We start from the raw sequence: 55,960 nt of genomic DNA on the forward strand, positions 1-55,960 counted from the left end.
GCGCGCGCCGTCGTCCGGCGACCACAATCCTTTCTTCTTCAGCTCACGCCGCCAAGTATAGATCTGCTGTCGGCTCACATCGTGGCGCTGCGCAACCTGGGTCACCGTCGCGCCATCAACCCCGACCGACATCACGATCCCGAGCTTGTCCTCATCTCGCCACCGCCTTCGCCGCTCAACTCCAAGAATTTCACCACGCATCGACAACCCCGCATAAGACACGTCGCAAACGACGTCGTTATGCACGTCTCTTACAATAATCGGTTCAAGTCAGGCAGGCGGTGGCAATCGGGTGGTTACGCTGGTTACAATGCTGGATCGTTTTCGAGTCGCTTTGTGAACATGATCGGTGTGCAGCACGCTCGTTCGATAGACGATACAATTTATGAGCGTCTCTTGGCTCGAAACGCCTTTGCCAGCGTGGAGCTGGCTGCTTCGCACACCGCAACATCCCATTTGTATAGGCTGTCATCGGTTCTCACGAAATGTCTGGCGGCAGCCTATTACGGCCGCAAGCTAGTCATGGTGCGTAAAGAGATGCGAGACTTAGTGCTGGAGCACTATCAAATACTGGCGGCGGAACATGTGAGTGAAACGCTCTTCATAGTTCCAGTCCAAAAAAAATGACGGCATGGCCGTCACATTCAAAGTGTCGCACGACTTTGCACACTTAACAAGGAATTTCGTCTCCAATTTGGGGCAGCCATAATACTCTGCGGGATGCAGACTTTCGTTTCGACCACAAGCAATGGTCGCTCAGCTGATCCAACAGTCCCAACCCGACTGTCTCCTCCAGGACTGGAGCCGACATTTCGCAACAAATGGTGCAATGACCGCTCCGGGCCGAGAGCGGCATCGCTCACACACAAGCCGAATGTCTGCTTACACAGGTTCGTTCCCGTAACTTGCCTGAAAGCTTACTGCCCCTTTCCGGTCATTTGTACCTGTGGAGCGAAAGTCAGTTTCCCGCCCGAACCGCCACCACTCGGACCGCCTTGTTCTCCACAACGAAACAGAACCCGCAAGCCTTTCCCCCCTCAGTTGACACCCCCTCCCTCCACCGCTACTCCTTCCCCATGGGGTTCCTGCGAACGCCCCGTGAGGCTCAGGCTCAAGATTCGCGAGCGACATTTGTTTCGGCGCCGGTGGCGGCGGCAAGTGTGTTCGATTGAGGATCAAGGAGCCGAAAATGCCAGCCCCCAATGAAATCACCATCTCCAATCTGCAGCGCCTGATCGGTACGCCGGACTGCCCGGTTATCGTCGATATTTCCATCGATCCGGACTTCGACGAGGACCCGTATTTCATCCCCGGTTCGTTCCGGCACCCGCATACGGATAAACGCGGGCTTGTCGAGCGGCTGGACGGACGGCCCTGCGTCATCACCTGCCAGCGCGGGATCAAGCTCAGTCAGGGGCTGGTCGCCTGGCTGCGCTCGGAAGGGGTTCAGGCGGAATATCTGTCCGGCGGCATGTATGCGTGGCGGGACACGCCCGGAACCCTGCGCATCCCCGCCGGGTCGATCCCGAAGCCGGTCGATGGCGCGACGCTGTGGGTCACACGGCACCGCCCTAAAATCGACCGTATCGCGTGCCCGTGGCTGATCCGGCGGTTTGTCGACCCAAAGGCCCGGTTTCTGTTCGTGTCCCCCGTCGAGGTGGAAGGCGTGGCGAGCCGCTATGGCGCGACGCCGTTCGACATCGAGAACGTTCATTTCTCGCACCACGGAGACCGCTGCACCTTCGATACGATGCTGGAGACGTTCGAGCTCAAGAGTGCGGCCCTGGAGCGTCTGGCGGATGTCATTCGCGCGGCCGATACCAACCGGCACGATCTGTCGCCCCAGGCGGCGGGCCTGCTGGCGGTCTCGGTCGGCCTGTCGCGGCAGTATTCGGACGATGTGAAGCAGCTTGACGCCGGCATGACCGTCTATGACGCGCTCTATCGCTGGGCGCGGGACGGGTTCGAGGAAGGCCACGACTGGATACCTTCTTCCGGTTCAGCCTCCACCCCGGCCTCCTCATCTGCCACCAAAGCGGAGCCGTGGTCCTGATGACGGCGAATGAAAACGCGAACGGGGACGGCGTGCCGTCCCTTGCCGCTGCGACGCGGGTGTGGGCGCGGATCGGGGTGCTGTCGTTCGGCGGGCCCGCGGCCCAGATCGCGCTCATGCACCGGGAGGTGGTCGAGGACCGCCGCTGGCTTTCAGAGCAGAGCTTTTTGAACGCGCTGTCGTTCTGCATGCTTCTGCCCGGACCGGAAGCCATGCAACTGGCGACCTATGCGGGCTGGCGGATGCACGGCACGGTCGGCGGCCTCGTGGCGGGGCTGCTGTTCGTGCTGCCGGGGGCGGCGTTGATGCTGCTGCTGGCTGCGCTTTACGTGACCTTCGGGGCGATGCCGCTGGTGCAGGCGCTGTTCCTGGGCGTCAAGGCGGCGGTTCTGGTGATCGTGCTCGAGGCGCTGCTGCGCATCTCCCGGCGGGCGCTCACCCGTCCTTTGCACTATTGGATCGCGGCGGGGGCCTTCGTGGCGCTGTTCGTCTTCGATGCGCCCTATCCGCTGCTCATAGCGGCTGCCGCGGCGGTTGGGCTGGTGTCGGGTAACGGGAGCGGGACGGGTGAGGTTGCGCAGGGGCGGGCGGCTGTCAGCCCCTGGGGCACGGTGCGGACAATCATGGTCTGGCTGGCGCTGTGGTGGTGTCCGCTGCTCTTGCTGGAATTTGTCTTTCCCGGGCAGGTGCTGGGCGAAATCGGCCGGTTCTTCTCTGTGCTGGCGACGGTCACCTTCGGCGGCGCCTATGCCGTGCTGGCCTATATGGCGCAGGAGGCGGTCAGCGGCTTCGGCTGGCTGAGCGCGGCTGAAATGGCGGATGCGCTGGGCCTGGCCGAAACAACGCCGGGTCCGCTGATCCTGGTCACCGAATTTGTCGGCTTTCTGGCGGCGGCGCGCGACGGGGCAGGCGCACCGGATCTTGTCATGGGGGCGGCCGGGGCCGCTGTGACCCTGTGGGCGACCTTCGTTCCGTGTTTCCTGTGGGTCTTTGCCGGTGCGCCCTATATCGAGCGGCTTCATGCGATGCCGAAACTGAAAAGCGCGCTGGATGCGATCACGGCGGCGGTGGTCGGCGTGATCCTGAACCTGTCCATATGGTTCGCCCTGCAGGTCACGTTTTCGGACGTCTTCCGGCTGGACTTCGGACCGCTCAGGCCCTTGCTGCCGGACGTGACCACGCTGGACTGGCGGGTGCCGGTGCTGACGCTGGTCGCGGGGCTGCTGGTGCTGCGCCTGCACAAGGGCATCCCGCTGACCCTGACAGTCTGCGCGCTGCTGGGGCTCGGCCTGTCGCAGGTCTGACGGGCAGCGGTGCCCAGGCGCTCCGGGGCGGCCGTTCGAACCGCGCCAGCGCGGTCTCCCGGCCCGGAATGCGTCTACGTTGTTCTGGAACAACGTGGCGCGCAGGCCGACTTGCTAAATCCCTCTCCGACGGAATTTGAAACCGGAAGGAGAGACCGATGTTGACGCGTAGAGCTGCATTGATGGGTGCCGCAGGCATTGCCGCGAGCCCGCTTGTCGTAAAGGCCGCACAGGGCGAGGAAATCATGGACACGTCCATGGCGCCGCCGGTCGACCTGTCCACCCTCACACGCATCAAGCACAAGCTGGTGGCGCCACCCTTCGTGCATGCGCACGACCAGGTCGGCCCCGCCGAGCCGCGGATCGTCGAATTCGAGATGAAGATCGTCGAGAAGGAAATGCAGATCGCCGACGACGCCTATCTGCAGGCCATGACCTTCAACGGCTCGGTGCCCGGTCCGCTGATGGTGGTGCATGAAGGCGATTATGTCGAACTGACGCTGTTCAACAGCGCCGACAACATGATGCAGCACAATATCGATTTTCATTCCGCCACCGGCGCCCTGGGCGGCGGCTCGCTGACGCTGGTCAATCCGGGCGAAAAGACCACGCTGCGCTTCAAGGCGACGCGGCCGGGCACCTTTGTCTATCACTGTGCACCGGGCGGCCCGATGATCCCCTGGCACGTCGTTTCCGGCATGTCGGGCGCCATCATGGTGCTGCCGCGCGACGGGCTAAGCGATCACAACGGCCAGCCCGTGACCTACGACCGGGTCTATTATATCGGCGAGAACGACTTCTATATCCCCAAGGACGAGAACGGCGATTACATGCGGTTCGAGGATGTCGGCGACAGCTATTCCGATACGCTCGAGGTGATGAACGGGCTGATCCCCAGCCATGTGGTGTTCAACGGCAAGGTCGGCGCCCTGACCGGCGAAGGTGCGCTGACGGCCGCCCAGGGCGAGCGGGTGCTGTTCGTCCACAGTCAGGCCAACCGGGACTCCCGGCCGCACCTGATCGGCGGACACGGCGATCTGGTCTGGGAAATGGGCAAGTTCAACAACCCGCCCGACCGGGATCTGGAAACCTGGTTCATCCGTGGCGGTTCCGCCGGGGCGGCGCTCTATGAGTTCCTGCAGCCGGGCGTCTACGCCTATGTGAACCACAATCTGATCGAGGCCGTGAACCTCGGCGCCACGGCACATGTGCTGGTGGAAGGCGACTGGAACAACGATCTGATGGAACAGGTGGTCGCTCCCACGGAATATGACAGCGCCTTCGAGGGCAAGACTGCGCTGCCGTGACAGCGGCCGGGGCAATCCCGGACCTGGGGGCGGCCGTTTTTGCGGCGGCCCCCTTTTTTCATGTGAAAGGGGACTGAAATGAACTCCCTCCTTCCGGCCGGTGCGGCCCTGTCGGTCATGGCAGCCGCCGCAGCGGTGAGCGTGTGGACGCTGACCCGGCCCGCCATCACGGACCTGCCGGAAACCGTCGTGATCGCACCGGGAGAATACAGCTACCGGCCCGCCGGGGCGTATCGCTTTTACGGAAAACTGGTCGACGCGCCGCTGGAAACGCAGGTTGCTGACACGCCTCTGGAGATCATGAAATTTCAGGTGAGCCGCGCCGAATATGCCGCCTGTGTGGCCGATGGCGCCTGTCAGGCGTCCGTCGTCTCGCTGGGCGGCAGCGCTACAAGCGCGGAGCTGCCGCAAACCGAGGTCAACTGGTATGACGCAACGGCCTATGCGGCCTGGTTCTCGCGCCAGACCCGCCAGCACTGGCGTCTGCCCGATGACCGGGAATGGCAGCGTGCGGCGGCAGAACGGTTTTTCGAGGACGAGATCGTTGCCGAAGACGAGGACGATCCGGCACAGCGTTGGCTGGCCGCCTATGCGCGCAACGTCGCCGCGCGGGGCGATGCCGAGCCGGAGCCACAACCGCGCGGAACCTTCGGCGAGAACTCCCTCGGGGTGGTCGACATGTCCGGCAACGTCTGGGAATGGACCACGACCTGCGTGACCAACGCGGAGCTGACGGCCGATGGCGTTCCGCCCTTAAAGCAGCCGGAATATTGCGGCGCGCATATCGCTGAGGGCAAGCACCGGGCGATCATAGTCGATCTCGTGCGCAACCCGAAGGTGGGTGGCTGTGCCGCCGGTTTGCCGGCGGACTATGTGGGGTTCCGGCTGGTGCGGGCCAGATAGGGGCCGATGCGCAGGGCGAAGAGTGAAAAGCCCGCGGCCCACAACAGCGCGGCGATCCAGACCCCGCTCATGCCGGCGAAGGACACATCCGGGAAACAGGCCCGGACCAGCGCCGCCAGGAAAACCATAGACGCGGCGGCCGTCAGAACCGGCCCGGCCACAAGCGCGTGGCCGGTGTGACCGAGCGAGGCGCGCATCATCACCGCAAGGGTCATGCCGCCGATGGCGCCGATGCCGAGCAGATGCAGGCCAACGGCAGCAGGCAACAGGCCGAAGGACGCAGCCGCCGACGCCGCAAGGCCGAGGGGCACAAACGCGTAGGCCACATGCAGCATCAGCAGCAAAGGTGAGGGCGCCGTGCGCAGGCCCTGCCAGCGGCTCAGGCGCAGTGCGTGCAATGCGGCGGCGATCAGCAGCAATCCTCCCGCCGCGCCGCCATCGGGATGAAACACCCATGTCAGCAGGGCAAGGGCGCCGGCCACCAGGCAGAGCGCGTCGAAGCGGCTGGCGGGGGCCGGCAGATGTGCGGGGTCGCGTTTGACCAGCCAGTTGCGGGTGAAGCTGGGAATGATCCGGCCGCCGATCAGCGTGATCAGGAAGATCACAACTGCCAGACCCAGCCGGCGGCCCGTATCGGCGCTGCCGTAGATTAGCGCCTCGACATGAAACAGCATGTTGGCTCCGAACAGGATGAGCACCGGCACCACGACCATCAGGTTGCGCCAGTTGCGACCGGCGACGATCTCCACCACGGCCATCGACACGACCGCCGCCAGAAATCCGGTGTCGAACACCATCACCGCCACGGCTCCGAACTTCAAAAGACCGGCGCAGGCCAATCGTCCGGCGATCCACAGCGACACCAGCAGGAACAGCGGCCAGCCCCGTTTCGGCATCCGGCCCGTCCAGTTGGGGATCGCGGTAAACAGAAATCCGGCGATGACGGCGGAAGCATAGCCGAACAGCATTTCATGGACATGCCAGTCGGTGGGCGTGAACGGGCCGGCAATCGTGACGCTTCCGTCCAGGATCAGCATCCAGACGACAATCGCCGCGATGGCGAATACCGAAGCGGCGAGGAAAAAGGGGCGGAAGCCGTAGCTGAACAGCGCCGGTCCGGCGAAGGATTTCGGGTTTGAACCTGACATGGCAGTGCCTCCGGTCTTTTCGGCTTGCGTTCCAACAGAAAGGGGCGATGCCCGCTTGCGGCACCGCCCCGTTTTCGATCCACACGTCCGGCGGTTACCTGACCTTGGCGAAGATCTCTTCAAACCGCTTTCTGGATTTGCCCTTCTGCTTGACGGACTTTGCGGCTTCCAGGTTGGTGGCATCGCCGACCTGGATCAGCGCGACCATGCCCATGCCGTAGTGGGGCGTGCATTTGATGCCGTAGACACCTTCGGCCTCGACAACGAGCGAGAAATCCTTGCTCATCTTGCTCTTGAAAGCGGGGACGCCGTCCGGGAGCATCCCCTTGATGCCTTCGGCATTGTGGCCCTTGTCGACGGAAAGGAACACGACCGTGTCGCCGGGGGCTGCCGCGACATAGTCGGGTTCGAACACCATGGATCCGGCCTCGCCCTTGTTGAGCATCTTGACTTCGTGGGTTTCCGCGAAGGCGGCCCCCGTCATCAGAGTGAGCGCGGCCACCAGCGTGAGCGTTTTGCGTAGCATCGGAAATCCCTTTCTTCGTTTCCGGTGTATTTTCTGTGGCCCCGTTATGCTTAAGTCACCGCGCAAAGACTTTGTGCTGCAACAAACTCCGGGACGACGCTTGAACAAGATCGACGAAAGTCTGCTGGCGGGCGTGCCGCCTTTCCGGCGTCTGGATCGCGGACAGATCCGGGAGATTCTCGACCTGGCCGTCGCCAAGCGGTTCGACGAGGGCGTGTCGGTGTTTTCGGAGGGCATGCCCGCGGAGCGGTTCTATCTTCTGCTCGACGGCTATATCCGCGCGGTGAAGACGACGGCCGGCGGCGAGCACATCATCGCCATGCATATCGCGCCCGGTCAGCTTTTCGGTATTGCGGCGGCGCTCGGGCGCGACACCTATCCCGCCACGGCCATGACGGCCGCCGAAACACTGGCCCTGTCGTGGCCGATGCGGCTCTGGGATGAGTTCACGTCGACCTATGACGGGTTTGCCTCCGAGACCTACAAGGTCGTAGGTGACCGGTTGCAGGATATCCAGTCGCAATTGACCGAACTGGCGACACAGGCCGTGGAACAGCGGCTCGCCTCGGCGCTGCTCAGGATGGTCAACCAGTCCGGCAGGAAAGTCGACAACGGCATCGAAATCGCCTTCCCGGTGACGCGGCTGAACATTTCGGAAATGACCGGCACCACGTTGCACACGGTCAGCCGGGTGCTGAGCGCCTGGCAGAAGCAGGGCATCGTGGAGAGCACGCGGCGGCACATCGTGGTGACCGAGCCGCATCAACTGGTGCTGCTAAGCGGGATATCGGGTTAGCGCATGTCGCGCTTAGATGGATTCGAAAATTCCGGAAACCACCCGAGGCAGCGTTTGCATTGCAAATGCGTTCGGGTGATTTCCTGAATTCAAATCAACGCGACATGCGCTAGCCCGGCGCTCACAGTCCCGCCGCGGCGCGAAGCTCGGCGCGGAACGCCTGTTCCTCCAGATGGTATTCCCGGCAGCAATCGATGACCGTGTGAAACGGTGTGATCGGGCATCCGTAGCAAAGCATCCCGTGCCGGATGAACACGGCGGCGGTCTGCGGCCAGGCCTTGAACAACAAGGCCAGCGGCAGGTCGGGATCGTCGATCTTCGCTCGTTTCATGGCACGCGGCTCCGTGCATGCTGTCGCGCCCCAAGCGTGCGATTGAAGACTGTCAGGCAGCCCAGCTCCTGACGGCGTGTGGTCTTCTTCCTCGCACGTGAATTCTCCGCCCTCTTTGTTCTGCGACAACAACGGCCGATTGAGATCGCGGTAATCCGGTTGCCTCCGCAACAACGATCGGATTTGGCACGATGTCAGAGATCCTTACTAAGTCGCGGGCCAGGAACGTTTTTTATGGGGGATCCCTGTTCTTCATAGTCGTTTTTGTGGCCATGACAATTCACAGCCACCGCTATGTGGTGGCGGTTTCGACCGCGGGCATGCCGCTGAGCGAAGAGGTCAAGCTGGGCAAGGAAGTCTGGGAGCGCCACAGCTGCATCAACTGTCACACGCTGCATGGCGAAGGCGCTTACTTCGCGCCCGAACTGGGCAATGTGATGACCCGCTGGGGCGTCATGGAAGATCCCGAGGCGGCCTATGAAATCCTTGATGGCTGGATGCAGGCACAGCCCTCCGGCGTGGAAGGCCGCCGCCAGATGCCGCATTTCGTCATCGATGAGGAAGAGATGCGCGGGCTGTCCGAGTTCCTGCGCTGGGCCGACCAGACCGACACCCAGAACTGGCCGCCGAACGACGCGGGATGAGGGAGAGAACTCATGAAATATCAATCGCAAAAAGTGGCCTACGCCTATTTTCTGGTGGCCATGGGGCTGTTCGGTATCCAGGTCGCCGGCGGTCTGCTGGCGGGCTGGATCTACATCTCCCCCAACACGCTGTCGGAACTCCTGCCGTTCAACATCATTCGCATGATCCACACCAACGCGTTGATCGTCTGGCTCTTGCTGGGGTTCTTCGGGGCGGCCTATTACCTCGTGCCGGAGGAAAGCGAACGGGAGATCTATTCGGTCAAGCTGGCCTATCTGCAACTGATCATCCTCGTCGTCGGCACACTGGGTGCCGTGGGCAGCTATCTGGTCGGCATTCACGGCGGCCGCGAGTTCCTGGAGCAACCGCTCTGGGTCAAATTCGGCATCCTGGTGGCGGCGGTGATCTTTCTGATCAACATCTCGCTGACCGTGCTCGCCGGCCGCAAGACCGCGATCACCAACGTGTTGCTGACCGGTCTGTGGATGCTGTCGCTGCTTTGGATCTTCGCTTTCGTCAATCCGTCGAACCTCAGTCTCGACAAGATGTACTGGTGGTTCATCGTCCATCTGTGGGTCGAAGGCACCTGGGAACTGGTGATGGCCTCGATCCTGGCCTTCCTGATGCTGAAGCTCACCGGCGTCGACCGCGAGGTGATCGAAAAATGGCTCTATGTCATCGTCGCGACGGCGCTGTTCTCGGGCATCCTGGGGACCGGCCACCATTTCTACTGGATCGGCCTGCCCGGCTACTGGCAGTGGGTCGGTTCGGTGTTCTCGACCTTCGAGGTGGTGCCGTTCTTCGCCATGATGAGCTTTGCCTTCCTGATGGTCTGGAAAGGCCGGCGCAACCATCCCAACAAGGCGGCGCTGCTGTGGTCGCTGGGCTCGGCGACGGTCGCCTTTTTCGGCGCCGGCGTCTGGGGCTTCCTGCACACGCTGCACGGGGTGAACTATTACACCCATGGCACCCAGGTGACGGCGGCGCACGGGCATCTGTCCTTCTATGGCGCCTATGTCGCCCTGAACCTGGCGATGTTCACCTACGCAATGCCGATGCTGCGGGGCCGGGAGCCCTATAACCAGGTGCTCAACATGGCCAGTTTCTGGCTGATGACCGGCGGCATGGCCTTCATGACCTTCGTGCTGACCTTCGCCGGTACCATCCAGACCCACATGCAGCGGGTCGTCGGCGACTACTACATGGACGTGCAGGACCAGCTCGAGATCTTCTACATCATGCGCTTCGGCGCCGGTGTCGCGGTCGTGCTCGGAGCCCTGCTGTTCATCTACAGCCAGCTGGTTATCCGGCGCGAGATCATCGAGCCGGGCAAAAGTGATGTCCTTCCGGAAGGAGAGCGGGCATGAACGCGCATATGACGGAAATCGCAGGACGGCTGGATGTCCCGTTCTATCGTGCTGTCGGCAATGAATGCAGGGTTTTCGAAACGGCCCACGCGAATGGTCTGCCCCTTCTTCTGAAGGGGCCGACCGGGTGCGGCAAGACGCGGTTCGTGGAGCATATGGCGGCCAGGCTCGGCCGTCCGCTCTATACGGTCGCCTGCCACGACGATCTTTCGGCGGCCGATCTGATCGGCCGCTACCTGTTGCGCGGAGGAGAGACTGCATGGGTCGACGGGCCTTTGACCCGGGCGGTGCGGGAAGGTGCGATCTGCTATCTCGACGAGGTTGTCGAGGCGCGTAAGGATGTCACCGTGGTGCTGCATCCCCTGACCGACAACCGCCGACGGCTACTGATCGACCGCACCGGTGAGGAACTGACGTCGCCGCCGGGCTTCATGCTGGTGGCGAGCTACAACCCCGGCTACCAGAATATTCTCAAGCGCCTGAAGCCGTCCACCCGGCAGCGCTTCCTGTCGATCGGCTTCGGCTTCCCGGATGCGGCCACCGAAGTGGACGTGGTGTCCCGGGAGAGCGGCCTGGAGGAAAGCCGCGTCGCGCCTCTGGTGCGGCTTGCCGGCCATGTGCGGGGCCTGTCGGGTATGGATCTCGAAGAAGGGATTTCGACACGGCTTTTGATCTATGCGGCCACGCTGATTGCCGGCGGCATGCCGCTCGAGCGGGCGCTGGAAGTCGCCGTGATCGAACCGCTGACGGACGAGGCGGACGTGCAGCAGGCCCTGCGCGATCTGATCGCCGTGATCTACGGATAGAAAGGGGGGCGTCATGATCAGACCGCTCGACCTGATGGAGCCGGAGGAAACCGTCGGCAATCTCTGGCACGACTGGGCAAGCCGGATGGCCTCGAGCGAAGGCTACCGCGATTGTGCGGTACCTCTGGAGGCGGTCCGCGTCAGCCTTGCGGTGCTGTTTCGGGCGCTGGGCGGTGCGGGCGGCGTTGAAATCGGCGCTTCGGCGGCCACGGCCTCGCGCCATCGCCGCGGTACGTTGCACACCATCGGCGACACGCGGCAACTGGAATATCTGGCCAGCTTCGACGGCGATCGTCTGCGGCTGCCGCCGGTGATGGATGTGTTTCCGGCGGCCGATCTCAACCGTGCCGCCTATCTGTGGCTGGCTGCGATGGCGGCCTGCGGCGAGATCCTGCCGCCATCCGGAGCGTCAACCGATCCGCTTGCGGAGGACCTGCGGCATCTGCTGGCGATGCAGGCGGCGACGGCGCGTGTGCTCGCGGCCTGTCCGGGGCTGGTGAGCCTTCATGTGGCGTTGCGCGCGCATCTTCTGGAAACACGCGTATCCCACGCAACCGGCAGCACCGAAACCCTGGTCGAGGAGCTGACGCGCTGGCATCTGGGCGATCCGGGACTGCCCGGGGCGCCTGCCGGCGATCTGATGCGCCGGTACCGGGCTGGCATGCTGCAAGCGCCGCGCGGTTACGCGCCACCCGTGCCGGTGCCGATCTGGTTAAGGCTGGAGCCTGCGCAAGCCGGCAAGGCGGCCGCCGATCCGGAGGCCGGAACGGCCCCGCCGGGGCTGGCGACGACGACCCGGAAAATCGGCATCCGTGAGGATCGCGAAGAAGCCAACCGCAAGGACAGCTTCATCATCCACCGGTTCGAGGCGATCCTGAGCTGGGTGGAGAGCATGAACCTCAACCGCTCGGTCGACGACGACGATCAGGACAATGCCCAAAAAGCGGCCGAGGATCAGGATCACATCACCTTGTCGCAGAACAACATGCGCGCCGCGACAAGGTTGCGGCTGCATCTGGACCTGGCGCCGCAGGACGCCGACCACGAGCGTCTGTCGGATCACAGCACCTACCCGGAATGGAACCACCGTGCCCGCGCCTATCTGCCCGATCACTGCCGCGTGCTGGAAGCCGAGGCCAGTGCCGATGCGGAGCAGGGCATCGTTGCCGATCCGCGTCTGGTGGCACGGGTCCGGCGGCAGTTCGAGACCCCCCATCCGCGCCGTATTCTGCGACCGCGCCAGATCGAAGGCGCGGAACTGGATCTCGATGCGCTGATTGCCGCCCAGGTTTCCCTGCGTGCCACAGGCGCCGGCAGTGACCGGATTTATCAGAGCCTGCGGGTCACCGAACGCGATCTCAGCGTTGCCGTGCTGATGGATTGCTCGCGCTCAACGGAAGCGGTCATCGGCGAGCGCTCGGTGATCGACACCGCGCGCGAGGCGCTTGTGGCGCTGGCCGGTGGCATCGACGCGGCGGGGGACCGTTTCGGCATCTGGGGCTTCTCGTCCCTGCGCCGCGACCGGGTGTTCCTGACGCGTTGCAAACGTTTCGACGCGGCCATGTCCGCGGCGGTGACCGCCCGCATCGGCAATCTGCGTCCCGGCCATTACACCCGGCTGGGCGCGGCGGTTCGTCATGTCTCGGCGCAACTGGCGACGGAAGCCGCGACTCGCAAGCTGTTGCTGGTGCTGACCGACGGCAAACCCAACGATCTCGATCACTATGAAGGCGTCTACGGGATCGAGGACAGCCGCATGGCGGTGCGCGAAGCGCGCATGCAGGGCCAGGCGGTGCACGCCATCATCATCGATGCCGACGGTCAGGACTGGTTCGCGCGGATCTTCAACCGGGCCGGGTTCACCCTTTTGCCTGATCCAGCCCGCCTGACCCGCGCGCTTCCCGATATCTATCGTTCGCTGATACAGGAGACCTGATATGCGCTTCCTTTCCGTTTTTGCCGCCCTTTGGGCATCGCTGGCGGTTCCGGTCCAGGCCCTTGCCGCCGGCGGTCAAAGGCCGATCCCCAATCCGCAATCGGCGACCGCCGAGTTCTGGTTCCTTTCCGCCTCGGTCGGACTTCTGCTTGCGCTGGCAGCCGTGCATTGGCTGGTCGCCCGGCGATGAGCGCGGTTCCCGACAGCAAGCCGCGTCCGGGCTGGAGACTGCTTGTCGCGCTCTATCCTTTCGGTGCGGGCGCCGCCGCTGTGAACCTGTTTTTTGCCTCGCTGATCTTCAGCTGGATCGGCTGGCGGGTGATGACGCCCCAGGAAGCCGTTGCCGGCGGGCTCGTACTGGGCCTGCCGGCCACCTGGGCCTTCGCGCGGCACATCAAGGGCCTGATGGACAAGGCCGAGCCGCGCGAATGAGCGGGAAGGCTTCTTCCTACCGCTGCGAGAAGAAACGGCTGACGTCTTCGATGATGCTCTCGTGTTTGGCCACGCGCTCCGCGCCGCCGTTCGCGCAGATGATCTCGTCTCCAGGCTCTTCTTTTGCCAGAAGGTCGAAGCCGCCGGGTTTGCAGACCCCGAGGAAATCGAAGTGGGACAGGGTTTCCGGCTCGATGTACCGGACCTTGCCGGACGGCAAGGCGGCGACCAGGGCGCGGGATTCGATGTCGAGGGTCAGGCCGGAATTCATGATCGGGGCTCCGTAGATCAGCATGGGCCGATCGATCCGGGCGAGACTGGCGCCGGAAAAACTTTGCGTGCCGCCGAGGTCGAACAGAGCGAAGGCCTTGATCCGGGGATCGGACAGGTCCGCTTCCATTTGCGCCCGGTCTTCGTCCGTCCGCGCGATGTTCCAGTTTCGAAGAATGCCGCAGACCAGTTCGTCCGGTGCCGGATCGCAGAACGCTTTCAGCCGCGCGGCATCGTAGCGGCCGCCAGCCAGGGCGAGGGCGGTGAACCCGCCCAGCGAATGGCCGGCCATGAACACCCTGTCCGGATCGACGAGGGGCGCAAGATCCGGGGAGGTGAGTGCGTGGTCGATGACGCGGGACACATCCTTCGGCCGTTGCCAGAGCTGGCGCGTCAGCTCCGGGTTCCGCGACCAGGAGGAGGTGCCGGGGTGGCTGACCGCTGCCACGACATAACCGCGCCGGGCCAGGGCTCCGGCTAGCCAGGCCTGATTGTAGGCGTTGCCGTACATGCCGTGCGACAGCACGACAAGCGGGAACGGCCCGTCTGCGGCAGCGGCCTCTTTCACCACCTGCGTTCCGGCCCAGACCTTGCTGTCGAGATCGACTGTCAGCGGCCCGGCCGTGTGCGTCGGATACCACAGGAAACCCTCGAGATCGCGGTCGCCATCAGGGTCCGCGATTTCCAGGACACGCATGCCCGCCTGATAGGGTTGAGCCTCGGCCGTTGCTGCAAATGCTGTCAAAAACGCGGCAAGAAGAAAGGCTATGAGTTTCATTTCAAGCACCGATACTGGTTTCAGGTGATATCGAAGCTGGGCGGCAAACCAATTTGTATCAACGACTTGGGCCGTCTATATCTGTCCTGCATCCTGATCCAGGACAGGCCCCGAGAGAAAGAGGACAGATGGACGGCCCCGCGCTGGTCAGTTTTCCACTGCCGATGCTCACCGCATTGTTGTGCAGCGTGCTGGCCATCCTGGTCTGGCGGCTGGAGCTGGGTCCTGTCCGGGCCAATGCCCTGTTCTCGGCCTTCTTCGCGGTGGGCGCCGTTTCCTCCTATTTCGTCGCCCTGCGGTTCGGCTACGGGTTCGATGCCTTGATCCCACTGCAACGCAGCTTGCCGCTGTTTCTGGCGCCCTTTCTGTATCTGGGATTTGTCTCGATGACGGTTGAGAAGCGCGATCTCGTCCGGCTCCTCCTGGTGCACCTGGGGGCGCCGGTCGTTGCGCTGGGGTTGATCGGTCTGCTTACCGAGGACCCGGGGGTTTTCGACTGGCTGATCAGTATCAGCTATGCGGTTTACGCTTTCGCCCTTTACAGAGTTTGGCGAAAAGGGCCGGACGCGTTGATCTTCGCGCGCGTCGACACCACCCGCAGCCTGTCGAACTGGATCCTGCGCGGCATCGGTTTTCTTGTTTTCCTGCTGGTTCTGGACACCGCGATCGCGCTCGATTTCGCGCTCAATCGGGGCAGCAACGCCGTCAGTCTGATCTCCTATGGCGCCGTCCCGCTGATCCTGTTGCTGCTGGCGGCGCTTGTCACCCTGCCGTTAATGGTTTCCCGGTCTCGTACCGCCGCGCAGCCGGTGCCTGAAGCCGGAACCGAGGACGCGGCGCTCGAGGCGCGGCTGCGCAAGCTGATGGAGGAGCATCAGCTGTTTCTGGAAGCGGACCTGACCGTTCAACGGCTTGCCAGACGTCTCCACCTGCCGGCGCGCAGCCTGTCTGCCGCGATCAACCGGACCCAGGGATCGAACATGTCGCAATATGTGAACACGTTCCGGCTGGTGCATGCGGCCCGGTTGCTGGTTGAGAGCAAGGACAGCGTTGCCAGGATCGCAGAGCAATCGGGGTTCATGACGCGGTCGAATTTCTATCGCGAGTTCCAGCGGGTCTACGGTCAATCGCCGAAAGAATACCGGCTGTCCACCGGCCCGAGACAAGAAGCGGAACAAGAAGCAGATCGAACCGGGTCCGGGCAGGGCTGAGTTAGGCTCTTTCGACCGACGCGGGGGTGTGACTGCCGTTCAATGCCACCCGGATTACATTTTTCTGGCATGGCAGTTCCCTGGAAGTTACCGTGACCAAATCGCAACTTTGGGGTGCGGACGGGTCTTCAACAAGCAGGATATCTCCATGAAATTCAAAGCCATCACCCTTGCCTTCCTCGCAGCCGCGACTCCGGCGGCGATTCCGGCGGCGGCCGAGGACGCGCTGCTTTCCGAGACCCTGGAGTTCACCGCAGAGATCTTCTATCTCGACACGGCCGTGCCGGGTCTGATCATCGGCGCCGTGCGCAACGGCGAGACCGCGGTGTTCGGCATCGGCGAAACCAGGAAAGGCAGCGGCGTGGCGCCGGACGGGGATACGGCTGTCGGCGTCGGTTCCATCACAAAGTCCTTCACGGGGCTGACGCTTGCAAACCTTGCCGCCGAGGGCACGGTGGCCCTGACGGACCCGGCCGCACCGCTGATCGATCTGGTCGAGACGCTGCCGGAGCGCGACGGTCACCGGATCCGCCTCGTTGATCTTGCCACCCATGCCAGCGGCCTGCCCCGCGAACTGGAGCAGGTCCCGGATGTCGAGAAATACAGCGACGCTTCGTTCAGGGCCAACCTGAAGGACGCCGGTTTGCTGTTCGCACCCGGCACCGGCCTGCTTTATTCCAACATCGGTTTCGATTTGCTGGCGATGGCCCTTTCCGGGGCGGCGGATCAGCCCTATGAGGCGCTGCTGAAGGAAAAGGTGCTCGATCCGATCGGGTTGAATGCGACGGGCTATGCAAGGCCGGCCAGCGGCACCGTCATGACCGGTTACGACTGGAACGGCAAGGAGATGGACCCGGGGGCGCCGATCCCCAACAGGTCCGGCGCCTCGCAGCTTTACACCACGGCCAACGACATGTTGCGCTATCTGGAGTGGAACCTCGACCGGTTCGGCAGCGAAGGCATGGAAGCGCGGGCGATCAGCCATGCGGTCTGGGCGATGCGGGACGGCATGGATCCGGTCTACGGCCTGGATGAATCCGGCCACATGAGCGCCATGGGCCTCGGCTGGGTCATCATGATGCCGGAAGGCGACCGCCCGCTGATCATCCAGAAGGCCGGCGGCAGCCACGGGGTGTTCAGCTACCTGGCATTCGCGCCGAGCCGGGGCGTCGGCATTTTCATGTCGATCAGCCAGTTCAACTTTTCCGCCAGCATGGAAATGGCAAACGTCGTCAACGACCTGATCGCCGTTCTGGCACCACGCTGAGGCCGGCTGTGAAGGCGGGGAGCCCGCGTTCCATGGGAATGGCCCGGTTCGGGTTGGGTCAGGCTGTTTGCAAGAAAGAAGCGGAGCGCCTTGATGTCGTCCGGAGCGGGCTTGCGTTCAAGGCTTATCGTGTGTCCGCCGTCATGATTTTGCGCCGAAAGATCCGACTAAAGAAGGTTTTGTCGGACAGGCGCCCGAGCAGAACGGCGATTGCGGCTGTTGCCGCCACGGCGAATACGATCCTGCCGACAAGAATGCCGAAGACATCAGCGCCGAGGGACATCATGAGGAGGGTGTCCTCGATCACGCTGTGGGCAAAGCCCATGAACACGCATGACAGGAATATCTGGCGCGGCGACAGGCAATCCGATTGCGCTTCGCGGATCAGGAGGCCGGCGCCGTAGGAGATGCCAAGGAACAATCCGACCGCGGTCAGATGGCGGGCTTCCCCGCGAATACCGGCCAGACGCAACAGGGGGGTGATTGCCGTCATCATTAGGTCCAGCAGTCCGGTCGCCTTGAGAAGTTCCAGAGCCCAGAACAAGACAACGAGAACGATGAACATCCAGATCATGGTCTCGCCGAGATCGAGGAAGAATGCTGTCCAATCGGGTGTCGCGCTCATGGGAAGCCAGGTCGGGTCTACGGGGTCCGACAACCAGCCGGTGGCCGCCAGGATCTGGTGCAGGATGAAGGCGTAGAGCACGCCGCCGGCAACGCGCAGACTTGTCGTCGCGATCATGCCCGGACCTGCCTTTTGAATGATCTTCTGCTCGATCGGCAGGCCGTGGGCGAACAGGATGAGGGCGGAGAAAACCGTCACATCCGCCACGCTCAGGGAGGAGACGGGAACAAGCGTGAATATGAGCGGCAGAGCGCCCCAGATCCCCACCAGCATCGCCGTCAGCCAGGCCAGCCCGAGTTCCGGGGGAAGACCGAAGAGTTTCATGACAGGTGCTAGAGCCGGGGCCACGGCATCGATCACGCCCATCCGCGACAAGACCTCGGTGATGATGGTGACAGGCACCATGATCCGGGCAAGCACCCAGTAGATTTCAAGTGTTTCCGGTGTTTTGCGCAAGATGGTCATCAAAAGGGGCATCGGGTCTTCCTCTGTGTCTGCCCATTTCCTAACTTGAGCTGTTTCGAATTTGTGGTCAAAGATTGCAAATTCATGCAATTTTATTGCAAGAGCGTATGCGCTGGATATGCTGGGGGGATGGATCGGATTGACCGGAAGCTTCTGAATCTCCTTCAGCGCGACGCGTCGCGCACGAATGTCGATATGGCCGACAAGGTGGGTCTGTCTCCTTCCAGTTGCCTGCGCCGCCTGCAGCGGCTCCGCAAATCGGGGATGATCGACCGTATTGTTGCCATCCTGAATCCGGCAAGGGCGGGACGCGGGATCAAGGCCCTGGTGACCGTGGAGCTGAAATTGCACGGTGAGCAGCACATGCGCCGCTTTCTGGATATCGCGAGCGCGGAAGAAGCCGTTTCAAACGCCTATTCGGTCACCGGCGAGACTGATGTTGTCCTGATGCTGCGCCTGACCGATATGGAGGAATTCGATGCTCTTAGCGACAGGCTGTTCCGCGACAACAACAATGTGGCGCGCTTCTTCACAATGATCGTGATTCGGACAGCCAAGGAGGAATCGGCAATTGAGCTTTGAACATGTGCCGTTTGCCGGCGGCCGGAGCATCGTTGCGGCATTGCGCCTGGCGATCCACGCAGGCTGTCAGGCCCGCTCGATCAGGTCCCATTTGTTGCCGAATGGATCCTGGAACACGGCCACCTTGCCGTAAGGCTCAACGCGCGGTTCCTCAAGGAAGGTAACGCCGGCAGCCAGCATCGCCTGATGGTCGCGGTCGAAATCATCCGTCTCAAGGAACAGGAACACCCTTCCGCCTGTCTGGTTACCGATGGCGGCGCGCTGATCGTCGTTGGCGGCGAGTGCTAGCAGAAGGCGGGTTTCCGTGCTGCCCCTCGGGGCGACCAGCACCCAGCGTTTGCCGTCTGAAAGCCGGGTGTTCTCGATCAGGTCAAAGCCGAGCTTCTGCGTGTAGAACGCGATCGCCAGGTCATAATCGGGCACGACCAGTGCGAGAGCGCCGATGACCTGTTTCATGAGGAGCCTATTGCGCTCTGCGGTAGACGGTGATGTTGGTGAAGCTTGCCACATCGACAAGATGCACGGTCTGGGTGACCGTCAGGGTGCCACCGTCGTCAGACAGTTCGCGCTCCGCCTTCATCAGCGTCAGCCCGCCGCGACGGGCCTCGGAAACCAGCTTGTCGTCGCCCTGAAAGACAAGCCGCATGGCGTCCACCAGACCGCTTTTGCCCAGCTTGACCTCTGGCCCGTCGGGCATCGCCTCGAAGGTGTCGTTGGTGATCTGGCCGTCCGCATCGACCTGGTTCATGGTGAACACGGCCATGCCGAAATTGTCCTCGATCTTCAAGGTGGCGCTTTTCGGCGGGTCACCCTGTTCGAAGTCGCTTTCCTCCGCATCAAGAATCCAGGTGCCGAGAAAGGGGGCGAGTTTGTCTTCGTTCATCTGTGTAACCGCGGTTAGAAAGGAAAAGCCGCCACCGGGATACCCGCTGGCGGCTTGAGGTGCAAACACTGATGATGCCGTCAGGCGCCGAGCGCGTCCAGTTCGGCAACGATGGCGTCGCCCATTTCAGAGGTCGAGATGGTCGCCTGACCCTCCGAGGCGATATCCTTGGTGCGCAGGCCCTTGTCGAGGGCATTGGCAATCGCCTTGTCCAGCTTGTCGGCGGCGGCGACTTCCTCGAAGGAATAACGCAGTGCCATGGCGAAGCTGGCGATCATGGCGATCGGGTTGGCGGCGCCGGTTCCGGCAATGTCCGGAGCCGAACCATGGACGGGTTCGTACAGCGCCTTGCGCTTGCCTGTGACAGCATCCGGCGCGCCGAGGGAGGCGGACGGCAGCATGCCGAGCGAACCGGTCAGCATGGCGGCAACGTCGGACAGCATGTCGCCGAACAGGTTGTCGGTGACGATGACGTCGAACTGCTTGGGCCAGCGGACGAGTTGCATGCCGCCGGCATCGGCCAGCATGTGCTCCAGTTGAACGTCCTGATAGGCGTTCTTGTGGGTCTGGGTGACGACTTCGTTCCACAGAACACCGGACTTCATCACGTTCCGTTTCTCCATGGAGGTGACCTTGTTGCCGCGCGTGCGGGCCAGCTCGAAAGCGACCCCGGCGATGCGTTCGATCTCGTAGGTGTCGTAGACCTGGGTGTCGATGCCACGCTTCTGGCCGTTGCCGAGATCCCGGATTTCCTTCGGCTCGCCGAAATAGACGCCGCCGGTCAACTCGCGCACGATCAGTATGTCGAGGCCTTCGATGATGTCCTTCTTGAGGGAAGAGGCATCGGCAAGGGCCGGGTAGCAGATGGCGGGGCGCAGGTTGGCGAAGAGCTGCATGTCCTTGCGCAGGCGCAGCAGGCCGGCTTCCGGACGCACTTCATAGGGAACGTCGTCCCACTTTGGGCCGCCGACAGCGCCGAAGATGACGGCGTCCGCCGCCATGGCCTTGGCCATGTCTTCCTCGGAAATCGACTGGCCGTGGGCATCATAGGCCGAACCGCCGACAAGGCCCTCGTCGGTTTCAAAGGACATGCCGCCCTTTGCATTGAACCAGGCGATGACCTTTTTCACTTCCGGCATGATTTCCGGGCCGATGCCGTCACCCGGCAGAAGCAGAAGATTTTGAGAAGCCATGGACGTTCCATCCCGCATTGTTGGAAATTCGTTTGCGCTGAGTTACCGCGTCAGCCCGGGTCTTTCAAGGCAAAGCCGGTTGCGAAGAACTCAAGCGTGGAGAGGCGAAAGGTCAATTCGGGAACCATGCGGGTCTGTCGCTCAGGTGCCGAACCAGGACCGCCCGGCCTGCCAGAGAAGATTGAGGGCCAGTGCGGTCATCACCCATCTGAAGCCGATCCTGAAGGTTTTTTCATCCATTCGCCCGAGCAGATGGCTGCCCGCGAGAGTTCCCAGGAACCCGCTGGCGATCATCAGCACGATGAGGCCTGCCCAGGGAGCGAATGCAAAGCCGAGCAGGCCGAAGGCGATGATTTTGAAAACATGCATGATCAGCGCCGTGGCGGCCTGATTGGCGACAAACCCGTGGCGCGGCAGACCGAGCGTGGCAAGAACCGCACCGCCGATAGGACCGGCGGCGCCGAAAAACATCGACAGGAACGTGGATGCGAAACCGGCGGCGGCCATGGCGCGCTTGCGGACCTTGCCCAGTTTCGGAGCCTTGCCCCAGACAACCCAGAGGACAAAAAGTCCGATGCCTGTCTTCAGGACGGCTTCCGGCAGTTCCATGGCAATCGCGCCGCCGAGCGCAGCGCCGAATGCGGCACCGATGGCGAACCAGAGCACGATCAGCTTGTCGATATGCCTGAACTGCACCAGTGCCCGACCGGCATTCGAACCGAACTGGACAACACCGTGAACCGGGACCAAAGCGCTTGCCGGCATCAGGGTGGCCATGACCGCGATCAGGCTCACACCGCCGCCAAGCCCGACGGCGGCGGTTATCGCGGAGGTGACGAAGCTGAAAAGCACCAGAAGAAGAGAGGACACAGTGCTCAGCTGCCCGGGGAGCAGCAGGTCCAGAAATGCACTCATGTCAAGACCATCTCGTGTTGGCGTAATTGACCGCTTCGCGCACGTCGAGCCTGCGGGTGGAATTGCCGCTGCGCAGATAAAACACCGAGGCCTTGTTTTCCTCAAGATAGACGGCGCGCGGTGCCGGGCTGACGATGATCATGGCGACATCCTTGTCCTCCACCCTGGCAAAGACGGTATGCAGATAGGGGCACAGGTCGCCGCCGAGATTTCTGGAAACGATGTCGTTGATCGTGCGCTCGAAGGAATCGAGATCGGGGCTCTTCAGGGTCGCCAGATCATGGTCGAGGCCGAGCGGCCGGCCATTGTCGTCAACGCCGATGAGAAGCTGGCCGCCCTCGGCGTTGTAAAACCCGGCAATCGTCTTGGCGATGACCTTTTCCAGCTCCCGGTTGACGTGTTTTTCCTTCAGGTCCCAGCGCAGCGAGGACTTGAATTCAACCCGTCGTGTCTCCCCCTGCCGCATCAAGTCCGGGATAAGGGCGGTCTGTTCCTCGCGCAAAGACCGGTAGGCCTCGGATGTGCGTATGTAGTTGCGCGTGAAAATGCCGAAGGCGAGGCCGATGACGGCGCCAAGGGCCGTATAGGCGACCGCCACATCAATGTGGCGGGGCAGGATCAGCAGCCACAGCCGGGCGTTGATAAACTGGAACAGGTTCGGAGTCGTCTCGGGCGAGCGCGCCAGTTCCCACCAGATCACCAACAGGTTCAGGGGATGAATGACCAGAACACCGACCACGGCCCCTGCTAGCACATAGGCCGCCAGAAAGGAGAGTTTGAACGGGGAAAGCGTCATATCGGATAGTTCCGGGAAAATTGCTGCAACGACTTGCGCCAGCTTAAAGCGTCAGGCGTTAATTTGGAAAACGAAACTCGGTCCATCCTCTATTTGCGGTCATCACCGGGCTTGACCCGGTGATCCATGCCACGACGGAGCGAACTTCCAAGGTTGGGCCTGGAGATATCAAGCGGCATGGATGCCCGGATCAAGTCCGGGTATGACGACGGTGAAGGGGACTGTCCTACGTTAGCTATGCACTCCCGGATGCGGACGGCTAAGAGAAAGAAACCCTGCAGGTCAGGCAGCCGCGGGCATGGCGGTTTCGACCAGTTTGACCCAGTAGGAACAGCCGACGGGGATCAGATCGTCGTTGAAATCATAGGCCGGGTGATGGAGACCGGCGCTGTCGCCGTTGCCGGCGAAGATGAAGGCGCCGGGGCGTTCCTCCAGCATGTAGGAAAAATCCTCGCCGCCCATCATTGGTTCGATGTTGTGGTCGACCTTGCCCACACCGGAAATACCTTCGGCGATTTGCGCCGCGAAGTCGGTCTGGGCGTCGTGATTGACGGTGACCGGGTAGCCGCGGGTGAACTGCAGTTCCGCCGTCGCGCCGAATGTTTCCGCAACCGAGCTGACGATGGTTTCCATGCGCTGCTGCGCCAGATCGCGCATCTCCGGGGACAGGGTGCGCACGGTGCCGCGCAGCGTCACGTCCTGCGGAATGACGTTGAACGCATTGCCCCCCTGGAAAACGGTCACGGAGACGACGAGGGAATCGAGCGGGTTGGCATTGCGGCTGGCGATGGTCTGCAGGGCACTTACCATCTGTGCGCCGACGACGATCGGGTCGATGGTTTCGTGCGGCTTGGCCGCGTGACCGCCGCGGCCGGTGATGCGGATCAGGAACTCGTCCGTTGCCGCCATGATCCCGCCCTTGCGGATGGCGAATTCGCCAACCGGCAGGCCGGGGTAATTGTGCATGCCGTAGACTTCCTCGATCGGCCAACGGGTCATCAGCCCGTCCTCGATCATCGCCTTGGCTCCTGCGCCGCCTTCTTCGGCCGGCTGGAAAATCACCACGACGGTGCCATCGAAGTTGCGCGTTTCGGCGAGATACTTCGCCGCGCCCAGGAGCATGGCGGTGTGCCCGTCATGGCCACAGGCGTGCATCTTGCCGGGTACCTTGGACGCATAGGGTTTGCCGGTGATCTCCTCGATCGGCAGGGCGTCCATATCGGCGCGCAGGGCGATGGTCCTGCCGGCGCCGCCGTTCCTGCCCTTGATCACGCCCACGACGCCGGTTTTGCCGATACCGGTGGTGATCTCGTCCACGCCGAAGCTCTCAAGAAGTTCAGACACCTTGCCAGCGGTCCTGACCGTCTCATAGAGAACTTCCGGATTCTCATGGAGATCGCGGCGCCAGGCCGTTATCTCGTCGGTCAGGTCGGCAAGGCGGTTAATAACGGGCATGAAGAACTCCTGAAAAACAGCGGATCAGATGGCGTAGCCTAGGCCCACCCCGGACCCCGTCGCCGAAGCGGAAGGTGTTGGCAATAAACTACCTCAAGCGGCAAAAAGGGGAAGTGGCCCCGGAGAAAAACTTTTGTGCCCGGACAAGGGTAGTGGACAGCCTGCGCTAACCTGCCAATACCGGATTTTCTTTCGTCATGCGAAAGACACGGGTGCGTTTGATTTCATTGTCCTCGAGTGCGCCGACAACCGGGACATTGTAGGAGGCGAGCTCAGTCAGCCGGGTCTTCGGCAGGTAGGATCTACCCGGGTCGCCGACCAGTACATCCGTGCCCCGGTCGAGCAACCTGTCTATCAGTCCGAGCACCTTTTCCGCCATCTCCCTGTCGTAAAAAACGTCACCGAAAAAGACGATGTCGGCTTCCGGCAGCGGCGAAGTGGTGATGTCCTTCATTTCGAGACCGAGCACGACGCCGTTGAGTTCCGCATTGAGGCCGGTGGCCGCAAGGGCGAAGGGGTCGATATCGACCGCGTGGCAGGAGGTGGCACCGGCCATCATGGCGGCTATGCCCACAAGACCGGAGCCGCAGGCAAAGTCGACAATCCGCTTGCTCCCGACGAGTTCGGGCGTGTCGAGAATATAGCGGGCAAGACCCTGGCCGCCTGCCCAGGCAAAGGCCCAGAAAGGGGGCGCGAGACCGAGTTCGCCAAGATCCTCCTCGGTCTTTTGCCACAACGCCATGGCCTCATCGGCCACATGCAGGCGGATTTCTTCCGCATGCGGTACCGGTTTTATCCGGGTCTCCCGGCGGATGAAGTCGATGGGATCCTTGATCGGCGTCATTCGCTTCATCACTTCGGTAAGCTGCCAGAGATGTTCAGGCAGGTGTCTTCAGGCCGCCCATTTCGCAGACGATCTTCCATTCCTCTTCGGTGACCGGCTGGACCGACAGGCGCATGGAGGTGACCAGGGCCATCTTGGCAAGGCGCGGTTCCGCCTTGACGTCGGCCAGCGTCACCGGCTTGGGCACGTCGCGGACAGCCTTGAAGTCCACGCATTCCCAGCGCGGGTCGTCGATGGTGGTATCGGGATGGATCTCGCTGCAGACCTTCACAATGCCAACCACTTCCTTGCCGATATTGGAATGGTAAAAGAACGCCTGGTCGCCGATCTCCATGGCGCGCATGTTGTTGCGTGCCTGGTAGTTGCGGATCCCGTCCCATTGTTCGCCGGCGTCGCCTTTGGCTTTCTGCTGTTCCCAGGACCATTTGTCCGGTTCTGATTTGATCAGCCAGTACTGCACTTATTTCGTCTCCGGATTCTTGATCGCCCAGTTCCACGGACGGATTTCAACGCTTTCGAACAGACCGGCCGCCGCATAGGGATCTTCCTGGGAAATGGCGAGGATTTCATCGCGGTTGGCCGCTTCGATCACCACGAGCGAGCCGGTCATGTTGCCGTCGTCGTCCATGAAAGGACCTGCAGCCTTCAGACTGTCGCCCAGGCCCTTGAGGAATTCCAGATGCGCCGCGCGATTGTCCAGACGGGTTTGCAGGGCACCGTGCTTGTCGGTGCAGATCAGGGCATAGAGCATGAAACGAGATCCTCAGATTGTCGAATTCCGCACGAACCTAGGGTGGTGAGGAAGCAAACTCAATGGGAGAAAATTTCTTCGCGGTTCCGTGCGATATGCAAATGCCGTTGCCTCAGCAAGCAGAATGGCGCGAGGGCTCCGGATCTCCCTGCGGTCAAATGCCCGCCGTCTCCGCCTTCAGTGGCCGGGCCATCAGGGTGTTGAGCGCGTCGTCTATGGTGAGGTCCTCGTCGATCATCTGGGCGACGGTTTCGCAGATCGGCACCTCGACATCGTATTTTTCCGCCAGCTTGACGGCGACGCGCGCCGAATAGGCGCCCTCAGCAAGTTTTCCACCGGCCGAGATCAGGTCGGACGCCATGAAACCTTCACCGAGCCGCAGGCCGAAGGAGAAGTTGCGTGACTGGGTGGAGGAACAGGTCAGAACAAGATCGCCGAGGCCTGAAAGACCCGTCAGCGTTTCGCTCTGCGCACCCATGGCAGCGCCGAGGCGGGAGAGTTCGGCAAAGCCGCGCGCCGTCAGCGCCGCCTGCGCACTGGCGCCGAGCTTGCGGCCGGCAACGGCGCCGCAGGCAATCGCCAGAACGTTCTTCAACGCGCCGCCGATCTGCGTGCCGAGAATGTCAATCGAGGCGTAGGGCCGGAAACTCGGCGATTGCAATGCCTCGCACAGGCTGAGCGCGGTTTTCGTCGAGGTCGCGGCAATCGTGACCGCCGTTGGCAGGCCGCGCGCCACATCGTCGGCAAAGCTTGGCCCCGAGAGAACGCCGGGCTCCACGCCGGGCAGTTCCTCGCTCATGACCTTCGACAGCAGCTTTCCGGAGGATTGTTCGATGCCCTTGGCGCATAGAACGACCGGCCCACGCGCCTTGCCGGTCTTTTTAAGGGCGGCCAGCATGGCGCGGGTGGTCTGCGCCGGGGTGACCAGCAGGAGGGCATCGGCATCCGCGGCCTCGGCCAGTGAATTTGTGGCGTTGAGGTCTTCATCGAAGGTGATGCCGGCCAGATAGGCGGCATTCTGGCGGCGGGCGCGAATATCGGAGACGATCGCCGGGTCGCGGGCCCACAGACGAACCTCCCGCCCGGCGCGGGCAGCCGTCAGGGCCAGAGCCGTTCCCCAGGCCCCGCCGCCAATGACGCCGACTGTCTTAATGGCGCCCATCGTTCTGCCTTTCCATCCGCGACCGTAGTGTATCAAGCTGCGCTCCAAATTCTTCAAAGAACATGATCCTGGGCGGCGCATCGTTGGCGAAAAGATCGACCCAGAACAGGCGGAACCGGATTGGCGGTCCGCCTGAACTCGGCGTCATTTCGTAGTGTTCCCATTCTGCAGCGGGTTTTTCACGAATGCGACCGTGAAAGTGCCGCCGCCGATGCAAGCCGGGGAGACATCCGGGCACATCTTTGATGATGTGATCCTGGTCCGCGAACGATTCGAGCGCGATATCCAACGAAAGTCCTGTCTCCTCGAAAAACTCGCGTCTGGCAGCCTGGAGATAGCTTTCGCCCGGATCCAGAGTGCCGCCGGGAACTTGGAGGTCCGGGTTGGGGTGATCCGGTTCGATAAACACCAGAAGTTCCGGTCCGCAGGTCAGATAGACATAGGCCTTGTGGTAGAGTTTCACGCTGAAATCCTTGAAGCCGGGTGTCCTCAGGGGGTTTTTGCGGGGCGGTGCAGGCGGGTGCGCAGGGCGTCCAGAGGTGCCCCGAACGCGGCAAAGAAGTTTTCTTCGTCGAGCGCTTTCGTGCTGAAGAGATCGATCCAGGAGAACCGGCAGCGAATCGGATCGCCGCCGCCGCTCGGAAACATCTCGTAGTGCTCCCAGGTGTCCCGTGGTTTATCGGCCAGCCGTACGTGATAATTTCGCCGGATGTGACGGCCCTTCAACGGCCGGTCCGGTGGGGCACGGAACTGGCCGACCGGAGCGATGGTTTCGAAGGGCAGATCCTGGCTGGAAAAGTGTTCGAAGGCCGCGTCGATGCTCAGCCCGGTCTCCTCGGCAAATTCGCGCATGGCGCCATGCAGGAAGCTTTCGCCCGGATCGATCGTGCCGCCGGGAACCTGAAGCCCGAGATAGGGATCATCCGGTTCGTCGAAAACCAGAAGATCCGTGCCGCACGTCAGGTAGACATAGGCCTTGTGGAAGAGCCGCATAGCGGAAAATGTCCTTGTTTGAAACCATGCGTTCCTAACAGGCTCGCGGTCCGCGCAAAAGGGCCAAGCTTCGATTGGAACGAATAAACCGGGCGTTGATCTTCAGACCTTGGCGCCCTTCTTGCCGGCTCCGAGCACACCGGCGCTTTGCGAATCGAGAGGCCAGCGCGGGCGCGGCGACAAGGCCATGTCGTCGACCGGGCCCTGTTGCAGCCGTTCGATGCCCGCCCAGGCGATCATGGCGGCATTATCCGTGCAGAGCGCCATCGGCGGGGCGACGAAACGGGCCCCTGCCGCATTGGCGGCATCAAGCAGGCTTTGCCGGATTTCCTGATTGGCGGCGACGCCTCCGGCAACGACGATCACCGGCTCCGCGTCCGGATGCCGCTCATGGAAAAGGTCGAGGGCGGATCTTGTCCGCGCCGCCAGCACGTCGGAAACGGAGCGCTGGAATGCGGCGCACAGGTCGGCGACAGTCTGCTCGTCAACCGGCTCCAGCTTCTTGGCCTGTGTTCTGAGAGCTGTTTTCAGGCCTGCGAAGGACATGTCGAGACCCGGCCGGTCGAGCAGGGGGCGCGGCAGCCGGAACCGTGTCACGTCTCCCTTTGCCGCCATCTTTTCCACATGCGGTCCACCCGGATAAGGCAGGCCGAGCAGCTTGGCGGTCTTGTCGAAGGCTTCGCCGATGGCGTCGTCGATGGTCGTGCCGAGGCGTTCGTAGTCGCCGACGCCGCGCACCAGGAGGAACTGGCTGTGGCCACCGGAAACAAGCAGAAGCAGGAAGGGGAAGTCCAGATCGTCAGTCAGGCGTGCGGTCAGCGCATGGCCTTCCAGGTGATTTACGCCGACAATCGGCTTGCCGGCTGCCATGGCGATGGCCTTGGCCGTCATGAAACCGACGATGACGCCGCCGATCAGGCCGGGCCCGGCGGTGGCCGCGACAGCATCGATGTCCTCCCAGCCGCAGCCAGCCTCGTGCATGGCTTCGGCAACGATCCTGTCGAGGATGTCGATATGCGCGCGCGCGGCAATTTCGGGCACCACGCCGCCGAATTGCGTATGCTCGGCGATCTGCGAGCGGATGGTGTTTGACAGGATCTGCCGGTTCAGCGGGCCGCGAACAACCGCGGCCGCCGTTTCGTCGCAGCTCGTTTCGATACCGAGGACCGTCAGATTGGTCGCATTGTCATTTGAATTGACTGAGGTCATTGGTCTTGCGGTGCTGGCCTGTGCTAGGACATCTCAATGAAGCAAATCAGTTTCCCGGCGCATTTCCTGCCGGGCGTAACATCCGGACGGTAAACCTTGCAATCAAATCCTTTGCGCATCGGCACGAGAGGCAGCGCGCTGGCGCTGGCGCAGGCTGCAGAAACCCGCGACAGGCTGATGAGCGCCCATCGTCTCGCCGAGGACGCTTTCGAGATCGTCGTCATCAAGACTTCCGGCGACCGGATCCAGGACCGACCCCTGTCGGAAGTAGGCGGCAAGGGGCTGTTCACCAAGGAGATCGAGGAAGCGCTGATGGACGGGCGGATCGATCTTGCTGTTCATTCCTCCAAGGACATGCCGACGGTTTTGCCGGCCGGTCTTGAGCTGACGGCTTTTCTGCCGCGCGAAGATGTGCGCGATGCCTTCCTGTCGCCCAAGGCGAAGACGCTGACGGATCTGCCGCAGGGCGCTGTTGTCGGATCCAGCTCCCTGCGCAGGCAGGCGATGATCAAGCGGCTGAGGCCGGACATTGAAGTCGTGATGTATCGCGGCAACTTGCAGACCCGGTTGCGCAAGCTGGCGGAGGGCGAGGTGGACGCGACGCTTCTGGCGGCCGCGGGATTGAGACGGCTTGGGCTGGAAGGCGAAATCACCAGTCTTCTGGAAGTCGACGATTTCCTGCCGGCAGTCGGGCAAGGGGCGATCTGCATCGAAAGCCGGACAGACGACGACGCCACGCGCACAATGCTCGCGGCTATTCACGATCTCGACACGCAGGTCCGGCTGGACGCGGAACGGTCCTTCCTTGCCGTTCTCGACGGCTCGTGCCGCACGCCCATCGGCGGACTGGCGACCCTCCGGGACGGAATGCTGCATTTCAGGGGCATCGTATTGAGGCCGGACGGTTCGGAGGCGCATGTGACCTCCGGGAGCGGCGCGCCGGCACGTGCGGTAGAGATCGGTATTTCGGCCGGCGAGACCCTGAAAGCACTGATGGGCTCGGGATTTTTCCAGGATCACTGACCATGCGATTTCTGGTGACAAGGCCTCAGCCCGACTGCAAGCGAACAGCGGACAAGTTGCGGGCCGCCGGTCACCTGGCTGACGAAGCACCGGTTCTGGAATTTCAAATTTTGCCTCTTGAACCGCTCGACCTTTCCGGCGTATCCGCCGTTGCGGTTTCAAGCCGGCGTGCGGTGTCCGTTTTGCGCGAACACGCTCAAATCGGAGAACTCCTGGATCTTCCCGTGTTCACTGTGGGGGAGGCGACGGCCGAAGGCTGCAGACAGGCGGGATTTCAGGACGTGCGGTCCGCAGGCGGGGATTTCGCGGCGCTGGGTGCGCTCATTCTCCGCGAGCGCGCAGGACTTGGTCCGGGTGCGGTCTTCTATCCAGCGGCAGAAGACCGGGCGGGAGATCTGGCGAGCTTCCTGAAGACAGCAAACCTGGCCTGCCGCACGCAGGTTGTCTACCGTATGGATCCCGCGGAGAAACTGCCTTCCGGAATTGTGACGGCGCTGAGCCGAGCAGCCTATGACGGTGTGCTTGTCTATTCGAGGCGAACGGCGGAGACGCTGCTGTCGTTGTTGAAATCCTCCGGGCTCGACGCAGTGGTGCCGGATTTGCATATCTACGCCATTTCGTCGCATGCGGCGGAACCGTTTGCCGGGTTCAAGAGTGTACAAGTTGCGAATGCACCTTGCGAAACGGCGCTTCTGGATCTGGTATTAGCGGAGTGTTAACCAGATCCGGGGGAGTCCTTCTATTGCGGCGCGGAAAAGTCTTGCGCACGGCGGTACCGCTTCGCAAAGAGGCGTGTATAGTGAAGGTCTTGGAGCTGACGGTTCCGGGGCCGGGGCAGGTTCGGGAGAAGTGCAGATGACGACGGACAATAAATCTTCTGGCGGGACGTCCTCTTCAGGCGGAAGCGGATCGTCGGGCAAACCCGACCCAGCATCCACGTCCTCCACCTCCTCCAAGCGCCCGGTCACGATCGACCTTGCGGCCGAAAAAGTAAGTGCGAAACCTGCGTCCACGGCTTCGCCGGGCGGGACATCATCGACAGGCTCGACGAGTTCTACGCGGCCGGGAAGCACTCCTTCATCTGCCGGGACATCTTCGGGGGGCACATCCGTGCCGCCTTCGGGATCATCCTCGGCCACCACGAAACCCGGCTCGACGGGAACAGGCTCTTCATTCAGCTCCACGGGAAGTTCATCCACCCGGACGACAACGGGTTCGACCGGCAGTCCGACAGGGAGTTCTACCGGGAGTTCCTACGGCAACAAACCTGCCTCCTCCACGTCGTCCACAACCACGGGCGCCTCTTCCACGGCGTCATCCGCGGGCACATCATCCGCGGGCACGGGGGCAACGTCCACCGGCACGAGCCGTCCGTCGGCTTCCAGCGCGGGCTCCCGTCCGCCCGGGTCGACGAGTTTTTCCAATCCGCCTGCAGCGCAAGACCGCGGCGGTATCGGCGCTTTTGGGGTTATCGTCGCGGCGGTGATCGGGGGTGTTCTGGTTCTCGGTGGCGGATACGGCCTCTATCAGGCCGGGATCGTCAAACTGTCGCCGGAGCAAAACCAGCAAGTGACCAGCGCGCTATCTTCGGCGGAGCGCAAGATCGCCGACCTGGAGAGCAAACTTGAGAATGTGACCTCGACCGTGAGCAGGCAGGATCCGGCGAACGCCGTCACTGCGCTGGAGGCGAAGGTTTCAGATCTTGAAACGAAACTGCAGGGCGCTGTGTCGGCGGCTCCGGCCGACGTCTCTCCCGCCATTGACGCATTGCAGAAAGAGGTGGCGGACCTGCGCAGCGGCGTTGCCTCGGCAACGGGTGGCTCCGGCGAAGCCGGTCCGGCCGATCTCGCGCCGCTGGAAACCCGGCTGACGGCGCTGGAAACGGCCGCGAAAGATCAGAGCCAGGTGGATCTGACACCCCTGGAAACGCGCCTTTCGAAGCTTGAAAGCGATACAAGCTCCACCTCTTCGGAAGCGGACAAACTGTCCGGATCGGTCTCCGGGGTGGAAACCGGACTGACGGAACTGAAAGCCACGCTCAGCAAGCTCGAGACACAGCTGCAGAATACCGAAGCGACGGCAAAAGCGGCGCAAACGGCGGTATCCACTTCGGATGTTTCGCTGAAAACCCTTGCCGACAGCCAGGCCCGGGCGACGGAAACGCTCTCAAGTCTTGCCGCCGACATAAAATCCGTCGGCTCGGCCAACAGCTCCGCGCTGGAAGACATCCGCGCCGAACTGGACACGCTTTCCAAGCGGGTGGCCAAGGTGGAAGCAACCATGGGCGACGCGACGGCGCGAGAAGTGGCCGCGCGGGCGCTCTCGGTCTCCGCGCTCCGGTCCGCCGTCGATTCCGGTCGTCCCTACGAAACCGAACTGACGGCGGTCAAGGCGGGCCTGCCCGCCGATATGGATCTGAAAGCGCTGGAAAAATATTCCGGGACCGGTGTTGAACCGGTTGCCGTCCTGATCGCTCAATTTCCGGCGGAGGCGCGCAAGATCTATCAAACCTTCGCCGAACCTGACCGTTCGGCCGACATGCTGGACAGCCTGCTTGCCAGTGCAAAGTCTCTCGTCGCGGTGCGTGGGCCGGGCGATGCCGACGGGACCGGGCCGGAGGCCGCGCTGCGGCGGATGGAAAATGCTGTCGCCGGCGGAGACCTGAACGGGGCGCTGGCAGCCTACAAGACCCTGCCGGAGGCAGGGCAGGCAGCGGCGAGCGATTGGGCCGCGCGGGCCGAGGCACGGGTCGAGGTAGATGAGCTGACCGACAAGGCCTCGCAGGAAGTGCTGAATGCCCTTGCGGCAAAAGACAGTTGACCGGCGGCCGATATTGCGGCTGACGGGTTATGAAATTCCACCGTATCCTGCCCATGTTCGCCCGAACGCCGGATACTGTGGACGATTTTGGGCCGGCGATGGCCGGCAACCCTTGGGAGCGTACTGAATGATCCGCGTCCTTCTTTTTTTCGCGATACTGTTCGCCCTTGCAGTGGGCTTTGCCTGGCTGTCGGATGTGCCCGGCATGATCTCGATCAGCTGGAACGGTTATGTCTGGGAACAGCCGCCGGCGGTCGTCGCCGTTGTCGCCGGTGTGCTTCTGGCGATCTTCCTCGCGGTCGTCTGGGTCATTCGCGTGATTTTGAAATCACCGCATATCGCCAGCCGGTTTTTTCAGCGCCGGCGCAAGGACAAGGGGTATCAGGCCCTGTCGCAGGGGCTGATCGCGCTGGGGACAGGCAATTCCAAACAGGCGCGCCGTCATGCGGTGGATGCGGACCGGCTGCTGAGCGACGAGCCGGCAGCGAAACTTCTGCTGGCGCAGACGGCGCAACTTGCCGGCAAGGATGACGAGGCGCGCGGCCGTTTCGAGGCGATGCTTGAGGATCCGCGGACAAAGGCTCTTGGGCTGCACGGGCTTTTCGTGGAAGCCGAACGTCACCGGGAGCCTGTTGCCGCCCGGCACTATGCCGAGGAAGCCGCGAAAACCTCACCCGGCCTGGAGTGGGCCGGCAAGGCGGTGCTCGGCTACCAGGCCGTGGCCCATCATTGGGACGAGGCACTCAAGACACTTGAGCGCAATTACGCCGCCAAGATGATGGACAAGAAAACCTATCGCCGTCAGCGTGCCGTCATCCTGACCGCGCTTGCGCAAAAGCTTGAGGACGGTGAGCCGGAACGGGCCTATTCGCTCGCCAAGGAAGCGCACGGCATGGCGCTGGATCTCGTGCCTGCGGCCGTGCTGACCTCGCGCCTGGCCACGCGCCGCGGCGATATCCGCAAGGCGTCGAAGGTGCTGGAAACGACCTGGCGGCTTTTCCCGCATCCCGAACTTGCGGAAACCTATGCCCATGTGCGCACGGGGGACTCTGCCGTCGACCGGCTGAAACGGGTCAAATCCCTGTCTGCTCAACGCGCCAACACGGGGGAAGGCGCTCTTGCGGTCGCACAGGCGGCTCTGGAGGCGCGGGAATTCGACGAAGCCCGGGCACAGTTGAAAAAGGTTCTGCAGTCCGAGCCGTCCCGCAAGGCGTTCCTGCTGATGGCGGAAGTGGAAGAAGCCGAACATGGCGACAGGGGCCGGATGCGCGACTGGCTCGCGCGCGCCATCAAGGCGCCGCTCGACAAGGTGTGGATGGCCGATGGGGTCGTTTCCGCCGATTGGCAGGCGGTCTCCCCGGTCACCGGCAAGCTGGACGCCTTCAACTGGGTGACACCCGGCGGCCTGTCCGATGAAGAGAGCGTCCTTCTGGAAGACAGTGTGTTCGAGGCGCCGGCACTTCCGGCTGCCGCTGTGGCGGCAGCTTCCTCTTCCCTCGGGTCGTCCGAGGCAAAGGCCGATAAACCCGGGGACGACCTGGAAACTGTCGATCTGACGCCCGAGCCGGTCTCGCCGAAGCCAGTTGCTCCGAAGCCGGCCTCAAAGGAACCGGAAGCGCAGACGAAGACCGAAGCTTCGCCGGAAACGGTTGAGCCGGACAAGGAGAGCGTGAAGGGCCATGAGGGGACAACGGATGACGTCGGTCTTACCCCGCCGCTGAACGACTTGCCGGAAACGCCGAAGGCCGCGGAGAAGACGGCTGAACCCGAAAAATCCGCACCAGTCAAACCGTCCGAACCAATCAAGGCGGACAACGCACCGAAGCTGGACGGGCCCCCGAAGGAGGCTTCGGCCACGGAAAAGCCGGCGGTGACATCCAGCGCGGGCGAGCCAGGCAAAAGCAAGCCGGTGGATAAAAATCCGATACCCGGCAAGGAAGAACTGAACGGTCCGATCGAATTCGCCCTGACCCGCATGCCCGACGATCCGGGGCCGGACGACGACGAAGACACCGCGGACAAGAAGCCGAGGCCCCGGTTCTTCAATTGAGTTTCCGGTGACTGCGGGTCTTGCTCTGGGCCAACCGGCCGGTCCCGGCTCAAGGCCGGGACAGCGACGGGGGGGATTCCATCCAAATCCGACCCGCAGGGCCGAAAATGGCGCACGCAGACGGGCTGTGGCGAGCCAGATGTGATATCCTTTGCGGAACTCGCAGTTAGCCTCTTGCATCCGGTGCCAAGCTCCGGTAATTAGCGGCGCACCCGGCAACACCGGGGATATGCGCCATATAGCGCCTTGCCTGTATTTTCAGGTAGATCGCCGCTTTAGCTCAGGTGGTAGAGCACATCATTCGTAATGATGGGGTCGCAGGTTCGAGTCCTGCAAGCGGCACCATATCTAGACACTTGAATTAATTGTCTATTTTGCTCTTCCTGCAACATAGAATTCCAGTTGAACAAAGCTGCTTTGGTACGTTCTGGGCACAGCGGGTTCAAGCATGGCATCGATCAGCGGACATGGAGCCACAAATATGCTGATGCGATACGCCCATGCTGAAACAACCAGGTTGGCAAGGAAGTTGGAACCGGCAGAATTACCGGGCAGATGAGGCCAATAGCGGGAAGCGGCTATGAACCAACCGGTCTCGCTTCGGTCAGTGCGCACAGATCCATGAAACCCTCAAGGGATCTACACCGCCGAGCTCTGCAATTACAGATCCGTACCCTAGCTTATTTCACTGAAATGCATGTGCACTGGGCACGATTGAAAATCTCTTGTGAAACACTTCCGAAAGTTGAGCTGTCAGAATGACTAACGCCTCTGGCCCCCATAACAATTGTGCCAGCCTCTATTTTTTCCTGCATCTTGAGGATCTCATCCGCAGGCTTCCCGCTGACGATTGGTAACAATTCAAACTCGACGCCATGCGTTCTGGCTTTCTCTGCAAAGTGATCAAGGATTATCTCACCGATCTTGTTGAGTATCTTGTCGGGAGCCGGGCCCAAGTTGGCCGAGATCGCTTTGTTCAGGATTTGTTGCAATGGTTTATCGAATTGGCTGGATATATCCAATGCCATCAGATCACTGGCAGCCTTGCCCCTCAGCAAAACATGGAGAATGCATAGGCGTCCCTGATACTTCGCGGCCAAATCTGCTGCGATCTTAAGTGCTTTCATTGAGTGGACAGAACCGTCCACCGGTATCAGGATTTTGTGCATGCTATGTCCAGCGACCTTATATTCATCGGATGACACTAGGGATAATCTGCCCGGATATGAAGTGTTCCCCAAATGGCAGAATGTTGCTGGTGCGTGAAATCAACATCTTTTGCGAATTTCATTGGGTTTTTGAAGCTGTACCAGGTGTGGACTCATAAAATTGTACTTTCAGGTCGTTCAGAAAATGATTGGCGCCAAGGCACAAGATCGCAGGAAACCTTTCTGGTTTTCAAGATTTTGCAACGCTGGAGACAGTCGCTTTCTGAACGATCCGAAGGACATCAATCCGGCTGCGAAGAGCCGCGTCAAAGCCTTTGCCCCATGCACCAAGGGTGGCGTCGATTTCCAGGACGCCGAGACATGAAAATGCTGATGACGTATGCTCACACAAGCGCAACAATACTCTCGTAAATCAATTCAGCCAGTTTGAGAGCGCAGTGTGACCGCCCTTCGGCTTAACAGGCTCAAATCATCAGTTACTGACACTTTTATACATTGCGTTTTTACGATCCGTATTTTCCGGATGGTTACTTTGATTTTGGATTGCCGAAACCGTTGCTTGATTTAAGGCGCCCAAGTTGATTCAATGAAAGAATCAGCAAGTCTTCCTTATTTCAAGAATGTTCCGCTGTTTGAATGCATGGAGAGCGGTGTGGGCAAAACGGCAAAACTCGAGTTTATCCGGCGGCTCGTTCCGCTGAGCCTCAGTGTGCTTGCAGTCGTCGGCGGGTTTTTCTTCATGTCGATGCTGAGCAGCCTTTTGTGTCTTGTGGCCGCCGCCGGTATTTACGCGGCGCTGCCCAGGCCAAGCGCCCCTTCCGGGGCGATCCGGCCGGTGTCCCGGCCGTCGGTGCTGGTTCTGGATCTCATTGGTTTCGCGCTTGGCATCCCACTGTTTTCGCTTGCTTTCATCGGCATGGGACTTACCACTGGCGGGCTTGCGCTCCTCTCTCTGTTTTGCCTCGCGCCGGCGGCCGGTTCGCTGGTGTTTTTCACGGCTGCGGTGCGTCAGCAAACCTCCTGGGTGCGTTTTTTCGGCAACGGATTCGAGTTCACCCAGTTGGGCCTGAGGGTCCGGGTCCTTTATGAGCAGCTTTCGAAGATGGAAGTCCGCTTGTGGGAGGCTCCCGGCCTGGCTGCCTGGTTTCAGGCAACGATCGGATCCAGCGGTCCGCGCTCCGCGGTGCTTCTGAATGGCGAGCAGAGCACAAAGACGCTTGTCTTCAAGCGGCGGGTGGACGGCGCCCGCTTCACGATTTCCTCCGAACTTGTTCCTGATCTTCAGCGTATCCTCATCGGCATTGACCGGGCGGGAATGGAGCTGCCGGACGGGATCAGCGAGTTGCAGCGCAGAAAGATCCGCATGCGCCGTGAACGCATGTATGGCGGGGAGCACCTGGAGCTGCCGCAGCCGACCGAGCAGAAGAACGTCGCGCGCATCGCAGCGCTGATAGAGCACGCCAGGCGCACCGCCGGGCATTGAGGTTCGGGCGGTCCAGGTTGTCACCGGTCCGTGCACACCGCTCAAAGCCGATCGCGCTCACGTCGTCATCCCGAGAGACAGCCTTTTGCATCCTCAGGAGGCGTATGTGCCTGGCCACCGGGGTGCGGTATGCCGAAGGGGACGAGGCCTGTCAGGTCGCAATCCAGTCCGGCTTGCGTTTTTCGAGGAACGCGGAAATGCCTTCCCTTGCCTCCGGTGTTTCCCAGGTGTCGGCAAGACGGCGGATGGTGTCTTCGATGATCTCGTCGGTGATGGCCGGGCCGAATGATCTGGCAAGTTTCTTGGAAGCGGCGACCGCTGCCGGGGCGGCGGCAAGATACGGTGTTACTTCCCGTTCGACAGCGCCGTCGAGCGCATCCGGTGAGACAACACTTGAGGCAATATCGAGCTCCCTGGCTTCCTGAACCCCGAATATCCTCGCCGACATGAATACCCGCCGCGCCTTGCCTTCTCCCATGCGTGCAAGCACATAGGGGCTGATCGTGGCCGGGATCAGGCCGAGACGGACTTCCGTGAGGCCGAATTTGGCGCTGTCCACGGCGATAACGCTGTCGCAGACACTCATCATGCCGATGCCGCCGCCGAAAGCCTGTCCCTGAACGCGGCCGATCAGCGGTTTGGGCAGCTCGTTGAGGGCCTTCAGCATCATGGCGAGTTTTCGCGCCTCGGCCATGCGTGTTGTGCGATCGGCCTCGAACTGGTCGCGCATCCAACCCAGATCGCCCCCGGCGCAGAAGCTTTTTCCGGCGCCGGTCAGAACCACGGCACGAACAGATGTGTTGGCGGCGAGGTCGTTCGCCGCCGACGTCAGTTCACCGATCATCGTGGCCGACAGCGAGTTGTGTTTTTCCGGCCGGTTCAGCGTGAGCGTTGCGACGCCGCGGGGATCAGCCGACAGGGAGATGGTCTCATATGTCACGGCTCCACACTCCTCAGGCTTTTGGCGAACGCCGCGACGTCTTCAAGCGCCGCGCGGTCGATGCCGGTTTCAAGCCCCTTGTCCGCCATCAGGCCGAGCACGGCTTCTGTCGCGACATTTCCCTTGGCGCCCGGCGCATAGGGGCAACCGCCAAGGCCGCCGACAGCACTGTCGAAGGTGCGCAGACCCTTTTCCAGATTGACCGCGATATTCTCCAGTGCCCGGCCCTTCGTGTCATGATAGTGGCCGGCCAGCCTGGCGGCGGGCACGGCTTCCAGTACCGCGTCCAGCATGGTGGCGACCGTCTCCGGCGTGCCGGAGCCGATGGTGTCTCCCAGGGAGATCTCGTAACAGCCGAGATCCAGAAGAAGCCTTGCGACTTCCGCGACCTTGTCCGGCGGGGTCGGTCCGTCATAGGGGCAATCGGTGACGCAGGAAACATAACCGCGAACGGGTATATCGTCTTCGCGGGCTTTCTCCAGCAGCGGCCGGAAGCGCTCGATGCTCTCGGCAATCGAACAATTGATATTTTTCTTCGAAAATCCCTCCGATGCCGAACCGAAGATCGCGACTTCATCGGCCGATGCCTTGCGGGCTGCTGTGAAGCCTTTGACGTTCGGCGTGAGAGCCGCATAACTGATGGCGGGATGCCGGTAGATGCCTTCCATCACGTCCTGAGCGTCGGCCATCTGCGGCACCCACCTGGGGCTGACGAAACTGGTCACCTCAATCTTGCGGAAACCGCAAGTCGACAACCGGTCCACCAGTTCGATTTTCTGCGCTGTCGGCACGAACTGTTTTTCGTTCTGCAGGCCGTCGCGCGGGCCCATCTCGAAGATGGTGACAAAGTCGGACATGTTTTTCCTCGTTGAGGTTACCGTTTGTGTGGTTTGTCATCCCCGCGCGGGCGGTCATGACAACAAGGGGCAGGAAAACCAGCGTTGCGCTTTTGCAGCCGCTGTCCTGAAAGGCTGGGCAAAGACGGCTGTTTCATGCTTCTCGCTCCGCGCGGGCCCGAAGGTCGCGGCGGATGACCTTGCCGGTGGTGGTCAGCGGCAGGGCGTCGACGAAGTCGATCTCGCGCGGATATTCATGGGCGGCGAGCCGGGTCTTGACGAAGGCGGCGATCTCCTCGGCGAGGTCGTCCGACGGCTCGATGCCACCTTTCAACACCACATAGGCCTTGACAATTTCAGTGCGTCGCGTGTCCGGCTTGCCGATCACACCGGCCATCGCCACGGCCGGGTGCCTGATCAGGCAGTCCTCGATCTCGCCCGGGCCGATGCGGTAGCCGGAGGAAGTGATGACATCGTCATCGCGGCCGACGAAGCGGATCCAGCCGTCTTCATCGCGCACGCCGGTGTCGCCGGTCAGCAGCCAGTCGCCGGCGAATTTTTCCTCCGTTGCCTGGCTGTTGTTCCAGTAGCCGAGAAACATCACCGGATCAGGACGGCCGACGGCGATGTTGCCCTGCGTTCCCTCAGGCAATTCCTCTCCGTCATTGCCGACGATGCTGACCCTGTGTCCCGGAACCGGTTTGCCCATGATGCCCGGACGGGACTGCATGAGCCTTGAACAGCTTGAAACGATCATGTTGCATTCGGTCTGGCCGTAAAACTCGTTGATGGTCAGACCGAAGGTCTTGCGGCCCCAGTCGATCAGTTCCGTGCCGAGCGTTTCACCTCCCGAGGCAACCGAGCGCAGGTTGAGACTCCAGCGCGTTTCGGGATCGGTCACCTGGCGCATCATCTTGAGCGCGGTGGGGGGCAGGAAGCTGTTGCGGATCTTCTGATCCTGAAGCAACTGGAAAGCGGCCTCTGCGGTGAATTTCCGGAACCTGCAGGCAACGACCGGAACGCCCAGACAGAGCGCCGGCATGAGCACGTCCAGTAGGCCCCCGATCCAGGCCCAGTCGGCGGGTGTCCAGATCCGGTCGCCGGTCTGGCCGAGAAAGTCGTGGCTCATTTCCACGCCGGGAAGATGGCCGAGCAGCACCCGGTGGCCGTGAAGTGCGCCCTTGGGCTGACCGGTGGTTCCGGAGGTGTAGATGATGATTGCCGGATCGTCGGGGCTCGCGTCGAACGGCTCGAAGGTTTCCTCGTGATCGGCCATATGCGCGGCAAGGTCCTCCGCCCCCGGGCTTTCGCCATCGGCGCAGAATACGGTCGTCAGGCCGGGAAGCCGGCTTCTGATCTTCTGGAGTTTTTCCGCGCCGCCGGCGTCGGTGATCACCGCTTTCGCTCCGGAATCGTTCAGCCGGTATTCCAGCGCTTCCTCGCCGAACAGCGTGAAGAGCGGAATGGTGATGGCACCGAGTTTCAGTGCGGCGATATGGGCGAAGGCGGTCTCGGGCCTTTGCGGCATCAGCACACCGACCCGGTCGCCTGGCCGGACACCCCGGGCAACCAGGAGATTGGCGAGCCGGTTTGAGAGGGTTTTCAGGTCACCATAGGAATAGCCGACCGTGTCACCGTCCTCCTGCGCATAGACGAGCGCCTCGCGGTTCGGGTCCTGTTCTGCCCATGCGTCGCAGATGGCGACGCCGATGTTGAACCTTTCCGGGATGTCCCAGGCAAAGTTCTGCACGAGGTCTGGGTAGCTCCGGCTGTCAGGCGGCAGCATTGCCGTCCTCCTCCGCGAGGGCCAGAAGGATGGTGCCGTCGGTGACCTGTTCGCCTTCAGACACCTGAACTTCGCCGATCACCCCGTCCCGGGGGGCCTTCAGCGTGTGCTCCATCTTCATGGCCTCCAGGATCAACAGGGGCTGGTCCTTTGTGACCGCGTCGCCTGTCCTTGCCGTGAGCACCTTGACGAGACCGGGCATCGGCGCGATGAGCTGGTCACCGGCGGCGGCTGCGTCTTCATCGGCGTTGAGCGTGTCCGGCAGCCCGATGATGAAGGCATTTCCATTCAGGAAGACAGTCAGTCCCCTTTCACCCTCGACGACGACCGTGCTGGCCCGGTGCCCCTGGCATTCATAGAGGCAGACGCCGTTCTCGGCACTGACAAGAACATATTCCCGGATACCGATTTCAAGCTGAACCGCGAACCGCCGTGGTGCGAGCGCATGGACTTCCACATCCCGCCGTTCGCCGGCGATTTCCAGCAGCGCGAATTGTCGCGAGGCGCTCCAGATCCGCCATCCGGCCAGGGCGTCGAAAGGGTCTGTCCCCGTCACCGGTTTGGTGAGGCCGAGAGCTGTGAGCGCCGCCATTGCAATGGCGTCCTCGGGGAGGTCCGGCTCGGCTATCAGATCGGCCAGATTACGGTCGATCAGGCCGGTATCGACGTCACCTGCGGCGAAACCTTCATGGCGGCAGAGAGCGGCAAGAAAAGCCGCGTTGGTGACGCAGCCGGCAACTTCCGTTTTTTCAAGGCTGGCAAGCAGCTTGCCAAGCGCGGCATCCCGGGTTGGGCCGTGCACGATTACCTTGGCGATCATCGGGTCGTAGAAGGGCGTGATCTCGTCACCGGCCCGCACGCCGCTGTCGACCCTGGCGGTGTCCTCTGGAAGCACAAGATGTTCCAGCGTGCCGATCGCGGGCAAGAAGCCTTTCGGTGCGTCCTCGGCATACAGGCGGGCCTCGAAGGCCCAGCCGTCAAAGGACAGATCTTTCTGGGTCTTCGGCAGAGCCTCGCCGGAGGCAACGCGGAGCTGCCATTCGACCAGATCCTCTCCGGTGATCATCTCGGTAACGGGGTGTTCCACCTGCAGGCGGGTGTTCATTTCCATGAAATAGAAGCGGTCGGCCCTCAGACCCTCGGAGACATCGGCGATGAACTCGATGGTGCCGGCGCCGCAATAGTTGATGGTCCTGGCCGCTTTTACCGCCGCCTCTCCCATGGCGTTTCGCATATCTTCCGGCATGCCGGGGGCCGGCGCTTCCTCGATCACTTTCTGGTGGCGGCGCTGCAGCGAGCAGTCGCGCTCGAACAGATGCGCCGCATTGCCGTGGCTGTCGCCAAAGACCTGGATTTCGATATGGCGCGGCGTGGTGAGATATTTCTCGATGAGCACGCGGCCGTCGCCGAAGCTCGCCTCGCCCTCGCGTTTCGCGCCCCTGAGGGCTTCGGCGAAATCCTGCGGGTCATCGACACGGCGCATGCCCTTGCCGCCGCCACCGGCGCGCGCCTTGATCAGCACCGGATAGCCGATCCGGCCCGCCTGGAGTTTGAGAAAGTCCGCGTCCTGATTGTCACCGTGATAGCCGGGCACCACCGGAACCCCGGCTTTCTGCATCAGGGCCTTGGCGGCATCCTTCAAGCCCATCGCGCGGATGGAAAAGGCGCTGGGGCCGATGAAGGAGATGCCGGCCTCTTCCAGCGCATCGACGAAATCCGGGTTTTCCGACAGGAAGCCATAGCCCGGGTGAACGGCCTGCGCACCGCTGCGCAGGCAGGCGTTAATGATCCTGTCGCTTTTCAGGTAGCTTTCAGCTGCTGGTGCGGGGCCGATGCGATAGGCCTCGTCGGCCATGGCGACATGCTTTGCTCCGGCGTCGGCGTCGGAATAGACGGCCACCGTACCGATGCCGAGCTTTTTCGCGGTCGCCATGACCCGGCAGGCGATTTCGCCGCGATTTGCAATGAGGATCTTGTTGAACATCAGTTGTTCGCCCTCCCGAGCGCATCGGCTTTGAAACTGGTGACGTCACCGCAACGGGTTCTTGTCAGGATCATCCTCACATTCCCTTCCTGCCGGCCGTCTTCAAGAAGGCCTGAACATGGAAGGCGATCGCTTCGGGCGCATCTTCCTGCATGAGGTGGCCTGCGCCGGGAACCGGAATGAATGCGGCTCCGGGGATCATGGCGTGCAATTCTCGGCCACGCTCGATCGGGATCCATTCATCGTCTTCTCCCCAAAGGATCTGCACCGGGCAGCGGATCTCGGAATAGAGATCCTGAATCTCGTCGGTATAGTGCTGGTCCATTTGCGCGATCTGCCGGTAGAATGCGGCCTGTTTCTCAACGCCGATCCATTGCTCCTCATAAGGGGTGAGTGTCTCCCGGCTCGCCTTGCGCTTCATGGCCGACTGGAGATAGGCGGGAAGGATGGCCTCGTGCATGTAATCTGGCATTCCGGCAAAGGCGGCTTCGTGATGTTTCACATGCTGCACCAACGGCGAGCCCCAGGGCCTGACAGCCACCGGATCGATCAGTGTCAGGCTGTTGTAGTCAACGTGGTCGATCAAATGGGTGCGCAGCGCCGTCGCCCCTCCAAAATCGTGAGCGACGATGTCCGGTTTCGCCAGGTTCCAGTGGTCGGCCAGGGCGGCGAACAGCCGATTCTGAACGCCGAGGGAGACGTCGTCAACCGGCCTGTCCGAGTTGCCGTAACCGAGCATGTCGAAAAAGTAGACCTGGCGTTCGGTAGCCAGCAAGGGCGCCAGCCGCGCCCACTCGTAAGACCAGAAGGGTGTGCCGTGCATGAGCACAACGGGCGCTCCCTCGCCGAGGCTGCCCCAGCGGATCGTGTGACCCTGGAAATCGAACGTTTCGGGTGTTTGCCAGTTTGTCATCCGTTCTTACATCCTGAACAGGCCGAAGCGCGTCTCTTCTACGGGCGCGTTCAGCGCCGCTGACAGGGACAGGCCGAGGATGTCGCGGGTCTTGCGCGGATCGACGATGCCGTCGTCCCACAGGCGGGCGGTTGCGTAGAGCGGGTGGCCCTGTTCCTCGAACTGGTCGATGATCGGCTGTTTGAACGCCTGTTCCTCTTCCGCCGCCCAGGTGCCACCCTTGCGCTCGATGCCGTCACGGCGGACGGTGGCCAGAACGCCGGCCGCCTGTTCGCCGCCCATAACGGAAATGCGCGAGTTCGGCCAGGTCCACAGGAAGCGCGGGCCGTAGGCGCGGCCGCACATGCCGTAGTTTCCGGCTCCGAAGGAACCGCCGACCAACATGGTGATCTTTGGTACGGAGGTGGTGGCGACGGCGGTGACCAGCTTTGCGCCATCCTTGGCGATGCCGCCGCTTTCATATTTCTGCCCGACCATGAAGCCGGTGATGTTCTGCAGGAAAATCAGCGGCACCTTGCGCTGCGAGCAAAGCTCGACGAAATGTGCACCCTTGACCGCGCTTTCGGAAAAGAGCACGCCGTTGTTGGCAATGATGCCGGCCGGCATGCCGTGAATATGGGCAAAGCCGCAAACCAGGGTCGTACCGTAGCGCGCCTTGAATTCGTCGAAGCGGGATCCGTCGACGACGCGGGCGATCACCTCGCGGATGTCGTAGGGCGTCTTGAGGTCCGCGGGAACGACACCAAGGATTTCGTCAGGGTCGTAAAGCGGGTCTTCCGGTGTCTCAAGGGCAATCGACGTGGATTTCACCCGGTTGAGGTTGGCGATGGACCTGCGGGCAAGCGCGAGGGCGTGGGCATCGTCGCGGGCGAGATGATCGGCAACGCCGGAAAGCCGTGTGTGCACATCGCCGCCGCCGAGGTCTTCCGCCGTGACTTCCTCACCTGTGGCGGCCTTGACGAGAGGAGGTCCGGCGAGAAAGATCGTGCCCTGGTTCCTGACGATGATGGTCTCGTCGGACATGGCCGGAACATAGGCGCCGCCCGCCGTGCATGATCCCATCACAACCGCGATCTGGGCAATGCCTTTCGCCGACATGTTGGCCTGGTTGAAGAAGATCCGTCCGAAGTGATCGCGGTCAGGAAAGACCTCGTCCTGATTGGGCAGGTTGGCGCCGCCGCTGTCGACCAGATAGATGCAGGGCAGATTGTTTTCCGCCGCGATTTCCTGGGCGCGCAGGTGCTTCTTGACCGACATGGGATAGTAGGTGCCACCTTTTACGGTGGCGTCGTTGGCGAGGATCATCACTTCCTGCCCTTCCACCCGGCCTATGCCGGCGATCAAGCCGGCCGAAGGTGCCGCACCGTCATACATTTCATGGGCTGCCAGCATGCCGACTTCCAGGAACGGTGAGCCGGGATCGAGCAGGCGCGAGACGCGCTCGCGCGGCAGGATCTTGCCACGTGAGACATGGCGCTGGCGGGAGGTCTCGCCGCCGCCGTCGAGTGCGGTCCGTGCGGCGGATCTCACCGTTTCCATGGCCACCTCATGCGCGGCCCTGTTGGCCGCAAACTGGTCGCTTCTCGGCGACAGACTCGATTTCAGGATGCTCATGCCATCCGGTCTCCATGTGGGGTTTCCGGTGCGACGGCCTTGCGCACCAGATCAAGATAAAGCTCTTCAATGTCCCGTTCCGTCAGGCGGCCGCCTGCTCGATACCAGGCCGGAATGCCGGTCAGCATGGCGATGATCGCACGGGTCGTGACTTTCGGATCCTCTACCGCGTAGAGGCCGGCGGCTCTGCCGTTTTCCAGAATGTCTGTAAGGAGGGCTTCGTAGCGGCGGCGCTCGGTCTCGATGATGCGGAAATTTCCCGGCTCAAGATTGCGCAGTTCCATGTAGGAGATGAACACCTCATCCGCCTTCTCCAGGTGATAGCGGATGTGAAAACGTACGAAGCGCTCAAGTCGATCCATTTCCCGGGGAAGGTCGGAAGTTTCCCAGGCCGCCAGCAGGTCGGCCATATGGGACAGCATCAGGTCTTTCAGGATGTCCTGCTTGGTCGGGAAATGGTTGTAGAGTGCGCCGGGCCGGACACCGACGTCGGCAGCGATTTCGCGCATGGAAGCAGCTGCGTAGCCGGACGCGGCGAAACGCTTCAGGGCGGCTTTGCGGACGCGTTCCGCGGTTTCCTGACCCTTGGCGCGCGTCTGGGACCCTGCGCGGGATCCGGATTGCGAGCCGGTCTGAATCGTGGCCGTGGCCCGACCGTCTGATTTTGCGGCTCCGGTTGCCATCCTGTCCTCCTCATCAGAAAAGTAAATGAACGTTCGTTCATTTGCAAGAAGGGTTCGATGCAAATTTGTCCCGGTGCGATATAATGGCCGGCGAACTTTGGCGATTGTCAAAAAACTTTCATGGATAAGCTGTTCACAGTCGGTGGGACCAAGCCTCCTGTTTTTCAAAAGGAATGATTGATGAGCGAAGATAGCGCGAAGACCTGGGTCGAAGCCGAATGGGCAGACAGCCTCGATGAAGAACTGGAAATGGAAATCGATGACAATCTGATCGCCAAGGATCTGTCCTTCATTTCCGACAAGAGGCACAAGTCACCGCTCGACCGGAACACCTATTTTCACGAGCTGCTGCGCCTGCAGTCCGAACTGGTCAAGCTGCAGGACTGGGTACAGCACACGGGGGAAAAGATCGTCGTCATCTTCGAAGGCCGGGACGCGGCCGGAAAGGGCGGCGTGATCAAGCGCATCACCCAGCGTCTCAATCCGCGCGTCGCCCGTGTCGTCGCCTTGCCGGCCCCGACGGAGCGCGAGAAAAGCCAGTGGTACTTCCAGCGCTACGTGCCGCATCTGCCGGCGGCGGGTGAGATCGTGCTGTTCGACCGCTCCTGGTACAACCGCTCCGGCGTGGAGCGGGTCATGGGGTTTGCTTCCGAGGACCAGGTCGAGCAGTTCTTCAACGATGTGCCGGAGTTCGAGCGCATGCTGGTGCGCTCCGGTGTCAAGCTGGTCAAATACTGGTTTTCCATCACGGATGAAGAGCAGCAACTGCGCTTCCTGATGCGCATCCACGATCCGTTGAAACAGTGGAAACTGTCGCCGATGGATCTGGAGTCCCGCGTACGCTGGGAGGACTACACCAAGGCCAAGGAAGAGACCTTCGAACGGACGAATATTCCCGAAGCGCCGTGGTTCATCGTAGAGGGGAACGACAAGAAACAGGCGCGCCTCAACTGCATCAGCCATCTTCTGTCCATGCTGCCTTATGACGAAGTGCCTCACGAGGCGATTACCCTGCCGGAACGCCGCTTCAATCCGGACTACGAGCGCAAGGTCCTGCCGGAGCATCTCTACGTCCCGCAGAAATTCTGAAGCGGTCGGCAAGTAATTCCGATACGCCCCGATAGCGAGTGAGCGCGGATCTTGGTTTCCTCATGCGGGGGAAGGGGATCCGACCTGTGTCCGTTCTGACTGTCCCTCCCGCCCTTGCGGGCGGGCTTTCTTATGTGCCATTTGAGGGGCGTGCCTCAAAAAGAATGTGGGAGGAAGTCACAATGGACAGCACGAAAATCAGGTGGGGGATCGTTTCGACGGCCAATATCGGGCTTGAGAAGGTCATTCCGGGAATTCAGCGCTCGCAGACAGGAACCGCTTGTGCCATTGCCTCCAGGAGCCTTGCGAAGGCGCAAAGCGCGGCGAGCGATCTCGGCATTGAAAAGGCCTACGGTTCCTACGAGGACTTGCTGGCCGACCCGGAAATCGACGCCATCTACAACCCGCTCCCAAACCACTTGCACGTGCCGGTGACGGTGCAGGCGGTGAAGGCGGGCAAGCACGTCCTGTGCGAAAAGCCGATTGCCCTGACCTCGCAAGAGGCCGCGCAGCTTCTCGATCTGCCGAAAGACAAGCTGGTGGCAGAGAATTTCATGGTGCGCGCGCACCCGCAATGGATCCGGGCCCGTGAGATCGTCCGTTCCGGAGAGCTGGGCGAATTGAAAGCGATCCAGGCCTTTTTCAGCTATTTCAACGACGATCCGCACAATATCCGCAACATGGCCGATATCGGCGGTGGGGCTCTTTATGACATCGGCTGTTACACCATGCTGGCCGGCCGGTATTTCTTCGATGGAGAACCTGAGCGCGTCGTATCGCTGATTGAGCGGGACCCGGAGTTCGGCACCGACCGGATGACCAGCGCGTTGCTGGATTTCGGGCAGGGCCGTCATCTGAATTTCGTCGTCTCGACCCAACTCACGCCCTATCAGCGCTTCCAGCTTGTCGGCACCAAGAAACGCCTTGAGATCGTCATCCCCGTCAATGCTCCGCAAGGTGAAGCCGTCACCATCCGCCTGGACGACGGGTCGGAACTGGGAGACGGCGCGATGCGCTCCGAGACAATCGCGTCCTGTGACCAGTATGGCGAGCTTGCCGATGTTTTCGGCCGGGCGATAAAGGGTGAAACCCCGTTGCCCCATGGCGCGGCAGACGCCGTTCAGAACATGAAAATCCTGGACGCATTGTTTTCATCGGCGGACAAGGGTGGCTGGGTAACGGTTGGCTGATTGTACGGGCAACTGATTGTATCGGCAGGGCGCTCACGTGCCCTGCCTGCCGGGGAGAATGTGAATTCGTATTGACTGCACTGTCATATGGCATTCTCGCAGGTCGCGAGGTGATCCGCGTTTGGTTTAAAGTATATTTTCAAATATATTGTAATTATTGACACTATTAATAGATAAATCAACGTAAATTAATGATTGCTTATTGTAAGAATTGCTTATTTTTCGTAAAATATGAAGTTATTGAAGTGTAATTTGGCCTGGGATTTACTTTTTATTATTTCTGTCGTTCCACGTTAACGTCGATCACATCGGGTCAGCGAACGGGAGCCTGCAGAAAAGACGATGCATTTCATTCGCAGAGATTTTGATCCGGAGGAGCTGCTCGAATGCCTGGTCTCAACAGCTCATCACGGTATTTCCTTCATTGATCGCGATCTCAATCTCGTGATGATAAACGAGACTGCGTTGAAGCTGCTTGAATTGCCCGCGGACATTCTGGACGATGACCCGAGGCTTGAAAACGTGTTCCGCTACAATGCCGAACGCGGCGACTACGGGCCGGGAGATCCCGACGTTCTCGTCAAGGAGCGCCTGGACCTCGCCCGATTGTTTCAGCCGCATGACTTCGTCCGCACCCGGCCGGACGGCAGGATCCTGCGTATTCAGGGCACTCCTGTCCAGAGCGGCGGCATCATCACGACCTATACCGATGTCACGGCCGAACACGAGCAGGAAAAGGCCCTGAGAGAAGCGCGGGACCGACTGGAAGACACGCTGGATGAGCGGTCCCGTGAACTGGGCGCCAATCGCGACCTGCTTCTCAGTTCGATAAACGCCATCAAGGACGGCTTCGCCGTGACCGATGCGGAAGGCAGGGTGGTTCTTGCCAACAACAAGATGTTTGAAATCTATCCGCAGTTGCCGGCGTTTCTGGCGCGCAAAGCCCATGTCAGCGAAGTGATTAATTCCATTTTCCCCGACGAGCCGGTGAGGAATCTCGACGAGTTTTCCGGCAGCCGGAGCATGTGGTCGGAACGGCAGTTTCCCGATGGACGCTGGTACAGGATAACGCGGACCAGAACGGATGACGGCGGAATGTTGGCTGTCTATTCCGATATCTCCTCCTACAAGGAACAGCATGCCGTCCTGCAGAGCCATACGGACGAACTGGTCCGGCATCTGAGAAAAGAAAAAGAACTGAACGAGATGCAACGCGAGTTCGTCTCGATGGCCTCCCACGAATTCAGAACGCCGCTGGCGATCATCGACAGCAATGCCCAGCGGATATTGCGAAAACCGGACAGCTTGAAGCCTGAAGCGCTCGTTCAGCGGCTCGGGAACATCCGGGATTCGGTTGAGCGAATGCAGTATCTCATCGAGCGTTTTTTGAATTTCTCCCAGTCCGAGTCCGTCGGGATGGAGATTCACCGGGATTCCATTTCGTTGCGCCATCTGACCCTTGCCGTGTGCGAGCGTCAGAAAGGCATCGCAAGGGACTACAATTTCGTGATCGATGTGGACAATCTTCCGGACTTCATGGATCTGGACAGAAAACTGATCGAGCAGGGCATTTCGAACCTTTTGTCGAACGCCGTCAAATATTCACCCGAGCAATCGACGATCACCGTGATCGGCTCGGAAATGGACGACAAGGCGGTGATTTCCGTGCGGGACGAAGGCGTGGGCGTTCCTAAGGAGGAGATTTCCAAGATCTTCAACCGATATTTTCGGGCGTCGACGTCCAGCGGCATTGCCGGCACTGGCATCGGTCTCAACCTGACAAAAATGATCGTGCAGAAACACGGTGGGAATATCCACGTCGAAAGCGAAGTCGGGAAGGGAACGATCGTCACCGTGTCCCTGCCGGTGGTGAACCGTCATGCCAAAGTTGCGCAGGCTAAGGCAAGCTAGAGTGTGGACCAAAGTCGTGCATTCAGGCCATTCGGCGACAGATCGGATCAAGGGCGTGAAAGCGCAGGAGGTCTGGCGCCCCGGAGAGGTGTGGCGCTTCCGAAGACGGGCAGATTTGGCCCGCGGGAGGCGTGCGGTTCCTGAAAGTGCTCCAGACGATGCCTCTTTTGGGCGGAACCATTTGAAAGCGGAAGAGTTTATCGCCTTTGAGGCGATTCAGGATGGCTCTTCCTCCCTGATGAAAACAAAACCTGATCTATGAACGGAACTCGCATGTCAAAAGTTGCCAGGATACTGTGCGTCGAAGACGAGGACATGCTCCTTCACGATCTCAAGGAGGAGCTTGAAGACGAAAACTATGAGGTGCTGACGGCGAAGAACGGTCAGGTCGCCCTGGAGGTCCTGGAAAACGAGAAGCCGGACCTGATCATCAGTGACATGATGATGCCGAAACTGGATGGCCCAGGGTTGTTGAAGCATATCAGAGCCAACCGGCCAAGCCTGAACGATGTCCCGGTCATTTTTCTCACCGCCAAGGCAACACGCGACGACCTGATCGAAGGCAAGCGGCTGGGAGTGGATGACTATCTGACCAAGCCTGTCGACTATGATCTCCTGCTGGCGACCGTGGAAGCGAATCTCGGTCAGGTGCTGCGTATCAGGAAGCAGAATCAGGTCAAACTTCGCCGCATCTACAATGCTATCCAGAAGCAGAGAGCGACGTCTGAGGAGTTGCGCGTCAGTTTCATCGCGCAGAATCCGAATTCCGTCCAACCGATCCTGAAGGCACTCAATGAACTCGGCTGCGCCGTCTCGGTGATTTCCGAAGATCAGCTGGTAAAACGCAGCTTTTCACTCGACACGACGGATATCCTGTTCATCGTCTACAGCAAGGTCGTTCACTACTATCTCAAGTATGTCACCGATGATATCGGCAAGAACTGGGAGGGCATTTCGGTCCTGCTGGCGCCGCCCAAGCTTTCGGAAGAACAACGCACCTGTATCAAGGATGCGGGCATAAACGACACCATCGAATACCCCTACCCGCCGATCGAGGTGTTCAAGCTGCTGATGCGCCGGATGAAGGCCTGACGGGTTGGCCGGCCGCAGAAACGCGCTGTACAACCTTATCCGGGCAATAAAAAACCCCGCCGAAGCGGGGTTTGAAATTTTCGGTCGGGAGCCGGGCCTATTTGATAGGTGCCAGGATCATCACCATCTGACGACCTTCGAGCTTCGGTGAGGCTTCAACCTTGGCAATTTCGGCAGTTTCCTCACGGACCTTGTTCAGGAGATTCATGCCCAGGTCCTGGTGCGCCATTTCCCGGCCGCGGAAGCGGAGCGTAACCTTCACCTTGTCGCCTTCGCCGAAGAAGCGCAGCATGCTTTTCATCTTCACCTGATAATCATGAGTGTCAATGTTCGGGCGCATCTTGATCTCTTTGATCTCGACGACCTTCTGCTTCTTTCGGGTTTCAGCAGCTTTTTTCTGGGCCTGGTATTTATACCGGCCGTAGTCCAGGATCTTGCAGACTGGCGGATTTGCATGCGGCTGGATTTCTACGAGATCCAACCCTGCTTCCGTTGCGATTTCCATCGCTTCTTCTGTCAGAATAACGCCGCGGTTGGCGCCTTCGTGATCAATCAACTGAACTTCGCGAACGCGAATTTCTTGGTTCGTGCGCGGGCCTTCCTTAGTGGGAGGCGGGGCGCGGAATGGACGGCGAATGGTCGCAAACTCCTCTATCGTTTCAACATGACGCAGGAACAACCCGCAGGCGGGCGAATGTGCCCGATCGCGGAAAAGTTGCCCGGATTTAAAGCCCTGAAGCATCTTGTCCGTATCCGCACGGACGCAGGTTGCTCTGGGATCTGGCTCTTCGCATACACAAAAAACCCCGGAACTCATGTACCAAGGTGCTTGTTGCGCAAGTCCTAACGCCAGCCCCTAACGTCCTGCCAAACCGCCAAAAAGTCAACTGAATTCGGCGGTTTTCGCGTTTCTCGAAGCCGTTTGGCCGAATGGAGCGGATTTGGGGTAAAAGCGCCGCAACTCGATTGCGGCAACCGCGGGCGCAGTTGCAAAGCGCAGGATAAGAGATCAAGTAAGGGCAACGTGTTCCATTTCAGGGAAGGACAGGCTTTGGACGGCGGAAAACTTCTGTTTCAATTCCTCAGGATTGTCTGTGGCTTCGTTCTGGCTGTCATAGCCTGCGGACTTTTCCTTGCGTGGGGCTTTTTTCGCGTGACTCACCCGGATCAGGACCCGGTCGCCTTCGCCGCCATGACGGGATCGGGTCTGGTGGGGGCAAGCGTCATAGGAGGCACGGTCCTTGTGCCTGCCGCCGTTCTGATCGTCATCGCCGAAGGCGTCCGCTTGCGGAGTTTCATCTTTCATGTCGCCGCAGCCGGAGGTATCGCGTTCCTGGTCTGGACGCTCGGCGCCGGGAGCGGCACCTCAGACTGGAGGCCGGGGAGCGCTGTCGTGCTGGCCGCAGGATTTCTGGCCGGCGCCGTCTATTGGCTGATCGCCGGCAGGACGTCGGGAGGCTGGCACGGTCAAAACGAACCGGCCGGCAAGAGGCGAGTATGATACGTCTGAACGTTACAGCTCGCCGTTTTTAAGCGCTTCGCGGGCCGCCTGGTAGTGGTCCTCCCGCATGTGCACGCGGATCATGGCGATGGCCGCCAGCAGGACCGTGGCATCGTCCCCGAAACCGACGGCGAGCAGAAAGTCCGGTATCGCATCGATGGGCATGACGAAGTAGGCAAGCGCGCCGATAAATGACGCACGCACCTTGACCGGTGTTGCCGGATCCATCGCACAATAATATCCGGCGACGATATCCTCGATGAAGGGAACCTGACGGATTGCCTTGCGCGCCGTGGTTAGCAGCTTTTCCCGGATGGTCCGGCGCTTTTCTTCGTCAGGTCCCAGGAATTCGGGACCGGAGCCCAGGCCCTCGAAAGTTGTATCCATTTCATTTCCCGCGATTGTTTTCCGCTTTCGTTAGATAGTGACCCGGGCCCGGAGGTTCAACGCCGGGATCAAGTACCCAGAGGGCCGCCGCGTTATTCTCGTCGGCTTCCTGCAGCTCGCCAGGTCCGGGCCTCCTTGGTTCCAGATCGCTCTCGCAAAGCCCGGAAGAAGTCCGGTCCTCCTCCCCAATCGGGCCTTCCGTATCGGTGCGCTGCGGGACTTGTCCGCCTTGCTCAAGCTGGTTGCCTCCGGTCCCTTTCCTGTTCCGAATGTTGTCGCTAACCGTACTCAGGACCTGCCCAGAGCGAGTTTTTCAATCTTGTCGACCGGGTGGTTCGTCAAGTCCTTGTCAATTTCGGCAATGATCCGGTCATTGACCTCCTTGTGCAGTTCCTTCCGGATCTGGCCGAGAACGGAGGGGGCGGCGACAAGCACCATTTCCTTGAAGTCACCCTTGTGGGCGCGCTTGTAGAGGATGTCCGCGAGATCGGCGGCGAAGTTGTCCTCCGCGAGCTGATGCCAGTCGGTCTCGCTGACGGCGCTCCGGTGTCCTTGCGGGCCGTCGCTCTTGCGGCCGGGGCGGTCAGCGGCTTGATACCGGTTGGCCGGGTTGTCCTGTTCCTCCTTTTTGAAGATCTCGAGATTCGGGAATTTCTCGTCGCCTTCATTGCGCAGGAAAAGCGCCTTGGCGCCATCCGCGACCACAACCCAGCCGCCATGTTTCAACCGGATCGATTCACTCATTTCCAATCTCCTCGTAAAGTCGGATCGCCTGGAGAAACAATGGGACCGCAGCCGAGCCGTTCCATGAACACCGGCCGGGCGGGATGGGCTGTCTTGCCTCTTTCCGATTTCGCTCCAGCTCATGGTTATATTTGGACGATCGACGGATCTTTCAATTGGGGGACTTTGGCGGGTGCCTTTTGGGCGCATCCATGTGGCTGCCGGGCGAGATCGGGATGGCGCGCGGCGCGGGCTTGCAGCAAAAACGATTGTCCGCCAGAGCCAACCCGGCGCAACGATGCACACCCGACGTTGCGGTGCGCGGCACCCCAACGTGTCAGATCAGTGCTTTTCAGTTCCGTGCATCATGCGTTGCCACGGGTTTCCAGAAGCCGCCGGGCGATCACCTGCGCCTGAATCTCCGCCGCACCTTCAAAGATATTCAGGATGCGGGCATCGCACAGGACCCTTGAAACGGGATATTCCAGTGCGAAGCCGTTGCCGCCGTGGATCTGCAGGGCGTTGTCGGCGGCGGCCCATGCGACGCGCGCGCCGAGAAGCTTTGCCATGCCTGCCTCGAGGTCGCAGCGTTTGCCGGAGTCCTTCTGCCATGAGGAAAAATAGGTGAGCTGGCGGGCAATCATCAGTTCGGTTGTCATGATGGCCAGCTTGTCGGAGACGCGTGGAAACTCGATCAGCGGCTTGCCGAACTGGATGCGGTCTTCGGCGTACCGCAGGCCGAGATCGAGCGCGGACTGGGCGACGCCCAGGGCTCTGGCCGCCGTCTGGATGCGGGCGCCCTCAAAGGTCTGCATGAGCTGCTTGAAGCCCTCGCCCTCCACCTGACCAAGGAGGTTTTCTCCCTTGACCTCAAATCCGTCAAAGGCGATCTCGTATTCCTTCATGCCGCGATAGCCGAGCACCTCGATCTCGCCACCGCTCATGCCATCTGCCGGAAAAGGGTCTTCATCGGTGCCGCGCGGTTTTTCCGCGATGAACATGGAAAGCCCCTTGTAACCGGCTTCTTCAGGGTTTGTGCGCGCGAGCAGCGTCATGACATCGGCGCGCACCGGATGGGTGATCCAGGTCTTGTTGCCCGAGACCTTCCAGGTGTCACCGTCCTTCACGGCCCGGGTTTTTAGGGAGGCCAGGTCGGAGCCGGTATTGGGTTCGGTAAAGACGGCCGTCGGCAGGATTTCACCGGAGGCGATTTTCGGCAGCCAGTGCTGCTTCTGGTCTTCCGTGCCGCCGCACAGGATGAGTTCTGCGGCGATCTCGGATCGGGTGCCGAGGGACCCGACGCCGATATAGGCGCGGGACAGTTCCTCGGAGACGACGCACATGGCTTCCTTGCCAAGACCAAGCCCGCCATATTCTTCCGGGATGGTCAGGCCGAATACACCCAGTTCGGACATCTGGCCGACCACTTCGTATGGGATGTATTCGTTTTTCAGGTGCCACTCGTGTGCATGGGGGGCGACGGTATCCTGCGCAAAGCGCCGCATCTCGTTGCGGATCTGCTCCATCGTTTCATCGAGGCCAGGGTCACCGAATGTCGAGTGACCGGCCTGATCGCGGATGAGCTGCGTGATCTCCCGGCGGATTTCAGGCGTGTTGCCTTCCCGGATCAGTGTCTCCACCTCGGCCGTGCGAAAAGGTTCGGCCTCGTCGTGGGCAATGCCCAGGTCTGCGAGGCGAACCACTTCCCCCTGGTTCATCGGGATGCCGCCGAAAACCTGTGCCAGATATTCGGCGAAGCCGAGCCGGACAATCCTGTCCTCCAGCGGGCCGTAGCGGCTCTCTTCCTTGAGAC

At 61.3% G+C, this 55,960-nt stretch carries 57 protein-coding genes and 1 tRNA gene (1 of these 58 cut by a window edge); 26 read left to right on the forward strand and 32 right to left on the reverse strand.

Annotated elements, in window-relative coordinates; genetic code table 11:
• A partial coding sequence (locus OA90_RS28490) for a transposase (RefSeq protein ID WP_156510431.1) occupies window positions 1–201 on the reverse strand: 201 nt, incomplete at its 3' end.
• 135 nt (window positions 202–336) lie between these two features.
• On the opposite strand from OA90_RS28490, the gene OA90_RS08010 reads away from it, so the two are divergent.
• From OA90_RS08010 to OA90_RS08030, 5 genes are all read left to right on the forward strand, one after another.
• The gene (locus OA90_RS08010; protein WP_156510432.1) at window positions 337–627 is read left to right on the forward strand and encodes a hypothetical protein; all 291 of its coding nucleotides are present in this window, start codon (window positions 337–339) and stop codon (window positions 625–627) included.
• 562 nt (window positions 628–1,189) lie between these two features.
• Window positions 1,190–2,053, forward strand: coding sequence for a sulfurtransferase/chromate resistance protein (locus tag OA90_RS08015; RefSeq protein ID WP_068409268.1), 864 nt, complete (start codon window positions 1,190–1,192; stop codon window positions 2,051–2,053).
• Complete coding sequence (chrA, locus tag OA90_RS08020; RefSeq protein WP_068409270.1) at window positions 2,053–3,357, forward strand: chromate efflux transporter; 1,305 nt, start codon at window positions 2,053–2,055, stop codon at window positions 3,355–3,357. Before OA90_RS08015 ends, chrA begins: the two co-directional genes overlap by 1 nt.
• Window positions 3,358–3,515: 158 nt before the next feature.
• Window positions 3,516–4,664: a copper-containing nitrite reductase gene (nirK, locus tag OA90_RS08025; protein WP_068409273.1), complete on the forward strand. Its 1,149-nt coding sequence runs from the start codon at window positions 3,516–3,518 to the stop codon at window positions 4,662–4,664.
• A gap of 78 nt (window positions 4,665–4,742) precedes the next feature.
• The gene (locus tag OA90_RS08030) at window positions 4,743–5,567 is read left to right on the forward strand and encodes an SUMF1/EgtB/PvdO family nonheme iron enzyme (protein ID WP_068409274.1); all 825 of its coding nucleotides are present in this window, start codon (window positions 4,743–4,745) and stop codon (window positions 5,565–5,567) included.
• On the opposite strand, the gene OA90_RS08035 is transcribed toward OA90_RS08030, so the two are convergent.
• Complete coding sequence (locus OA90_RS08035) at window positions 5,534–6,715, reverse strand: NnrS family protein (protein WP_068409276.1); 1,182 nt, start codon at window positions 6,713–6,715, stop codon at window positions 5,534–5,536. The two genes, OA90_RS08030 and OA90_RS08035, sit on opposite strands and share 34 nt — an antisense overlap.
• Window positions 6,716–6,809: 94 nt before the next feature.
• Window positions 6,810–7,241, reverse strand: coding sequence for a pseudoazurin (locus OA90_RS08040; RefSeq protein WP_199823642.1), 432 nt, complete (start codon window positions 7,239–7,241; stop codon window positions 6,810–6,812).
• 100 nt (window positions 7,242–7,341) lie between these two features.
• Between OA90_RS08040 and OA90_RS08045 the strand changes: the two genes are divergently transcribed.
• Complete coding sequence (locus tag OA90_RS08045) at window positions 7,342–8,037, forward strand: Crp/Fnr family transcriptional regulator (protein ID WP_068409278.1); 696 nt, start codon at window positions 7,342–7,344, stop codon at window positions 8,035–8,037.
• 121 nt (window positions 8,038–8,158) lie between these two features.
• Here OA90_RS08045 and OA90_RS08050 read toward each other — a convergent pair whose 3' ends face one another.
• Window positions 8,159–8,368 carry a DUF1858 domain-containing protein gene (locus OA90_RS08050; protein WP_068409280.1) on the reverse strand — a complete coding sequence of 70 codons (210 nt, stop codon included), beginning with the start codon at window positions 8,366–8,368 and terminating at the stop codon, window positions 8,159–8,161.
• 191 nt (window positions 8,369–8,559) lie between these two features.
• Between OA90_RS08050 and OA90_RS08055 the strand changes: the two genes are divergently transcribed.
• The 6 genes from OA90_RS08055 to OA90_RS08080 are packed head-to-tail and all read left to right on the forward strand — an operon-like array spanning window position 8,560 to window position 13,554.
• Window positions 8,560–9,012, forward strand: coding sequence for a cytochrome c (locus OA90_RS08055; RefSeq protein WP_068409282.1), 453 nt, complete (start codon window positions 8,560–8,562; stop codon window positions 9,010–9,012).
• A 12-nt stretch (window positions 9,013–9,024) separates the two neighbouring features.
• Window positions 9,025–10,380, forward strand: a complete 1,356-nt coding sequence (locus OA90_RS08060; protein ID WP_068409284.1) for a cbb3-type cytochrome c oxidase subunit I — start codon at window positions 9,025–9,027, stop codon at window positions 10,378–10,380.
• A complete protein-coding gene (locus OA90_RS08065; protein WP_068409286.1) occupies window positions 10,377–11,186 on the forward strand; it encodes a CbbQ/NirQ/NorQ/GpvN family protein in 810 nt (269 codons plus the stop codon). The genes OA90_RS08060 and OA90_RS08065 overlap by 4 nt, the downstream gene beginning before the upstream one ends.
• Before the next feature lie 13 nt (window positions 11,187–11,199).
• Window positions 11,200–13,122, forward strand: coding sequence for a VWA domain-containing protein (locus OA90_RS08070; protein ID WP_068409288.1), 1,923 nt, complete (start codon window positions 11,200–11,202; stop codon window positions 13,120–13,122).
• Between the two features lies 1 nt (window position 13,123).
• Window positions 13,124–13,312 carry a hypothetical protein gene (locus OA90_RS08075; protein WP_068409290.1) on the forward strand — a complete coding sequence of 63 codons (189 nt, stop codon included), beginning with the start codon at window positions 13,124–13,126 and terminating at the stop codon, window positions 13,310–13,312.
• Window positions 13,309–13,554: an NnrT protein gene (locus OA90_RS08080; RefSeq protein WP_068409292.1), complete on the forward strand. Its 246-nt coding sequence runs from the start codon at window positions 13,309–13,311 to the stop codon at window positions 13,552–13,554. Before OA90_RS08075 ends, OA90_RS08080 begins: the two co-directional genes overlap by 4 nt.
• A gap of 16 nt (window positions 13,555–13,570) precedes the next feature.
• On the opposite strand, the gene OA90_RS08085 is transcribed toward OA90_RS08080, so the two are convergent.
• Window positions 13,571–14,602: an alpha/beta fold hydrolase gene (locus OA90_RS08085; RefSeq protein WP_068409294.1), complete on the reverse strand. Its 1,032-nt coding sequence runs from the start codon at window positions 14,600–14,602 to the stop codon at window positions 13,571–13,573.
• 128 nt (window positions 14,603–14,730) lie between these two features.
• On the opposite strand from OA90_RS08085, the gene OA90_RS08090 reads away from it, so the two are divergent.
• Window positions 14,731–15,813, forward strand: a complete 1,083-nt coding sequence (locus OA90_RS08090) for an AraC family transcriptional regulator (RefSeq protein WP_068409296.1) — start codon at window positions 14,731–14,733, stop codon at window positions 15,811–15,813.
• Between the two features lie 148 nt (window positions 15,814–15,961).
• Window positions 15,962–17,080, forward strand: a complete 1,119-nt coding sequence (ampH, locus tag OA90_RS08095) for a D-alanyl-D-alanine-carboxypeptidase/endopeptidase AmpH (RefSeq protein WP_068409760.1) — start codon at window positions 15,962–15,964, stop codon at window positions 17,078–17,080.
• Between the two features lie 124 nt (window positions 17,081–17,204).
• On the opposite strand, the gene OA90_RS08100 is transcribed toward ampH, so the two are convergent.
• Window positions 17,205–18,182: a nucleoside recognition domain-containing protein gene (locus OA90_RS08100; RefSeq protein ID WP_068409298.1), complete on the reverse strand. Its 978-nt coding sequence runs from the start codon at window positions 18,180–18,182 to the stop codon at window positions 17,205–17,207.
• Between the two features lie 117 nt (window positions 18,183–18,299).
• Between OA90_RS08100 and OA90_RS08105 the strand changes: the two genes are divergently transcribed.
• Entirely contained in the window at window positions 18,300–18,752 is a 453-nt protein-coding gene (locus OA90_RS08105) for an Lrp/AsnC family transcriptional regulator (protein ID WP_068409300.1), read from the forward strand.
• Window positions 18,753–18,818: 66 nt separating this feature from the next.
• Here the strand turns inward: OA90_RS08105 and OA90_RS08110 are convergent, their stop codons facing one another.
• The 13 genes from OA90_RS08110 to tsaD form a co-directional block, all read right to left on the reverse strand.
• Window positions 18,819–19,208, reverse strand: a complete 390-nt coding sequence (locus OA90_RS08110) for a VOC family protein (RefSeq protein WP_068409302.1) — start codon at window positions 19,206–19,208, stop codon at window positions 18,819–18,821.
• A 7-nt stretch (window positions 19,209–19,215) separates the two neighbouring features.
• Entirely contained in the window at window positions 19,216–19,635 is a 420-nt protein-coding gene (locus OA90_RS08115; RefSeq protein ID WP_068409304.1) for a hypothetical protein, read from the reverse strand.
• A gap of 80 nt (window positions 19,636–19,715) precedes the next feature.
• Window positions 19,716–20,828: a 3-isopropylmalate dehydrogenase gene (gene leuB / locus OA90_RS08120; protein ID WP_068409764.1), complete on the reverse strand. Its 1,113-nt coding sequence runs from the start codon at window positions 20,826–20,828 to the stop codon at window positions 19,716–19,718.
• Window positions 20,829–20,969: 141 nt separating this feature from the next.
• Entirely contained in the window at window positions 20,970–21,743 is a 774-nt protein-coding gene (locus OA90_RS08125) for a sulfite exporter TauE/SafE family protein (protein ID WP_068409306.1), read from the reverse strand.
• A gap of 1 nt (window position 21,744) precedes the next feature.
• A complete protein-coding gene (locus OA90_RS08130) occupies window positions 21,745–22,539 on the reverse strand; it encodes an ATP-binding protein (protein ID WP_068409307.1) in 795 nt (264 codons plus the stop codon).
• A gap of 282 nt (window positions 22,540–22,821) precedes the next feature.
• Entirely contained in the window at window positions 22,822–23,994 is a 1,173-nt protein-coding gene (locus OA90_RS08135) for a M20 aminoacylase family protein (RefSeq protein ID WP_068409309.1), read from the reverse strand.
• 166 nt (window positions 23,995–24,160) lie between these two features.
• The gene (locus tag OA90_RS08140) at window positions 24,161–24,838 is read right to left on the reverse strand and encodes a methyltransferase (protein WP_068409311.1); all 678 of its coding nucleotides are present in this window, start codon (window positions 24,836–24,838) and stop codon (window positions 24,161–24,163) included.
• Between the two features lie 34 nt (window positions 24,839–24,872).
• A complete protein-coding gene (locus OA90_RS08145; protein ID WP_068409313.1) occupies window positions 24,873–25,298 on the reverse strand; it encodes an EVE domain-containing protein in 426 nt (141 codons plus the stop codon).
• Window positions 25,299–25,589 carry a YciI family protein gene (locus OA90_RS08150; protein ID WP_068409316.1) on the reverse strand — a complete coding sequence of 97 codons (291 nt, stop codon included), beginning with the start codon at window positions 25,587–25,589 and terminating at the stop codon, window positions 25,299–25,301.
• Between the two features lie 154 nt (window positions 25,590–25,743).
• Window positions 25,744–26,751 (reverse strand): NAD(P)H-dependent glycerol-3-phosphate dehydrogenase, encoded by a 1,008-nt coding sequence (locus OA90_RS08155; RefSeq protein WP_068409317.1) that lies wholly within the window; start codon window positions 26,749–26,751, stop codon window positions 25,744–25,746.
• Window positions 26,738–27,214: an NUDIX domain-containing protein gene (locus OA90_RS08160; protein WP_068409319.1), complete on the reverse strand. Its 477-nt coding sequence runs from the start codon at window positions 27,212–27,214 to the stop codon at window positions 26,738–26,740. Before OA90_RS08160 ends, OA90_RS08155 begins: the two co-directional genes overlap by 14 nt.
• Window positions 27,215–27,240: 26 nt before the next feature.
• A complete protein-coding gene (locus OA90_RS08165; RefSeq protein WP_068409321.1) occupies window positions 27,241–27,744 on the reverse strand; it encodes an NUDIX domain-containing protein in 504 nt (167 codons plus the stop codon).
• 102 nt (window positions 27,745–27,846) lie between these two features.
• A complete protein-coding gene (tsaD, locus tag OA90_RS08170; RefSeq protein ID WP_068409765.1) occupies window positions 27,847–28,917 on the reverse strand; it encodes a tRNA (adenosine(37)-N6)-threonylcarbamoyltransferase complex transferase subunit TsaD in 1,071 nt (356 codons plus the stop codon).
• A 132-nt stretch (window positions 28,918–29,049) separates the two neighbouring features.
• Here tsaD and hemC point away from each other — a divergent pair, with 132 nt between their 5' ends.
• Window positions 29,050–29,976 (forward strand): hydroxymethylbilane synthase, encoded by a 927-nt coding sequence (hemC, locus tag OA90_RS08175; RefSeq protein WP_068409323.1) that lies wholly within the window; start codon window positions 29,050–29,052, stop codon window positions 29,974–29,976.
• 2 nt (window positions 29,977–29,978) lie between these two features.
• Window positions 29,979–30,695 (forward strand): uroporphyrinogen-III synthase, encoded by a 717-nt coding sequence (locus OA90_RS08180; protein WP_068409325.1) that lies wholly within the window; start codon window positions 29,979–29,981, stop codon window positions 30,693–30,695.
• Between the two features lie 534 nt (window positions 30,696–31,229).
• Here OA90_RS08180 and OA90_RS28495 read toward each other — a convergent pair.
• Window positions 31,230–31,400 (reverse strand): hypothetical protein, encoded by a 171-nt coding sequence (locus OA90_RS28495; protein ID WP_156510433.1) that lies wholly within the window; start codon window positions 31,398–31,400, stop codon window positions 31,230–31,232.
• Window positions 31,401–31,458: 58 nt separating this feature from the next.
• Between OA90_RS28495 and OA90_RS08190 the strand changes: the two genes are divergently transcribed.
• The 3 genes from OA90_RS08190 (at window position 31,459) to OA90_RS08200 (ending at window position 35,191) form a co-directional block, all read left to right on the forward strand.
• Window positions 31,459–32,796: a hypothetical protein gene (locus OA90_RS08190; RefSeq protein ID WP_068409329.1), complete on the forward strand. Its 1,338-nt coding sequence runs from the start codon at window positions 31,459–31,461 to the stop codon at window positions 32,794–32,796.
• A gap of 127 nt (window positions 32,797–32,923) precedes the next feature.
• A complete protein-coding gene (locus OA90_RS08195; protein ID WP_068409331.1) occupies window positions 32,924–34,846 on the forward strand; it encodes a heme biosynthesis HemY N-terminal domain-containing protein in 1,923 nt (640 codons plus the stop codon).
• 269 nt (window positions 34,847–35,115) lie between these two features.
• A tRNA-Thr gene (locus OA90_RS08200) sits at window positions 35,116–35,191 on the forward strand.
• Window positions 35,192–35,526: 335 nt separating this feature from the next.
• On the opposite strand, the gene OA90_RS08205 is transcribed toward OA90_RS08200, so the two are convergent.
• On the reverse strand, window positions 35,527–36,015 hold the full coding sequence (locus OA90_RS08205; protein ID WP_068409333.1) for a universal stress protein: 489 nt from the start codon (window positions 36,013–36,015) through the stop codon (window positions 35,527–35,529).
• A gap of 652 nt (window positions 36,016–36,667) precedes the next feature.
• On the opposite strand from OA90_RS08205, the gene OA90_RS08215 reads away from it, so the two are divergent.
• Window positions 36,668–37,498 carry a hypothetical protein gene (locus tag OA90_RS08215; protein WP_208986036.1) on the forward strand — a complete coding sequence of 277 codons (831 nt, stop codon included), beginning with the start codon at window positions 36,668–36,670 and terminating at the stop codon, window positions 37,496–37,498.
• A gap of 151 nt (window positions 37,499–37,649) precedes the next feature.
• Here the strand turns inward: OA90_RS08215 and OA90_RS08220 are convergent, their stop codons facing one another.
• The 7 genes from OA90_RS08220 to OA90_RS08250 all read right to left on the reverse strand — a co-directional run bounded on the left by OA90_RS08220 (window position 37,650) and on the right by OA90_RS08250 (window position 46,254).
• Complete coding sequence (locus OA90_RS08220) at window positions 37,650–38,438, reverse strand: crotonase/enoyl-CoA hydratase family protein (RefSeq protein WP_068409336.1); 789 nt, start codon at window positions 38,436–38,438, stop codon at window positions 37,650–37,652.
• Window positions 38,435–39,295, reverse strand: a complete 861-nt coding sequence (locus OA90_RS08225) for a hydroxymethylglutaryl-CoA lyase (RefSeq protein WP_068409339.1) — start codon at window positions 39,293–39,295, stop codon at window positions 38,435–38,437. The genes OA90_RS08220 and OA90_RS08225 overlap by 4 nt, the downstream gene beginning before the upstream one ends.
• Before the next feature lie 133 nt (window positions 39,296–39,428).
• The gene (locus OA90_RS08230) at window positions 39,429–41,060 is read right to left on the reverse strand and encodes an acyl-CoA synthetase (RefSeq protein WP_199823644.1); all 1,632 of its coding nucleotides are present in this window, start codon (window positions 41,058–41,060) and stop codon (window positions 39,429–39,431) included.
• Window positions 41,047–43,044, reverse strand: a complete 1,998-nt coding sequence (locus OA90_RS08235) for an acetyl/propionyl/methylcrotonyl-CoA carboxylase subunit alpha (RefSeq protein WP_068409341.1) — start codon at window positions 43,042–43,044, stop codon at window positions 41,047–41,049. Before OA90_RS08235 ends, OA90_RS08230 begins: the two co-directional genes overlap by 14 nt.
• Before the next feature lie 76 nt (window positions 43,045–43,120).
• A complete protein-coding gene (locus OA90_RS08240) occupies window positions 43,121–43,957 on the reverse strand; it encodes an alpha/beta hydrolase (protein WP_068409343.1) in 837 nt (278 codons plus the stop codon).
• Between the two features lie 6 nt (window positions 43,958–43,963).
• Window positions 43,964–45,571: a carboxyl transferase domain-containing protein gene (locus OA90_RS08245; protein ID WP_068409345.1), complete on the reverse strand. Its 1,608-nt coding sequence runs from the start codon at window positions 45,569–45,571 to the stop codon at window positions 43,964–43,966.
• Window positions 45,568–46,254 (reverse strand): TetR/AcrR family transcriptional regulator, encoded by a 687-nt coding sequence (locus OA90_RS08250; protein ID WP_082836909.1) that lies wholly within the window; start codon window positions 46,252–46,254, stop codon window positions 45,568–45,570. Before OA90_RS08250 ends, OA90_RS08245 begins: the two co-directional genes overlap by 4 nt.
• A 180-nt stretch (window positions 46,255–46,434) precedes the next feature.
• Between OA90_RS08250 and ppk2 the strand changes: the two genes are divergently transcribed.
• From ppk2 to OA90_RS08270, 4 genes are all read left to right on the forward strand, one after another.
• Complete coding sequence (gene ppk2 / locus OA90_RS08255) at window positions 46,435–47,343, forward strand: polyphosphate kinase 2 (protein WP_068409347.1); 909 nt, start codon at window positions 46,435–46,437, stop codon at window positions 47,341–47,343.
• Window positions 47,344–47,525: 182 nt separating this feature from the next.
• On the forward strand, window positions 47,526–48,533 hold the full coding sequence (locus OA90_RS08260; RefSeq protein WP_068409774.1) for a Gfo/Idh/MocA family oxidoreductase: 1,008 nt from the start codon (window positions 47,526–47,528) through the stop codon (window positions 48,531–48,533).
• Window positions 48,534–48,875: 342 nt separating this feature from the next.
• Complete coding sequence (locus OA90_RS08265; protein ID WP_068409349.1) at window positions 48,876–50,444, forward strand: PAS-domain containing protein; 1,569 nt, start codon at window positions 48,876–48,878, stop codon at window positions 50,442–50,444.
• Window positions 50,445–50,717: 273 nt separating this feature from the next.
• A complete protein-coding gene (locus tag OA90_RS08270; RefSeq protein ID WP_068409351.1) occupies window positions 50,718–51,536 on the forward strand; it encodes a response regulator in 819 nt (272 codons plus the stop codon).
• A 97-nt stretch (window positions 51,537–51,633) separates the two neighbouring features.
• Here the strand turns inward: OA90_RS08270 and infC are convergent, their stop codons facing one another.
• Entirely contained in the window at window positions 51,634–52,173 is a 540-nt protein-coding gene (gene infC, locus OA90_RS08275; protein ID WP_244274579.1) for a translation initiation factor IF-3, read from the reverse strand.
• 516 nt (window positions 52,174–52,689) lie between these two features.
• Between infC and OA90_RS08280 the strand changes: the two genes are divergently transcribed.
• A complete protein-coding gene (locus OA90_RS08280) occupies window positions 52,690–53,037 on the forward strand; it encodes a hypothetical protein (protein ID WP_208986037.1) in 348 nt (115 codons plus the stop codon).
• A gap of 12 nt (window positions 53,038–53,049) precedes the next feature.
• Here the strand turns inward: OA90_RS08280 and OA90_RS08285 are convergent, their stop codons facing one another.
• The 3 genes from OA90_RS08285 to OA90_RS08295 all read right to left on the reverse strand — a co-directional run.
• Window positions 53,050–53,424 (reverse strand): YkvA family protein, encoded by a 375-nt coding sequence (locus OA90_RS08285; RefSeq protein ID WP_068409353.1) that lies wholly within the window; start codon window positions 53,422–53,424, stop codon window positions 53,050–53,052.
• 288 nt (window positions 53,425–53,712) lie between these two features.
• A complete protein-coding gene (locus tag OA90_RS08290) occupies window positions 53,713–54,168 on the reverse strand; it encodes a host attachment family protein (RefSeq protein WP_068409355.1) in 456 nt (151 codons plus the stop codon).
• A gap of 344 nt (window positions 54,169–54,512) precedes the next feature.
• Window positions 54,513–55,960 carry the 3' portion of an acyl-CoA dehydrogenase family protein gene (locus OA90_RS08295; protein ID WP_082836913.1) on the reverse strand. Its footprint extends 241 nt past the window's final position, so only the last 1,448 of its 1,689 coding nucleotides appear in the window; its start codon lies beyond the right edge, outside the window; the stop codon is at window positions 54,513–54,515.

Origin of the sequence: Labrenzia sp. OB1, from assembly GCF_001624695.1 — a bacterium.
GTDB lineage: Bacteria > Pseudomonadota > Alphaproteobacteria > Rhizobiales > Stappiaceae > Roseibium.

Coding starts and splice junctions, on each gene's coding strand:
- OA90_RS08050 (WP_068409280.1), bottom strand. CDS start 8,368: ATGAAACGAGCGAAGATCGACGATCCCGACCTGCCGCTGGCCTTGTTG.
- OA90_RS08225 (WP_068409339.1), bottom strand. CDS start 39,295: ATGTCCGACTTTGTCACCATCTTCGAGATGGGCCCGCGCGACGGCCTG.
- OA90_RS08105 (WP_068409300.1), top strand. CDS start 18,300: ATGGATCGGATTGACCGGAAGCTTCTGAATCTCCTTCAGCGCGACGCG.
- ppk2 (WP_068409347.1), top strand. CDS start 46,435: ATGAGCGAAGATAGCGCGAAGACCTGGGTCGAAGCCGAATGGGCAGAC.
- OA90_RS08060 (WP_068409284.1), top strand. CDS start 9,025: ATGAAATATCAATCGCAAAAAGTGGCCTACGCCTATTTTCTGGTGGCC.
- leuB (WP_068409764.1), bottom strand. CDS start 20,828: ATGGCTTCTCAAAATCTTCTGCTTCTGCCGGGTGACGGCATCGGCCCG.
- OA90_RS08290 (WP_068409355.1), bottom strand. CDS start 54,168: ATGAGTGAATCGATCCGGTTGAAACATGGCGGCTGGGTTGTGGTCGCG.
- OA90_RS08240 (WP_068409343.1), bottom strand. CDS start 43,957: ATGACAAACTGGCAAACACCCGAAACGTTCGATTTCCAGGGTCACACG.
- nirK (WP_068409273.1), top strand. CDS start 3,516: ATGTTGACGCGTAGAGCTGCATTGATGGGTGCCGCAGGCATTGCCGCG.
- OA90_RS08155 (WP_068409317.1), bottom strand. CDS start 26,751: ATGGGCGCCATTAAGACAGTCGGCGTCATTGGCGGCGGGGCCTGGGGA.
- OA90_RS08195 (WP_068409331.1), top strand. CDS start 32,924: ATGATCCGCGTCCTTCTTTTTTTCGCGATACTGTTCGCCCTTGCAGTG.
- OA90_RS08035 (WP_068409276.1), bottom strand. CDS start 6,715: ATGTCAGGTTCAAACCCGAAATCCTTCGCCGGACCGGCGCTGTTCAGC.
- OA90_RS08070 (WP_068409288.1), top strand. CDS start 11,200: ATGATCAGACCGCTCGACCTGATGGAGCCGGAGGAAACCGTCGGCAAT.
- OA90_RS08130 (WP_068409307.1), bottom strand. CDS start 22,539: ATGACGCTTTCCCCGTTCAAACTCTCCTTTCTGGCGGCCTATGTGCTA.
- OA90_RS08150 (WP_068409316.1), bottom strand. CDS start 25,589: ATGCTCTATGCCCTGATCTGCACCGACAAGCACGGTGCCCTGCAAACC.
- OA90_RS08115 (WP_068409304.1), bottom strand. CDS start 19,635: ATGAACGAAGACAAACTCGCCCCCTTTCTCGGCACCTGGATTCTTGAT.
- chrA (WP_068409270.1), top strand. CDS start 2,053: ATGACGGCGAATGAAAACGCGAACGGGGACGGCGTGCCGTCCCTTGCC.
- OA90_RS08140 (WP_068409311.1), bottom strand. CDS start 24,838: ATGACGCCGATCAAGGATCCCATCGACTTCATCCGCCGGGAGACCCGG.
- OA90_RS08270 (WP_068409351.1), top strand. CDS start 50,718: ATGTCAAAAGTTGCCAGGATACTGTGCGTCGAAGACGAGGACATGCTC.
- OA90_RS08235 (WP_068409341.1), bottom strand. CDS start 43,044: ATGTTCAACAAGATCCTCATTGCAAATCGCGGCGAAATCGCCTGCCGG.
- OA90_RS08075 (WP_068409290.1), top strand. CDS start 13,124: ATGCGCTTCCTTTCCGTTTTTGCCGCCCTTTGGGCATCGCTGGCGGTT.
- OA90_RS08065 (WP_068409286.1), top strand. CDS start 10,377: ATGAACGCGCATATGACGGAAATCGCAGGACGGCTGGATGTCCCGTTC.
- OA90_RS08205 (WP_068409333.1), bottom strand. CDS start 36,015: ATGCACAAAATCCTGATACCGGTGGACGGTTCTGTCCACTCAATGAAA.
- OA90_RS08285 (WP_068409353.1), bottom strand. CDS start 53,424: ATGGATACAACTTTCGAGGGCCTGGGCTCCGGTCCCGAATTCCTGGGA.
- OA90_RS08100 (WP_068409298.1), bottom strand. CDS start 18,182: ATGCCCCTTTTGATGACCATCTTGCGCAAAACACCGGAAACACTTGAA.
- OA90_RS08080 (WP_068409292.1), top strand. CDS start 13,309: ATGAGCGCGGTTCCCGACAGCAAGCCGCGTCCGGGCTGGAGACTGCTT.
- OA90_RS08165 (WP_068409321.1), bottom strand. CDS start 27,744: ATGCGGCTCTTCCACAAGGCCTATGTCTACCTGACGTGCGGCACGGAT.
- OA90_RS08085 (WP_068409294.1), bottom strand. CDS start 14,602: ATGAAACTCATAGCCTTTCTTCTTGCCGCGTTTTTGACAGCATTTGCA.
- OA90_RS08110 (WP_068409302.1), bottom strand. CDS start 19,208: ATGAAACAGGTCATCGGCGCTCTCGCACTGGTCGTGCCCGATTATGAC.
- OA90_RS08230 (WP_199823644.1), bottom strand. CDS start 41,060: ATGCTGCCGCCTGACAGCCGGAGCTACCCAGACCTCGTGCAGAACTTT.
- OA90_RS08030 (WP_068409274.1), top strand. CDS start 4,743: ATGAACTCCCTCCTTCCGGCCGGTGCGGCCCTGTCGGTCATGGCAGCC.
- OA90_RS08180 (WP_068409325.1), top strand. CDS start 29,979: ATGCGATTTCTGGTGACAAGGCCTCAGCCCGACTGCAAGCGAACAGCG.
- OA90_RS08040 (WP_199823642.1), bottom strand. CDS start 7,241: ATGCTACGCAAAACGCTCACGCTGGTGGCCGCGCTCACTCTGATGACG.
- ampH (WP_068409760.1), top strand. CDS start 15,962: ATGAAATTCAAAGCCATCACCCTTGCCTTCCTCGCAGCCGCGACTCCG.
- OA90_RS08125 (WP_068409306.1), bottom strand. CDS start 21,743: ATGAGTGCATTTCTGGACCTGCTGCTCCCCGGGCAGCTGAGCACTGTG.
- OA90_RS08055 (WP_068409282.1), top strand. CDS start 8,560: ATGTCAGAGATCCTTACTAAGTCGCGGGCCAGGAACGTTTTTTATGGG.
- OA90_RS08250 (WP_082836909.1), bottom strand. CDS start 46,254: ATGGCAACCGGAGCCGCAAAATCAGACGGTCGGGCCACGGCCACGATT.
- OA90_RS08265 (WP_068409349.1), top strand. CDS start 48,876: ATGCATTTCATTCGCAGAGATTTTGATCCGGAGGAGCTGCTCGAATGC.
- OA90_RS08260 (WP_068409774.1), top strand. CDS start 47,526: ATGGACAGCACGAAAATCAGGTGGGGGATCGTTTCGACGGCCAATATC.
- OA90_RS08245 (WP_068409345.1), bottom strand. CDS start 45,571: ATGAGCATCCTGAAATCGAGTCTGTCGCCGAGAAGCGACCAGTTTGCG.
- OA90_RS08015 (WP_068409268.1), top strand. CDS start 1,190: ATGCCAGCCCCCAATGAAATCACCATCTCCAATCTGCAGCGCCTGATC.
- OA90_RS08090 (WP_068409296.1), top strand. CDS start 14,731: ATGGACGGCCCCGCGCTGGTCAGTTTTCCACTGCCGATGCTCACCGCA.
- OA90_RS08135 (WP_068409309.1), bottom strand. CDS start 23,994: ATGCCCGTTATTAACCGCCTTGCCGACCTGACCGACGAGATAACGGCC.